Raw genomic sequence first — 57671 nt, 5'->3', positions numbered from 1 at the left:
TCGACTTCAGTGAATGTAAAAGCGGCTTCCGGTTTAAAGTATTTAAGTGTAGGTTTTAATGGAGAAGAAGAGTCCGTTTTACCTGTAAAAACAGGTCAAACCGATTATGTGATAAAAACAAATATAAGCGGAAAATCGGCGCCCGGTATATATACTGTTTCTGTTACTGCTACAGATATGAACGATAAGGTCGGTAAGCAGACTTTAGTTATCCGGGTTGTATCGGGAGCAGGCGGTGAAGAAAGCTTTGTATGGTCTAAAGGTAATGTAAATGAGAATAATCAAATAGTCTTGTTAGACGATAAACCATTGACAGGTGTTTATCAGCCTAAGGATGGAATGGTAATAGAAAATGTAGAAGTAATAGGATCTAAGAACATTGAAGCTGAAAGGGAAGGAGAGTTAATAAGATTAAGAGTAAAAGAAGAAGGCTTATATAAGGGAATCGGCGTAAAGATAACGGACAATGAGGGCGGTGTTTTTACAAGTCCTTTAGTAGATATTCTTTTTGATAAGACCGCACCTAAAATCAGTCTTGACATGAATGAAGAAGCTTCTTTTATAACAACTTCTATAAACTTAAAAGGTAAGGCTGAGGATTTGGTTGGAATTACAAAAGTTGAATATAGCTTAGGAAGCGGATCCCCTTATGTGAAATTATCTAATTCATTTAACGAGAAGATAAATATAAGCGGACAGGCAGACGGTCCCATTGTTGTTACAGTAAAGGCAACGGATATAGCCGGAAGGGAAAGCTATGAAAGACGAGTCCTTTATAAGGACAGCGAAGCCCCTGAGGTTGTTATGGTGCTACCTGAGGGCGGAGGAAAAGTAAACGGTTCAATATATGCAGCTTTTAAGGTAAGCGATAGGTTTGCCGGAGTAAAGCCGGAGTATAAGGGAGCAAGTAAGGGTGCTGAATGGCAGAGTTTTGAATACGGTTCCTTACCTAATCTTATAATAGGCAGTGCAAAAGAGCCTTTGAGTAAAAACATGCAGTTTAGATTTACCGACCCTGCAGGGAATTCACGAAGTTTTAACAGTTATAATTTTGACATAGACAATACTGAAGATGCCCCAAGGGTAGATTTATATTTACCGAATGAGAATGAGATTATAACGAGCGACTTTGAAATATCAGGTATGGTCTATGATGACGATGAAGCGGCCAAGCTCTACTACAAAATAGATAAGGGATCTTATAAGTCGATGGATGTAAAAAACAGCTTTTCTATACCCATCTTGTTAAGCGAGCTTACTGATAATGAACATGAAATAACCATGTATGCCGAAGATATTTACGGAGTAACAAGCCAACCCGTAACTAGAAAGATAAGAGTGTCTTTAGGAGAACCTCAGGTTGGAGTGTCTTATCCTCTAATAACAGACACAGTGCAAGGGGTAAGTTTAATATCGGGTAGTGCCTTGGATAAAAACGGAATCAAAAAGGTTGAACTGTCGTTTGATAACGGGCTGACGTATAACCTTGCAGAAGGCGGGGAAAAATGGCAGTACCGTATAAATACCCATATAATAAATGACGGAACTCATATAGTTTTTGTAAAGGCTACGGATAATTATGAGCAAGTATGTTTATATTCTACATCAATTAACGTAGACAATACGCCTCCTTCATTAAAACTGGAATATCCTCTGGCAGGATCCAAATTGGATAGCAACCTTTTTGTGTCGGGGCGTATATATGATAATATTTCTCTTGAAGGAGTAATGCTAAAAATAAAGAGCCTTGATGGAAAGGCTGTGCCTCAAAAATTATCCGAGATAAAACTTGAAACAGATATAATCCTTTCAAAAGATATAGATATAAGCTCATTGCCTGAAGGACGGTATAATCTTGAAATAAGCGGAGTAGATAAGGCAAATAATACTAATGAAGTCTCTGTCAATTTTGATGTTTATAGAAAGAAGGATAGAAACAGGTTAGAGTTGCTGTATCCTTTAAACGGCGAGACGGTAAGAGGGGAGTTCAATATATATGGAAGGCTGATAGTAGATAATGCTGTAGAAGAAGCCGCTTTATATATAGACGGAAAAGAACTTGAAAGGGTCTCGGTATCTAAAACCGGCTATGTTTGTTTTAAGATAAACGGTGAAAAGCTTGTAAATGGAGAGCATAGTATTGAGTTAAGGGCAAATCGTGCAGGTGTCGGGTCTCTTAATTCTGAAGTACATAAGATAAATTATGCAATAGAAGGTCCTTGGATCACTATTGATAACTTTGCGATGGGAGACTTTGCGATAGAAAGACCTTACCTTAGAGGAAGATCCGGTTATACGGTATCTGAAGAAGAAAAGGCTCTGGTGTCTTCAAAGGACGCTACATCTGAGGATAAAAGAGCATTTAAGGCAAAGCGTATTAAATATGTAGAAATCAGTTTTGACAACGGAAAAACCTTTTCCCCTGTTAAGTCGACTGCTAATTGGAAGTATAGACTTGAGACAGATGATATGGCTCAAGGAAATCACTTTTTATTGTTAAGAGCCGTTATGGAGAATAAAGAAACAGCGGTTTGCAGGACAATAATAAATATAGATAAGACGGCTCCAAAAGTAACCTTGATATCGCCCGGAGAAGGAGGCCGATACAATGGAGCGATTGAGTTTAGCGGCTTATCTTCTGATGACGTAGAGCTGTCGAGTGTAGAAGCTCTTTTAAGGAAGGGAGATAAGGCGAGCTATGGATTACCTAAGTTTATACAAGGTTTGCATTTTGAAACGGCCTTTTGGGGCGCTTCTTTGTGGAATTTAGGTATAGGATTGAGCTTTTTTGATGATAATGTAAAGCTGCAGCTTCATTACGGGCAGTTTTTACAAAGTCAGTTTAAAGCATTATACGGTAATCAGCAAATTAGATACGGAGGGCATATAATATCGTTAAAGCTTTTAGCTAACGTATATGAGCTGCCTTTCGGTTACTATTTTGGACCCGATTGGAAATGGTTATATTTGGATGTGGCCTTGGGTGCACAGTTTTCGCTTTTTACAAACACCCAAAGCGGACGTCCTCAAATCTTGTCGGCTTTGCTTACACAAATTGAATTTCCTCGCGTGAAATTCCATAAGCAAAAATATTTTAGTTCTTTCTCGATATTTACGGAAGGACAGTTATGGTTTATACCTACCGATGTAGATTCAAAGAGTAAAAAATCTGCAATCAAATCGGTTATCCCGCATATATCCGTAGGTATAAGGGTCGATATATTTTAACAAAACTTTTTAGAGGTATTTATGAAGAAGAACAGAATTTTTTTAAGTTTTTTGATTTTAATTTTGTTTACGGTATTTTTAAGCGTTACCTGCAAACAAAATGTAGGTTTGGGCGGAACTATCGATATTGAACGCCCGGAGGGAGAAATTACTTATCCTGATGCAGGAGAAACTCCTATTAGGGGTAGTTTTGTGATGAAAGGTTACGCTCGTGATGATGACGGAATAAAATCAATAACTATCTCATTCAAAAATATTGAGACCAAAGAAATTATTGGTCCTCACAGTGTTGGAGGTTTTACTGAAGGCGATGGAAGTGTTTCATGGTCAATCAATATTGATAACGAATCTAAAGGTTTTGAAGATCCTCCTCACGAGTTGGTAAAAAAATACCCCATCCCCGATGGTGAGTATACCGCCATTCTTACTGTTACGGATAAAGGCGGCAGAACTTATGAAACAACTAAAAACTATAAAATAGACAATACACCTCCGGTATTTATCGTACAAAGGCCGTCGACGGTTATAGACGAAAGCTCCACCCCTTCGGCATCGGATCAGGCCGACGGTTATGGAGCTGTCTTTTCGGTTGTAGGACAAGCCGGCGAAAAAAATACAGTCGAAAAGCTGAATGTGCATGTTCCTGGAACGCCGCCGATCGATATGACCAATATGTTCGTCAGTAACAGTATAAACGCGCAAGTCGCCGTATCGAAAGTTGTTTCAGGCAGTGAAACAGATCCTTTATATGGTTTGCAGGAGTTGGATAAAACGAAGCCTATCAAAGGGGCATTATATCTGTATGATAATGCCCGTGAATATAAGGGCGGCAACGCTTCGGGTGAAGGAAATAAAGCCGATTGGTACTATCAGTGGGATGATATTTACACTTACACTATAGCAAAAGACTACACCCCCGCAGTAATCAGCGATTATTTTGCCGGCAAAAGAGGTTCGGATGCCAACGAGCACGATAAAAAAATCAAGGCCTTGCGCAACGATCTAACCGCTTTGACTAAACTTAAAGAAAAAATGGTAAAAATGAGCGAAAAACGCAGCACCTTTAAATTGGATCCAAGCAAATCGCCTGGGTTTAAGGTTATCGGTGTAACGAATCTTCCTGATACTACTTCTACGCCCTTAAATATTTCTCAAGCGTCACCATTGCTGTTTAAACCCGGAAACGAAACGACATTTTTAGTGGAGCTTATCCGCAACAAAGACAACACTCCGGTGGTAGGAGGTTCCGATCTTGCAGCCTATAAAGCAAGCAATATCGAAATTGTTTTGCTCAAATGGGATGGTACCGGTGATGCAGCTAACTGTTTTAAAACTGATACGCATTTGATTGAAAAATCGCTTGTAAAATTTTCAACCTTGTCGAATACAAACAATATTACAGTAACAGGCGGAAATTTACGCGTAAAATGTAAATTCGATACAACATGGGGTGAAGGATACTATGCCGTAAAGGTAAGAGGTACGGATACTATTGATGAACCCTCGCATAAATTTCAGGAATATGATGATTCCAATACGGCAAGCGGCGGATTTTATATCATAAATTTCCTTACTACCGGCTCAGGTCCGAGAATACGGCCTATCCGACCTCAAGGTGTTAAAAATACAACTTTAGATATAGAGGCCGATGTTAGAGGGATAGATTCAACCGGAGTGGTGTATTACAGTATAGACACACCGGTATCTACCAGTCCTTATCCGACGACAGTGCTTACAAAGGTTAACCCTTCCGACCCGAACGATTTTCGATACAAGGCAGCGAATGTCAATATAAGTGGGCTTGATGACAAAATCCATACAATTTACTTTTTAGCTAAAGCAGGGCCCGGCTCGACCGATTCGGATACGACCGATTTTACTGTCGATAAGACGGCTCCTACAGTTACAATAAGATATCCTGCGGCCGATGATCCTCAGGCAGGAGATATTACAATTTCGGGGGCAATTTCTGATGATCCACCGTCAGGATTGACACCTGAGCCTCCGACTGCCGGCGTAAAGGCATCAAGTACCAAATACATACTGGGTAAAAAAACTTCCGTACCGACTGTAAGTACTCCCGATTATGATGCCGCAACCGCACCACATGGCTGGAAAGCAATGGACTCTTCGACAAAGGGGTCGTGGAATGTCCGCGTCAACTTGGATCAAGTTCCCCCAGCCGAATACGGGGCTGTCGTAGGCGCGTATAGGAAAATCCCTTTGTATATTTTTACGGAAGACGAAATAGGGAATAAGACCGTAAGAGAACTAGAGATTCTCTTTAACCCCGACGGAACAAAACCGGTTGTAAAAATACTTTCTCCACAAGCAGATGTAACAGTAGGCGGAACCATACAAATTTTTGGCACGGCAAGCGCCGTTATTGGAGGACCGGGTGCCGTAGGCGAAGTGTATATCCAGTTTTCGCACGACGGCAATTTTAATAATACAGCTGATGGAACATTCGGTGGTTTCACTCCGCCCGGCGGTTCACTTATCCCTTCAAAAGACTGGTATAACGGCGGGAACGGACAGCTTGTCCCTGGTACGAGCCTTCCTGGGGGAGGGGCAGACTGGAGAGTGAGCATCAACTCTGACGGCTCCTTTAACCATGCAACCGCGCAAAATCAGCCTGTCTATTTCAGAGTCCGTGCAAAAAATAAAGATGGTATTACGATGGGGGAATGGACAGAGAAAAGAAAGATAATCGTCGATAAAGATGCTCCGTTAATTACCGATATAAAAATCGATAATGCATCGGGCGCTTCCTCACCGCAAGATTACGAACTGAATATGTGGCTTAAAAGCGGTAAAAAACTTACAGCGAAACTGACCGACCCGTCGGGGATACAGGACGTAAAGATTACCTTTAAAAACGGCACTGTTGAAACAAAGTATCAAAAAAAAGCTGTAGGTACTCCCGATTCGGGCTACACAGCCGTTCCCTCCGGTTGGCTTGCTGATTATAATTCCGGCGGCATTTCGGGATATACATTAAGCCTGCCGCTTGATATAAGCAGTATGACCGGCGACAGCTTTTCGGTTACCATAGAGGTTAAGGAAAAAGCTTCTCAGCAATTATCTTCAAACAGTTCGTTCCTGTTCCGTTTCGACACGAAAAATCCGGTAGGAGACTACGGTGTCGACAAACACATGAATATCGGCAATTTTACGTCTTCTTCGATAATGGAGGCACAGCTTGCACAAAAAGTCCGCGACTTGGGAGGTACGGCTTCTTCAGGCGGCGGCTGTAAAATAGTTGCGGGAAATTCCGTGCTTACGGTAACGAAGGTAACGGGCAATACTGTCGAGTTTACCGCTTCGCCTTCACTTACCGGCGGAAGTTACAGCTATATCTTATATAAACCGGAACTGCTTATATATGAAGGCAGTAGCGGTGACTGGATTATAAACGGTGTCGCGAATGACAGCGGTTCGGGTGTAAAAGAAGTGAAGGCAAAGGTAGTCGTAAACGGAACTTCTTCGCCCGAAATAACGATGACCGAAACCGATCCGCAAAACAGGATAACCAAGCAGCTTGGTGGAACGGTTACATGGCAAGGAAAAATCGATTTAGCTCCTACCCCTCCTGTCACTGATGGAAAGGGTAAACTGTACTACACTATAACTGATAACAGCGGTAATACATATAGCCATAGTGTAGACGTGCATGTAAAAAATAAGCCTATCATGGTAAGTGCGATAACACTTTCTACCGATATAGGCGGTACACCGAGCTCCTTCACCGGAGGTTTGTCCGGAGCGTTAAATGCAAACCGCGATTTTATCGGAAAAGTTACAAGTACGGAATTTGCCTTTAAAAACAAAGATAACTCAAAGATAAAGGTTGAGTTTACCGGCGGTCAGGGTACCGTAAAATATCGGCTTAAAAAAGGCGACGATACGACTGAGCTGCAACCCCTTACTACCATTACAAACGGCAATGAAATTGATTTAAAAAATCATTTGACTGCAATCGGTAATTCAAATGGTACGCCCATCGAGATAATTCTTGAGTTGTGGGACGAGGCTCATGGGTTTGCAGTGGGAACAAACACCGCTTTTGCAAAAATAACGATTAAAACGCTGTTTGATGCGCTTGATACCAAATCACCTACGGTAGTTGTACAGCCTTTCCACTGGAATAAGGAGGACGATAACTCACTTTACCAAAACAGCCGTGCGAACGGACATGTGGAAATTGATACGTCTTCAGTTTCCGGCAAAGTAACCCTGCGCGGATTTGCGTATGATAATGTTAAAATTGATTCAATTAAGGCGGTACTGCCATTTAGTCCGGAACTGACAGTTACGGCAACCCGAAGCGGCCAAACGTGGAGTTCAGATAAAACAATGACTCCGAACGGGGCTGAATTAAAAGTTACCCATCTGGGCGCCGATTATTTGGGCTATTATGTTAAGTGGGAGCTCAGCTTTGACAGTTCAAAAATCCCCATGGGAGCAGATAAAGATATTAAAGTAACTGCGAACGATGGCGTAAGAAACTCCGTAGAAAGTGGTGCTCCTATTTCGATGACACTCGAAACGGTTACTCGAGGTGCTGAAAATTCCGCTTCACACAGTAGTTTCACTTCGGCAAATATCGGGCAGTTTGTTTTATTCGAAACGGGGCAAAAACGATATCTTACCCGTATAAGCAGCAAAAACGGCAATACAATAACATTGGACAATTCTGTACCGACTGATATGAACCAAGCCGCTGTGTACGATTATACGGCAAATAAAACAAAGACATCGGTAAAGAGTGTACCGTATATTACTGGTGTCAGCAGAAACAGTACATACAATACAAACAGAGCGCGAAGCGGCGCGATACCCTTACTCCGCGGGGAAGCTGGCAATACGATTACAGGCTTTAACTTTGAAGGAAGCGCTCCCTCTTTAAAGATTACTGAAAACAAAGATGGAACCGGTTCTTCAGTTGAAATGGACAATCTTACTTTAAGTGGTGATAAGAAGAGTTTTACCTTTAAAGTTCCTGATACGGCAAAGGACGGATATCTGCATCTTGTTGTAAACGGTGTCGCTGCGGTGAATAATACAAATGCGTATACTGACAGCAATATGGAAAAATCCGATACATACGGAACCGCAAAACATTCCGACGACAGGCTTGTGCATATCTGGCGTGTAAATAAGGAAGATACGTTTAAGGGCAGCAAAAATGCCATCTATCCTGCAATGAGTAAAGGTGCTGACGGAACGCTGTATGCTTCATTTAGCAATTATTCAAAGTCGGAAGTGTATTATTCAAATGCATTTACTGGAAGCAGTGCTGTTGTAGTAGGAGGATCCGGTACAACGACGTTATTTACCGGATACGATCCGCCGGAAGAAACCGATATAACCGTTACCGGAAGCGGTGGAAATCCGGAAGTAAACGTACTGTATGCTGCAAATTATCATGGAGGAACGGATGAGTTCTGGGGTGATGGCGGCACTTTTGATTGGAATGATACTAGTCCTTTCACCGCCGGAGGTATATACCTCTATGATAAAGATGCACAGTCGACACTGGTTAATAATCTCTCCTCTACTCCTACTACAAAGAAAAAGGCTAAAATATACCGGTTTGAACTGTTTACTTACGATAATGAATTGCAGCAGTTTAAAAACATACGGACCGTACGTTCCGGGAATAACATCTATGTCGTCTATTATGATAGATTGACTGGTGCCGTAAAATTCTCATGGGTAGACGACAGCAAAACGCCGGATACAAGCCTAAAGGCACTTCCATGGTGTGTCATAGACGGAAATACCGATGTGACCGATACAAATAGCAAAGTACCGGATCATCCGGCTGACTCGTTCACATTTGTGAGCCCTAACGGTACAGCTTATGCATCTCCGTATGTACTGAGCGCTTCTGCTTTTGAAGACGGACTTTCCGTTTCACATACGGTGTGGGAATCCATTGCCGTTGCGACAACTACACAGGGCTATCCCATAGTAGTGTATATGGATGCTACTACGGGAAGATTGCGCCTTGCAAGAAGTACGTCTCCACAGCCTACGTCATCAAGCGATTGGAAGATTCAGGGCGTTCTCGCTTCTTCAGATCCGAACGGTAAGCTTGCAAGCAATTACATAAATGCATGTATCGGTACCGACGGGATTCTGCATATCGCGTTCCAAAACACCAAGGGGCAACTCGTGTATGTAAAGTCTACGAATAGATCCGATACCGGTTCAACGAAATACACGTTTGGAACTTCGGAAGTTTTGGATGACTCCGGTATGTCTATAGATATGACCATGAACGGCGCAACTCCGTATATCTCGTATGTGTTCCGTCCCAACTCGTATGATGCTATCCGCATTGCCTATAAAACATCTATGGACTTTAACAATACTGGAGCGAATGTGGAAGGCTGGGAAACAATGACTGCGCCTCTTAACCAACGGGCAGCAAACAGCCGTATTTGTATTGAAACACAGGCAAAGTATTTCGGCACTACGCAAAAAATGCCTGTTGCTGTAGGGTTTACTACCGGTTCAGATTACCGTGCAGCGTTCTATGTAGGAAAATAAAACGGTATTGCAAAAATAAGCATTTCGCTTAACAGTTAATCTTCCCCTCGTCGGATTATCCTGGCGGGGGGATTTTTTATGTGATGTGGAAAACCGAGGAAAATGCCGAGGTTTTTGATCTTTTTACATAGCTTCTAATTAGCCTTTGTACTCTTGGCGTGCCTTGCGGTTAATTTTCGAGGTATTTAACCGCTGAGGCCGCTAAGGAATTTTTGGGGAATCTTTGTATCTTATTTTTATAAGGCATCGATCTCTTCTTTGGAAAGTCCCGATACTGTGCAAATATCGCTAATCGGATAGTTCATACCTTTCATCAGTTTAGCCGTTTCAAGTTTAGTTTGATAAGAGCCGTCGGCAAAGCCTTCTTGCCTACCTTTTATTTCGCCCTGCAATATTCCCACCTCAATGCCCTGTCTGTACCCCTCATTTATACATGAAGCCCTGTCATGTTCATATTTCATACGAGATTCATATAGCCATTTATCTCTAGGACTCATTTCCATTATTGTAATAGTATCATTTGCCTTTTTCATCATCGTCGATTCTTGTGCTAACATTTTCCTCACCTCCGGATTATCAGTTTCGATAAATTTCAGCCAGTTTAATAAGCGTTTTGTTTTCTTATCTCTAAATTGGGAACCTTCTAACAGTCTCGCTTTTGCAAGGTTTAGTATATGAATCTCAAGTTTTGAAGCTAAAGGCTCTTTTGTATATTGTTCAAGAACAAGATACTTGTTGTGCAAACGCTTATTTTTATTAAAGCCTTTTCCTATCAAGTTTATTGTAATACACTTTGGCAGTTTTGTATAGTCTTGACCTTGTTTTATGTTTTCGTTGTACATTTTAGACCAATAATACAAAGTTCTTTCAGGAAAATCAAAATGCCAACTGTTTTGAATTTCAATGTCGACAAAGGTTCCATCTTTTAGTTTTAACTTGATGTCCAAAACACCGAGTTTTTCACTCAAAAGTTCTTTCTGAAACTCCTTATCGAGAAGTTCCAAGTCTGCGATGGTTTCAGGCGGAATGTCTAGTATACATTCCAGCAAGTCCTGTAAGACATCTTTGTTTTCTTCAACTCCGAATACTCTTTTAAAAGCATAGTCGTTGCGGAGGGTTATTTTGAATAGTTGCTTCATTTTTAACTCCATAAAAATTATTTGAAAAGAAGAAAAATTTTTCCCCTTTCATAATTATTATAGAAATTGTTTGTAATAGATAGTAAAATTTTAATAAAATAGGAATTTTCTCACCTTTTTTTCATATGATTTTGTAAGAAATTACGCTTGAATTCCCTTAAAAGCTATTGTATAATGACTTTATGTTAAACAAGCAAAGAAAGATGACTTGGCGGACTTACCTCGCCTACGGAGCTGCCGATTTATACGGCGGAGGCTGTTTTTTTATCGTTACTACATTTGCAATGTACTATTTGGTAAATGTAATAGGGCTTCATCCTGTTTTGGCCGGGCTTATACCTGCAATCGGAAAGTTTTGGGATGCCGTATCGGATCCTATGATGGGTTACATTGCCGATAATACTCCGCAAAACCGTTTTGGGAAAAGAAGAGTCTGGTTTTTGGTTTCAATTATTCCAATCGCTCTTTCCTTTATCATAATTTGGGTTCCGACCGGAATCGAAAGTCAGGCCGGAAAATTCATTTTTTATACGGTAGCCTATATTATATTTTTTACCGTTTCGACCGTTTCATACATACCCTATGCGGCCCTTTCAGCCGAGATAACTAAGGATTTTTCCGAAAGGAATAAACTTAACGGTTCCCGCCTTATGTTTTCTTTTATAGCCACCCTTTTGGGAGGGCTTTTGGCTCAACCCATTATCGATGCTTTTCACGGCAGTATGATGGGCTACTTTGTGATGAGCATAGTCTTTGCCCTTATCTTCGCTCTTCCATGGATTCCTCTTTATTTTGAAACATGGGAATTGCCGGAAGAAAAGAGTCAAAAAAAATCGGACGCTAAATTTATAAAAAACTTTTTATCCCTTTTTAAAAGCAGGTCTTGCAGAATTCATATTGCTATGTATGTCTGCTCCTACGGAGCTTTGGATATAGTTATGTCTTTGGTCTTGTTCTATATTGTGGATTATTTAAACCGCGGAAGTGTTTTTGTAATAGCCCAAGGCGCTCTCTTACTAACAATGATGGCGACCCTTCCCATTCATAACCGCATAATAAACAAAAAAGGGCATAAGCCCGTCTATGTTGCTGCCCTAATCATCTTTGCCGTTTCCATAGTCCTTATGTCTTTCCATACGCCTCAAACAAATCCGGCATTTTTGATATTGAACATGGTGCTTATGGGTATCGGAATTTCGGCAAACAATTTGATTCCTCATCAGCTTCTTCCTTTTTTGGCCGACATAGACAAACTTATGAGCGGAGAAAACCGAGCCGGAACCTATTCGGCTGCGATGACTCTTACCCGAAAACTTTTTTTAGGTTTGGTGATAATGACCACAATAGGCTTTGTTTTAAGCGGTATAGGTTATAAAAACCCCGTACCTTCGGTGTTGACCCAAAAGCAATTTGAAGAAGCTCAAAACTTGGCTGTAAAAAATAATGAAAACTTTGAAAATATAAATAAGTATTATTCTCTGCGGGAAGACGGGAATTTCCATCTAAAATACATGAGCCGAAGCACTGATGAGATTATTACTTCTGCCTATAAAAAAGCAAAGAAGAATCAACATGCTAATCCTCTTTTTTCATTCTTTGAAGGAAAAGATAACTTTGCTGAGATTCCTCAAGATGTTTTTGAAAATTTACTTTCTTCTTTTGATAAAAAAGATTTTAATGAAATCGATAAAAAATTCCTGGTGGAATCTTCTTATACAAAATCGGGAGAAGTTTATAAAAAAATCGAGCCTCAGGATCTTTATACAAAAGATGACCTTTATGATTTGAAGGAGCTTTTGGATAAGATTGATTTTAAATATTCCGGTATAGGGCAGGTTCAAAAACCGCAGCAAAAGGAGAGTACTTTAAAGGGTGTAAAGATTTCCTTTATAATAATGCCCTTGTTTATGATTCTTTTCGGCATTTTTTTCGGCCTTAAATTTAATGTAAGTCCTGAAAATCATAAAATTATTCTTGATGAATTAAACAGGTTAGAAGCAGGCGGTAAAAAAGAAGATGCGGACGAAAAAACTAAGAAGATTTGCGAGCTTTTAATAGGAGAACCTTACGGCAGAACATAAGAGCCGCATGAAAAAACCTCCGAGTCCTAAGGATTCGGAGGTTTTTTTGTATTTTTATAAAAATTTTATTGACTTTTTACTAAATTTGATATATATTATAGATATACAACCTAGACTAGAATATGAAGGGGTAAAATTTTATAATTATATATGTATACTAGACTTACAACAACAAAACTTAATAGAATTTTTTTATGTTTCAGTGAAGATATTACCGCTGCGGCTACTGCAAAAATTACCGGAATCAATCGGAACACTGTAAACAGATATTTTGGAATAATTCGGGAAAAAATACTTAAATATAGCATCTTTGAGCAAACCAGAGAAATTTCCGGCAATGTCCGGCATATTTCCTATTTTAAAAAAGCTAAAATTAGAAGAAAAAAGATACAAGAGTTTATTGCCGCACGTCCTGTATTGGGGCTTTTAAAGAAAGGCAAAAAAATATTTGTCAGCTTGGTGCATGACGATTCCCATGAAAGCCTCCTTTCAATAATAAAGGGCGATTTGGAGAAACTTATTTCTCATCAAAACAAAATTGAACCTTTTAACACTTCGTTGCTAAAGGATTGCGATCAATACAGGGTTTTTTATAATGAAAGTGAAATCAAAAATGAGCACACAGCGGGAATTGAAAATTTTTTAACCTTTGCAAAAAAACGTTTGGCAAAATTTAACGGTTTTTCATCCGGATCTTTTTTACTTCATCTAAAAGAATGTGAGTTTAGATATAATCATCGTGATGAAGATTTATGTGCTTTGATCAAAAAAATTTTTAAAAAATTTTAAATTGTTATAAATATTAAAAAGTACTTATCTAAGGAGATTGGAACTTTATGAATAAAACAAAATTGAGCTTTATTATTTTAACAATTGTTTTAGGTGTAACTGTATTTTTTGCTTTTATGCTTCCGAATATAATTATGGATAATGAATTGCGTCATTTTTTTCCTGAAGAACATGATTCGTACAAACGCTTTAACCGATTAACTGAAGATTTCGGCGATCAATATATAATGGATGTTGTAATAGAAACAAAGGAAGAAACTATCCTTCATAAAGAAACTATTGGGATAATTGCACAAATTACCGAAGACTTGGAAAATCTTGACAATATTGTAAATGTAAAGTCGATAACAAATGTTGATTTTATTACCGATGATCAAGGAACTCTTTCGACAGGGGCCTTAATCCCCGAAAGTTTTAATGGAACAAAGAGTGAAATAGATGATCTACAGAAAAGAATTTTAGAATGGCCTAAGGCATATATCGGTACCGTTCTGTCTTCAGATTTTAAAGGCGTACAAATAATTGCAACCTTAAACTCAGATTCAACTCCGACGGAAGTAAGCCGTATTTACAATGAGACCTTAAACATAATTGAAACAAATTTGAGTAAGGATAAAAGTTTAAACTATAAAATTGCAGGAGATCCGGTATTAGGTGAATATGGAAAAATATTTATGTATGCAGATTTAAAAAATCTAATTCCATTAATAACAGTTGTCGTTTTGCTTTGCCTTTTTTTCTCCTTTAAAAATATAGAAGGAACTCTTCTCCCCCTATTGACGGTTTTAATAAGTACGATTTGGACAGCCGGTATTATGTCAATCATAGGAGAACCTCTTACGATAGTTTCAAGCTGTCTTCCCGTCTTGCTTATCGCTGTAGGTTCCGCTTATGGGATACACATAATAAATTATTATTACCAAAAATTGGAAAAGGAGCCTCTTATTACAAGTGTAAGCCGCCACCATGAACTTATAATGCAGACGCTTAAAAGTGCCCGTCCGCCTGTTTTACTTGCAGGCATCACAACAATTGCAGGATTTGTTTCTACAATAACAAGTCCTATAAAGCCCTTGAAATCTTTTGCGATCTTTAGTGCGGTAGGTATTGTCATCGCTCTTTCCTTAGCTTTTTTATTTATACCCTCTGTTTTAATGTTAAAATCGGTCAAACAAATACAAAAACAGCAAAAAAGAATGAGCCTCCTAAATGTTAAAAAGAATGCGCGCCTTGCAGCTCTGGGTGTAAATAAAAAAGGAGCTGTTCTCGATAGATTTTATTCCTATTTTAATAAAAGACAGGCTGTTTTCATTATAGGTCTTTTAGTCATAATAGGAATTTCAATTTGGGGAATTTTTAATCTTAATATCGAGTCGGCATTTTTGGAATATTTTCCTAAAAATTCAAAGATACGCAGTGATGTAGTTTCTATCGATAATAAGTATGTAGGAACTACAGGCTTTAGCTTGGTTGTAACAGGATGTGAAAAGGGAGATATGTGCAATCCTGAAATTTTAAAGAGCATGGATGATCTTGAAATTTTTTTAAAATCAAATCATCCCGAAATAGGCAGCATTGTTTCTTTTACAGAATTTATAAAACGCATGAATCAGGTTATGAATGCTCATCCTATAGAACCTAATACTTATAATGCAAATGAAGAAAGCTCCGATATCGTTGAAAGTTTTTTCGATGATGAAGATACTCTTGAAAGTGATTCATACTCTGAAACCGATACAATTGCTTCCGGTACGGTTTCGGTATTAAAAGATAACTTAAATCGGGAAGAAACTATAGAGCTCTTCGTTTCAGCTTACGCTAAAGCTTATGCTTCTTCTAATTCAAGAGAACTCGGTGTATCCGAATTTATTGAAGCCTTAAAGCGTGAGATTAACTATAGAGGAGCGGCTTATTATGAAATACCCGACGATATCGAAAAATATTCTGTTTCACAAAAAGAAGAATTAAAAAATATTATTTCGCAGTATTTGCTTTTATATTCGGGAGCTCTTGATTCTCTTTTAGATGAAACTCTTGAACCTAAGAAAAGCAGAATGCAGATTATAATGCGGACTCATGATACGGGGAAAATTAAAAATGTTATTCAGGATGCAGAATATTTTGCAAGTACACATTTTCCTCAAGGCTATACTTTAGAAGCTGCCGGTTTGGGAGAATTGGAAACAGCTATGACTTCTATGATAATTTCAAGTCAGGTATCAAGTTTGGTTTTGGCTGTTGTAATAGTATTTTGTATTTTATCTCTCTTTTACCGATCTTTTATTGCGGGTCTAATCGGGGCTATTCCTCTCGGTATTTCCATCTTACTTAATTTCGGCATTATGAGTTTAACGGGAATAAACCTTGATATGGTAACAAGTTTGGTTGCGGCTATTGCAATAGGAATCGGAATAGATTACACGGTTCACTTTATGAATAATTATCATAATGAAAGAATGATAAGTGAAGACTTAACACAGGTTACATTAAAAACTCTCCGGCATTCAGGAAAAGGAATTGCCGTAAACGCTTTTTCGGTAGGATGCGGTTTTTTGGTAATGTGTTTTTCTAAATTCGTAGTCCTCAGGTTTGTAGGTTTTTTGGTAGCGGTAGTAATGTTCACAAGTTCCGTTGCTGCATTGACCATATTACCTGTCGTATTAAATATTTTTAAACCATCATTTATGGCTAAACCGCATAAAAACATTTTTGCGCAAAAGCCGAAAGGAGAAACAAATGAATAAGTCATTGTTAAAAAAAGCGGTTATACTGTTTGCATTAACGGTATTATGTATCGGATTTACGTTTGCAGAAGACGGTAAAAGTATTGTTCAAAAATCACTCGATGTAAAACGGCCTAAGTTTACTCACTCTGCCTTAAAGATGACTCTTGTCGATTCTAAAGGAAATACTGAAGAACGGATGATAGAACAATGGGCAAAAGATCCCGGAGATAAAACAGGAGCTGCCGTTATCGTTTTTAAAAAGCCTGCTTCAGTTAAAGATACAAGATTTTTGCAGATTGTAAACAAGGATAGGGCCAATGATAAGTGGATTTATCTTCCGGCTCTTAGAACTGTCCGCCGTATTGCGGGAGCCGAAGGTTCAAAACCATTTATGGGAACCGATGCCGATTATGATGATCTTGAAACAAGAAAGATAGATGATGATACTCATACTCTGCTCGGTGAAGAAACAGTTGATTCTTACAATTGCTGGAAAGTCGAATCGACGGCAGTAGATCCGAAAAGCAGCCGCTATTCAAAAAAAATTACCTACATCGACAAAGTAACTTGTATTCCGGTAATGGCCGAAATGTATGACAAAAAAGGTGCGTTGCTCAAAGTATTGAAGGTAGAAAAACTTGAACAAAAGAACGGATATTGGATTCCTATAAAAGGAAATTTAACGAACGTTCAAACCAAACATTCTACCCATCTTGAAATCCTAAATATAGAAATAGATAAACCGATTAATGATAAAATGTTCACGCAGAATTTTTTAAATACGGGAAGATTATAAGGTATTTTGCGATTTTTTAACGGAGGCATTATGAAAAAATATATATTTATTTGTATGATTTTTGTTTTTCTACATTTTGCCCACGCTCAAGACTCATTTTTTGATGATTCCGATTTCAACGATGAAAGTGCAAACTCGGAAACCGGACAAAGTTTATCGTCGAATTTTGAATTTTCAGGCTTTGCCGCTCTTGGAATAAGATTCTATCCTCACCCTGATTTAAAGCGGGCGGAAGCGGTTCCTAATTTCGGCATAAATTTAAAACACTCTTCTTCAAAAACGGAAATTGACTCTCATTTTAAATTCAATATGAGGACTATTTTAGAATATCCTCTTGATTTTATTGATGAGTGTACAATGAGAGCCTATCTTGGAGATTTTGTATTATCAACAGGAAAGATGAAATTGGTTTGGGGAAGGGGTGATATGCTCCATGTTTTGGATGTATTTAATGCTAACGATTTTACGGATTTTACTATTCCTTCTTATATTGACCGAAGAATAGGAGAGCCGATGATTCATCTAGCCTACAACGCTCCAATACCCCTGCGGCTCGAAGCTGCATGGACACCTCTTATGACCCCCGACCGTGTTTCCTTAAAAGGACCTTGGATACCTTCGCAAATTGAGGAGGCAAAACAAAAACTCTCCAATACCCTTTTTGACGGTACATTGCTAGATTTATTTCCATCACAAAAAATTGAAAATATAATGTATACAACCATAAAGGATACTTTAACTGCCATAACATCCCCTCCGGCTAATATAACGGTAAATTTTCCTGTATTGTCTGATGAGGAAATAGATCAAATTAGTTCACAATTTAATCCTCTTCAAAAACCTGTAATAAAAGCAATATTAAAATCTTTAAGCGGCAAGCCCATTACTATCGATATTTCAGGAACATTAACCGAAGATAAAATAAATGAAATTGCAGAAAAAGAATCAAAAAAATATGCAAAATTTATTATTGAGGAATTTAAAACTTCCTTACAAAAAGCCGGCACAATGATCCAAAACTTTGATTTAGATCCCTTTATAAAAATCGGAATGAACTCTTTTCTTCCCGATATGAATCAGATAAAATATGGGCAGTACGGCTTACGACTTTCAGGTTCTTTGGGGCCGACCGATATGGCTTGCCAATATTATTTTGGGCATTATAAAACTCCGTCTATCGACGTTTCTGCGATGGTCGAAAAAGCTATGAGCGGCGGGAATATAAGAGATTGTGTTTATTACGATCCTATTCACATTTTTGGTATAGATTTCGGAGCTGCAATTTTTATGTTTAATTTTAGATCGGAAGCTGCATATTATATGAGCTACGATTTTAAGGGTAATAATCCTGCCGTTCATAATAACAGTATTCAGTGGGTTTTAGGCTTTGATGTAGATATTCCGCTCAATAACATAAACCTAAATATTCAAAATATAGGTTCTTATATTTTAGGTTTTAAAAATGTAAAAGAAAATAATAAAAACGGTTTTATAGACATGGATTGGAATAAGGCACAAAAAGCTTCAAACAATAAACTCATTGTAAATATCTCCGATTCATGGCTCCACGAAAATTTAAGCGATTCTATAACAATAATTTGGGGAATAGAACATAATGATGCTGTTATTATGCCCAAAATAAAATATAGGATAAAAGACGAATTTTATATGGAAGGAACGGGAGCTTATATTTATGCAAAAGATAAAAAAAGTGAATTTGCTTCATGGAAAAATAATCACTTTGTTCAATTAAGCTTTGAATATCATTTTTAATTAAACAAAAAATCTGGCATAAACAAAGCCCCTCCAATCCTTAAAGGATTTGAAGGGGCTTTGCAAAATTATTTTATCATAAGATTGCTTCATTTAGCCGCCAAAGAACAGCGGAACTAAGAACGAGGCAAGCAGGATTATAAATGCTCCTCCCAAGCGGGATGAGATTTGAGCAAAGGGCATGAGTTCCATGCGCTTTGAAGCCGTAAGAACGGCAACGTCTCCCGTTCCTCCCATATTTGCCATACAAAGACCTGCAGTGATAGCAGCTTCAATCGGATAAAAGCCAACAAGTTTTCCTATGAGTCCTGCACCGATTACAACCAAGAGTACAAGTACAACATAAGAAATGCTGAATGCTCCGATAATATCGCCGAGATTTGTATATGCAATGCCTATACCTACCAAGAGGGCTGCGGTAAAGTTTTTTGCAACAAATTTATACCAAAGAGCGCAAGCATTTTCAAAGTTTTTGGGTAAGATATTTGCTGCCTTTACAACAGCAACGCTTATAATCATCCAAGCATAGGTGTGAATATTTACACCGATAAGTTTAAATAGGTTAGAGACTATATTTCCCCATGTAAAGAAGGCTGTTGCAATAACGATAGCAATTCCAAACTCCAGCAAGGAAAAATGTCTTTGAAGTTCCTCATCATTAGGAACTTCAAAGGTTCCGCTTGCGAGAAGTTGTCCGTTTCCTGTCCAAGAAGGTTTAATCTTGCCGAGTTTATTAAGTACACCTCCGGCCACTATTGCAAGAGCATTACCGAGGGCAACTGCCGGTACAAGCTTAGATAAGATTTGCTCTGTGGGAATTTTCAATGCGGATGAAAATACTTGGGAGATCGGTACAGCTCCGGCACCCATTCCTCCGCCCATGATTGGAATACCGATATAAGCGATAGCTTCCGTTGCCTTCATTCCAAAAATAGGAGCTCCTAGTGCAACCAAAACCAATGCTGCTGCAACCGAACCTATAATACACGGGAAGTAGCGTATGGCAGCCTTTATTAAAAGCTTTCTATCCATTCCTAGGATAGAACCTGTGATAAGGGCTGCGATGTAAAAGTCTAAAAAGCCTCCGCTTTTCATAAAGGTTGAAGTATTTTTTAAAATTCCTTCGGGTAAAATATTATAATAAGCAAGGGCACTGGATGCAAAGATAATTACGATCGGCCCTCCTCCAAAGAATGTTTTTACTATAGGAGTGTTATCTCCGATAATGTTTAGTACTTCACCAAGTACCATCATCAAGAGAAGGGCTCCTATCATTCCGCCGGGCAGCTTATTCCACCATATGGCAGCAATTACAACTGCCGAAATAATGCCGAATAGTGTGAGCGGCATACCCAAAATCTCATACTTTTTCTTTTCGTTTACCATAAAATAAACTCCTTATTTTGACTCTGTTTCAGTGACAACTATATTGGTTAAATCGGTTAGCTTTAATAGTCGAATATTGTTCTTGCTGTCCTGAACCAATAATCCCTTATCGCCTATCGTTATAGGTGTATAGGGCAAAACTTCCACGGCAGATTTAGCTTGAAGTTCAAGTTTATCGTTATAGCGCCCGATGAAGTATTTTCCGTTATTATCGATTACTGCATAATAATCGTTTCCGTTTTTGATCAAAACACTTTCACCTGCAATATTTTCTTGACTTTGTTTAACAATTTCAAGGGATTTTGCGTCGATAAGAACCAAAGCTATAACCGCATTACCGGACTTGGTGCCTGCGATGGCCATAAGGTTTTTCCCTACGATGTGCAGGTTTCTTCCTCTGATTGTATTGATTCCGGAAGTTCTAAGCTCTTCTTCCGTTTTAAGGTCTAAAAGAACAAGTTCCGACAGCATTTTTGAATCGTCTACAACCTTCAAACCATAGCCGGGAATTGATGAGGCTATTGCTGCATCTCCCTCAGCCTTTTTCTCTGCTTTCTTTTCTTCTATGATTTTCTGTGTATCGGAAGCGATGTCTTTTCTGTCCGTTTGAGCTTCTTCAGTCTTTTTTTCAGCCATCTTTTCTTCTTCTTTTACTTCTTTTTTGGCCTCATCCGCTTTTTTTTGCTTCTCATCGGCGGCGTCCTTAGCCTTTTTAGCTTCTTCGGTCTTCTTTTCGGTTTCTTTTTGAGACTTTTCAGCTTCTTTTTTCTTTTCTTCAGCTACTTTTTTATCTTCAGGTTTACCTGTTGTTGCTGCCTTCTCTTCAGCTTTTTTAGCCTCTTTTTGCTTTTGCTCTGTTTCTTTCTTTTGCTTTTCAGCGGCTTTTTGCTTTGTATCGGCTTCCTTCTTTTGCTTATCCGCTTCTTTTTGTTTTACATCGGCTTCTTTTTTTGCAACCTCTGCACGTTTAGCGGCTTCCTCGCTTTCTCTTTCTTTTAGGTCAACCATTTCCTTGCGTTTTTCAAGGTCTTTACCCTTATCTTCACGCATTTTTTCGACAACCTTTTTATCCGAGATTGAAGTAGTGTCTACAGAGCTTATAGTGCCTGCATATTTTTGGTCTGTCAGCGGAATAACTATTTGGGTTTGTCCCGGCCATTCATCGTAACGCAAAGCTAAACCGGCTTTTTCTTTTGTCAAATTCTTTGTAACAACCTGCTTGTACTTTTGGTTAAAAAAGTCCATGTTTTTGCGATAAACGGCATTATAGATTGTAACAAAGTGTGCAAGAGTTGCCGCATCCTTATCGGAATATCCGTAAGCTGCCTTCAAATATCCTGCAATTATAAGCCTTACGTTATTAATATGATCAACACCGGCATTTTTTCCGATAATGAAAATATCCGCATCAAGGCCTTCTTTTACTGCAGGGTCGACACAGTGAATGACTGAATATCTATTCATATCGCCTGCACGGCCTGCTTTTACGGCTCCTGCAAGATTCGATCCTATTCCCCGAATTGTGTCGGCACTATCTACCACATCATGAGGTCCCGTGTAGTTAATAAATTCTATAGTCTTATTTTTTACAGAATCAATTTCAGGCTTATCAACTTCAATTGCAAATCCTGAAAAAACTACCATAATCAAAAAAAACGAAAAAACTAATAGCCTTCTCATAAGTAAATCCTCCGTTCTTCCTATTTTACTATATTTTTGATTTTTTGTCTTGCATAATTTTGAATAATATTGGAATAAGGGCCCTTAATAATGTAAAAAAGATTTGAAATTGCAGCAGAAGCCGTTTCATTTGAGCCGAATCGCATCAAGGCGGTCAAACAATCGCAGACTGCGGCCATAAGGTTAATATCTCCGTATTTTGCCTTTCCCATTACAAAGCGGATGCCTTCGATTGTTCGGTCATCGGGATCGTAGGCAAGATGTTCCAAACCTCTTAAAATTCCGGCAAGTACGTCAGGGTCGTCTATTTTGTAGATCCCTTCCAATAAAATATCCCTATATTCATAGGAACCGAGTCTTCCCAAAAGCTCTGCAGCCCTTGATCTATCAAAGGAATTAAAGTCTTGCGAAAAATACGAGGCCTTGCGCTTATTTTCCAAGATAGTTTTTAATTGGAAGGCGTAGCGAGGTTCCTTTTCGCCTACGGTTCCGTTTTCTATTTCTTTTTGTATAACATCTAAAAGTTCTGCCGTAGTAGCATATTCAACAAAAAACGGAAAGTCCTCCTTGCCCTTGTCATCTTTTTGTATTATGGAATAAAAATTTTCAGGAGCATTTCGTTTTGTCCCTTTTCGCAAAAGCTTTGTTTCCACCCTGTAAGCATTTAAAATCTCGTTTGTTATTCCGACCAAAAGTCCGTTTTCGGTTATTATAGGGAAGAAATTGGTTTCAGGTATCTTTTTTTCCCATTTGATGCGCCCTGCGTCTGTAATAAGACAGCCGAATCCTTTTGCGGTAATGTTGAATTCGTTGCCGATTGCATAGCAATGCACTCCGCTCGAAAAATTACCCGAAGTTTTTTCTTCCCACATAAGTTCATTAGTTTTTAGATCCTTAAAAACAACTTTACCGCTTTCAAACATATAAAGGACTTTTCCGCCCTTATAAAAAACATTTTTACAGATTTCGGGTTCGGTAGTTTGCCAAAGAGCTTCCGAACCTCCTCCTGTTTTATAGTATGAAATTGAGCCGTCCGTACATGCAAGTATATATCCTTCAGGAGCCTCTCCTATAGCCGAAACGGTCTTTTTAAGTCTGTACTGTTCTACAATCGAACCGAAGATGGAAACACGCAAGAAATCTCCCGATTTTAAAATCAAAACTATATCTTTGGAGCCCGTTTCTGCAGGTTGAAATACGGGGGCGGAAACAAGGGGTAATTCCCACTTTAGTTTTCCTCCCGAGGTGAGGCAAATTATGTTATTATCTTGGATTATAAAAATGCGGCCGTCCCGTGCGGTGTGTACGGGAAAAATCGGTTTTTTCTTTAACGGATAAGTCCAAAGGGGCATTCCTTGAGAAGAAAAGGCTTCGATATTTCCCTTTGCGGTAACCATAAAAACTATTCCGGCTTGAGAAACCGATAAAAACTCGCTTGGGAATTCACCCGTATTTCTTCGCCATAAAAAGGTCCCTTGAGAGGTAATGCAGTTTAAGGCCTTGTCGTCTCCTGCCGTATAAATATTTCCGTTCCAAAAAACGGGAACCGTTATGTTCTTGCCGGCAAAAACCAATGTCCAATGAGCGTCAAGGGTTTGCGCCGTTGCTTTAAAAGAAAAAAAGGAAAAAATAATTAAAAGAAAACCTAAGCCTTTTTTTTTCATAATTTCGCCCGCATTCCGTTAAAATATAAAAGGAAATACCCTCTTAGGTTTTAAGGCTGCAAATTCTTCAGGAAATTCTTCCCTGTATCTTTTATTTATAGTATAGGCCCTCGGAACAAGGTTGGCACAGGTCCAAAATGCAAACAAAAGGCCTACAAAGCTCCATGATAGGAGGGCAAAGCCGAACCATTCCAATATTTCACCGAAATAATTGGCGCTGGATACATATTTGTACATCCGTTTATGCGGAAAATAGTGTGCCGTGTCTCCCGGCTTTCGTAAGGAACGTATATACTTGTCCGAGTCTATGTTTATGGCCATTCCGAGCAAAAAAACAAGAGCTCCGATTATAAATCGGGGGTCATAAAGCCACGAGATGGGGTACATGGTCTTGGGGGAAAGGTAAAAAAGCCATGCACCTATTAAAAAGGCATTTATCGTATTAAATGTGATTCCCATCAAAACGATGAGGATGGGCATCTTACTTTTTCCCTTAAGTAAAAAAGGAAATATAAAAACTCTTTGAGCATAATGCAGCACAAAAAAAAGGCCTATTATAATTCTCACAAAATTTTCAGGTTTAGCCCATACACACATTAGGACAATCATAGTGATAAGTGTAGGAACTTCCATTAAAAACCACGCAATTTTATTGTTAAAAGAAAATCCCCATTTTTTATTTATCATCTTACCGTATCCGGCCGGAACAAAAAACAATACTACAAAACAAATTAAGCCTACGCCGAATAAGACAATCTGCGTAATATTAAATATAAATATCAGTCTTTCCATATATATTGAGTATAAATTATCTATGTATCAGCGTCAAGAGAGGGAGTATTAAGGCCGGAACAAAGAGTCCGAGCAAAATACCTGCCGCAATACCGATGCCAAGTTTGGGTAAAAGCCCGATATTTTTTTCCCCTTTGCACGTTCTAACAGGTTTAAAACGATTTGTCCATAAGCTTTAAAAGGGCTTCAAAATTTTTCATAGTAGACAAATGAGTTCTCACGCTCAATTGACTAAAATCGCTTTTTTATGTACAATAATAAATTGAGGATATTATGAGTGAAAGACCCGTACAGAGTAAATTGAATAATGCATTAAACATCCTCAAGCAGGGAGATCTAAGAGGTTCCTATGCCGAGCTTGAAAGGTTATTGAGGGATGACTTGGAAAATGCAGAAATCGACTATACTCTAAAGGGCGTGCGGTTTTGGGAGGATAAGCTTGAAAAAGCAAAAAAAGCTTCGACTCCATTAGAAAGGGCAGAGATGATGATCTCTCAGTGGAAGCCTTTTTTAGCTTATATTCACCGTCAGGGGGAAGAAAAAGAATCTATCATATACTCCTTAAAATGTGCCGTTTTTACGATTGCTTTGGAATTTTACGCAGATCTATTTAATGAAGAATCAGAGCTGCCTGATGCAGAGCCTTACCGTAAAATAGGTCTTTGTTATAAGGTTCTCGGAAACTATGAAAGAGCTCTTGATTTTTTAAGGTATGCCGCCGAGATAGACAAGAATTCGGGATCGGTTTTAGCGGATTTGGCCGATTGTTATGCCCTATATGGGGAAATAAAATTTGCAAAAGCTTTTTTTCGGGAAGCCTTTTTTATAGACCCTGAAGGGATTGAGCTTCAATTTCTTGAGTCTGAAATTATTTGCAGGCTTATTAATAGAGTTTATAATCTTGGCTACAGGGTTGAAGATATTGCTGATTGGTTGCCTATTTACGGTGTTATCGACGGCGTTTTTAATGTAAAGCGTGAGCTCAGGGCCTTTGAAGTAGGGCAATTAAAGCAAAATATCTTTTTGATGGAAGGAGAGGTTCAAAATGCCTCTCAAGAACAAAAACATAAGCTTGTTCCGCGTTTAATAAACCATTATTTTTGGCTGATCGACCATTATGTGAGTGTAAATGAAAGCAAGTCAAAAATAGATGACCTGCTTTTGCGGATAAAAGTATTAGATCAAAATATATATAATTGCTATATGAGATAGCATATTTTCGGAGGATTTATGGCTGATATACAGAAACAACTGATAGAGATGCTCAATGAAGAAAAATGGACCAGAGCAGCTATAGGCAACTACACAACAAAGAATTTTGAAGATCTATATAAATTAGTATCTACAGCAAAAAAAGAAAATGTTGTGGATGAAATCAAACAAATATGTGATGAACATTTAACACATACAAAAAACAGTATAATAGCTCTTTATATTTCAAGTATAATTTCTCTTTCAAATCAGCTTTTGGATGATTCAAATGTTGTAAGCCTAATCGGAATATTTACCGACAACCACAGAACACAAATAGTTGAATATCTTTGTAAAAAGGTTCTCGAATACGGAGAATCCAAATTTGCCCTCCGTACATTGGCTGAATGCTATAAGGCTGCAGGGAGTGAAGACCTTTATGATATTTGGGAACGCCTGGTTAAGGTTGATTATGATGAAGCCGAGGTTGCCAAACTTTTAGCCGAAAAATATGAAAAAGACGGAAACACGGAAAAATCTATAGAATATTATAAAAAAGCCTTGTACCGCTTTATAAACCGCAAGCAAATAAACGGTGTAAAAGAAATATGGTCAAAACTTGTCACCTTAATCCCTGATGAGATTGACTTTTTCTTCCGTATACAGGCTAAGATTACAGGTGTCATGGATAACAGCCGCAATTCCATATTGATGCAGGATGTTTACCAATATTACAGGGGAAATGAAAACTGGAATATTTGTATCGATATTTTAAAGCTTATTCTTTCTTATGATGAAAAAGATAACTGGGCAAGGGAAGAAATTATCGAATGCTTTAAAAATAAGTACAAAGATCACAGCCAGCTTGCAGAATGTATTAAGGTTTCGGACTTGAGTCAGCCTTGGCGCCCCGTATTTGATGCTATTGCCGACTTTGAAAAACATATTTCCTTTGATACGGGTTCCTTTGTCTTCCACCGCACATGGGGTGTAGGACGCATTGCTTCAATTAAAGATGATGACCTGGTTATAGACTTTGCAAAAAAACGAGGTCACAGTATGAGTCTCAAAATGGGTATTACCGCCCTCCAAACCTTGGATAGGGAACATATCTGGGTATTAAAATCTACGGTCAGCAAGGAAATTCTTACAAAAAAAATAAAGAGTGATCCCGAATGGGCATTGAAGACTATAATAAAGAGTTTTGACAATAACTGCGACATGAAAAGGATTAAGCAGGAACTTGTTCCGTCACTTTTAACGGCAGGTGAATGGACCAGCTGGAATACGAAGGCTAGAAAGGTCTTAAAAGAAAATCCAATGTTCGGTATCAATCCTGATAATATAGACTTTTACAGCGTAAGAGAGCGTCCCATTGCCGCCGAAGAAAAGCTTTCAAACGAATTTAAGGCTCAAAAGAACTTTTTTGCCAGAATTGAACTTCTTAATGCCTATGATGCCTCGGAGGCTTGCGATGACGAATCCGATACCTTCCGCGAAATGCTTGATTATTTTGAAGGCTTCCTAAAAGCCTTCAGTCAGGTAAATGAGCTGGTTATTTGTGCCTATATTCTTGTTAAAGAATTTATTGCAGACAAGCAACAGATCTCGGCCGTAAAGCAATATAATTTTGCAGAGCTTTACAGCCGTATTGAAGATCCGATGGAGGTATATTCTCAAATAAAGGATAAGGTTTCGATAAAGGGGCAGACCCTTCGACAGAAATTCTTAAAGTACATAAAAAATCTTATTCCCAATTGGGAAAAAGAATATATCAGACTATTCCCCACGGTTTTATCTTCCGAAATCTTGGATGCTCTGATAGAAGCCGGCTCTACCGATGATGTAAAGAATTTGGTAAAGGATTGCTTTGAAAACTACCGCATATACAGAAGTGCCGTTATTTGGTTCTTTAAAAATATTCAGGAAGAAGAATGGTTTAAGGAACTCGGTATCAGCGTAGAGCAGCAGCTCATAGTGCTTATTCATATTCTTGATATTACATACCGGGAAATTGCATCGAGAAGAAATACAACCGAAAACCGAAAGATCAATCATCAAGTACATACAATCCTATTCGGAAAGGATGAGCTTTTACAAAACTTTATAATGGAAAGCGATGTAGATACAATAACCAGGCTTTATACCCTTATCGATGATATAAAAGATCTTGATCCGGTAATTAAGATGAATATTAGAGCTAAAATTGTTGAAAAGCATAAGGACTTTAAATTCTTTGATATTGAAGAAAAGACTGTTACGGTTCACGGCTTGATCGTTACGGCAAAGATGCTCGATCTTAAAAACAAAGAGCTTATCGAAATCAGGGATGTTAAAATTCCGCAAAATGCAAAGGATATCGGTTTTGCTCTTTCGCTCGGAGACTTGCGGGAAAATGCCGAATATAAGGCTGCAAAAGAAGAACAAACCCGCTTAGGAAATGCCTTAACCCGATTACAGGATGAACTTGATAGAGCTCAGATTTTTGATCCTACAACTGCTACTGCAAAGAAGGTTTACTTCGGCAGTAAGGTAAAAATTCTAAACAATTTGACAAATCAAGAAGAAGAGTATACAATTTTAGGACCGTGGGAATCGGATCCCGCAAACGGAATAATTTCTTATATGTCTCCCTTAGGAAACGGATTGTTTAACCATAAAAAAGGAGAAGAGGTTGAATTTGAAGTAAATGACGAAAAAAGGAGCTATAAGATTATAGATATTTCTATCGCGGATTTGAAATAATTTGATTGAGACTTGCAGGTCTTGATTTAGATATGCAAGTCTTCTAACTGCACCCCGAAAGGAGGAAAAAAAATGTTTAAAAGAGTTTCTTTGTGTTTGTTTTTGTTTGTTCTATTTACGCCTATTTTTGCTCAAAACAATGTTAAGACAAATGCTGAAATTGTCATCTTAATGGATACGTCAGGAACTATCCTTCCATACTATGAAGACATTAATAATCGTGTTTTGTCTGAAATTAACGATAAATTTGTAAGGAAGGGCGATACGGTTCATGTTTTATCCTTTAATGCAGATGCACGTTATGAAATGTCGCAAAAAATTAACAGCGAAAAGGATATGTCCAGGGTTGTTTCAAGGTTTTTGCTTCTATACCAGTTGGGAAAAAGCTCGGACTTTTTAACTGGACTTCAATATGCCCGCCAATACGGTTCGAATTTACCCGATACAAAAGAAAAAATACTGATTATAATTTCGGATGGAATTTTCAACCCGCCCGAATCAAGTCCTTATAAAAATTATACTGATGATCAGATAAAAAATGAAATAGGGCTTCTCGCAGGAAGTATCAGAAAAAAAGGCTGGAAGGTCTATTATGTTAAACTGCCTTATCCTGCCGATGCCGTGATACGAGGATTGGACGGCAAAGAATTTTATAATCCCGGAGGCGGATATGCCGGAACAGGCAGCGGTAGTTCGGGCTCTCAAGGGGCCGGCGGCTCAATCGGAGGAGGTTCAACTTCAGGCACTTCCGGCTCTACTTCGAGCGGGGGCGGCTATGCCGGCGGAAGCACAACTTCAGGCACTTCCGGCTCTACTTCAAGCGGGGGAGGTTATGCCGGCGGAGGTTCAACTTCAGGAACTTCCGGCTCTACTTCGAGCGGAGGCAGCTCAACCGGCGGAAGCACAACCTCAGGCACTTCCGGCTCTACTTCAAGCGGGGGCGGCTATGCCGGCGGAAGCTCAACCTCAGGAACTTCCGGTACCGATCAGGGCGGTTCAGGTAATACCGGAACAGGACAGGGCAGTCTGACCGATGTTTCAAAGGATTTTAAAGAGGCCTCGGGAGCCGCAGGCAGTGAGCTTCCTAAGGATGAGAATGGAAAATTTACAATTACGGACAATGCGGAAGACCTGCCTCTAATCAATTTCCCTGACGAAGGACTTGAAGCTCATGGTAATAAACTTGCTTTTTCTTTTGAGGTAACAAATAACTCCGATGAAGATGTAGAGCTTTATTTAACTCATATTGTTATTGATAACGGCGTTAATATCAGCAAAATACCTGTTGATTCACAAAATACAAAGATAAAAGCAAGCGAAAAGGATGTGCCGATTAGAGTTTCGGCACTTCTTCCTGATGAATATAAAGAAGGTAATTATAATATTATTATGAGGCTTGAATTCGCAGAGGGAAAGAGGGTTTTGCCTCAGGTTATGGAGACTTCCTTAGCCGTTTTCCCGACAAGCTTCCAAAGACTTAAAAATTCTAATGCTCTTTGGTTTATCCTTCTTGGCCTTATCTTGCTTCTTCTCCTTATATTCTTGATTGTCTTCTTTACGAGGAGAAGAGGTTCAAGCCCGTCTTCCAATCAAGTCCGCTATGCGGCTGCAGGCAGTCAGATCAATTATCAGGAAGAGGATAAGAGGTATCCTCATAAACTCTCGGAGGAAGATGACCATGCAAGCCGTTTAAATGGCTTTAATTCTGCTTCATCTAATACGTCAATCTATTCTGAAACCAAAAACTTTGCGGGTGACGGAGGTTCTATTTATTCTGCAGATAATTTAGATCGGGTTGCCTCACAACGACAGGATGATGAAGTTTTACGCCGCCGTGTCTTAGCTGCTTCTTTTGCCGCAAAGGAGCCGAGAGGGACGTATATGTCTCCCGCCAACTTCTTTGAAACAATAGAAATAAAGCGTAATAAATCCGGCATGACGGAAATTTATGTTTTAAATCAAAATAGAAATATAGGAAGGCGTAATATCCATGTTATGAAACCCGGTACGAGCTTGACTTTGGGCGGAGGCAAAACCGATAACTTCCTAATATTCTTAGTTCCTTTCCCTGCACGTTTGGCTCAAGTTAGATATGACGGGCAAGATTATCATCTGGCTATTCTTAAGCCTAAGTACTTCCCATATGAGAAGTCGAATGTTGTAAATAACTGTATCAGTAAAACCGTTACCATTGTGTCGGATAAGGGATATCATGTTTACTTTACCTTTAGAGAGTATGAAAACCCGACTGAAAAATTGAACAGTATCTTGACGTCGATAAAATACGATAAGTAATGTTTTGATTATAAAAAAAGCCGCGATCTTATTTTAAGATTGCGGCTTTTTGTTTAATTACTTTCTATGATTCTTTTAAATTTTAGAAAGGTTTTTATTCGGTTTTTAAAAGTTCTGCTATTTCGCTTCTATTCCATCTTAGGGCAACTTGATAAGGTGTTTCTCCTGCCGTATTTTTTACATCAAGCTTTATACCGGGCAGAGCCAAGATGTCCTTTAAGGTTTGTACATCTGCAAATTTGGCGGCGTAATGCAGCATTCCTTCTCCAAGTGTATCTGTCTGTTTTAATGAGAACTCGGCTGCTATAGGAGTGAAGTCAGGATGATGCATAAAAATCTCCGTTATAGCGGAAACTCCCTTATTGTTGACTATAAAAGGATCCGCTCCTCCTGCCAAGAGCGCCCGTGTTATTTCTTTTTGACTGTTTTGAATTGCAAGTAAAAGAGCTGTTTCTCCGTTTTTATTTCGCTTATTTACGGGATATTTCTTTTTCATAATTCTTTGGAAATAATCAAGGCTTACTCTTTCCTTTACTGCTATGTGGAGAGGTGTGTCTCCATCAGTGTCAGCTAAAAGGCTGTCATTTCCGAGTACCAGATCTACAGTTCTTATATTTTTATTTAAGGCGAGGCTGAAAGGTGTTTTTCCATAGGCGTCTTTGGTTAAAGGATTGCCTCCTGCATTACGCACAAGAATGATGCTTTCTTCCGAAATTTCTACAGCTTCATGCAGGGCTGTTCTTCCGTACATATCCTGCTGAACGGGAGAGGCTCCATTTTTTAATAAGAGGTCGATAGCTTGGGTTTGATTTGCAAGTACGGCTTCGGATAAGGGGGAGCGGCCTGTTTCATCGGCTGCATTTACGTCAACCTTGGCTTTTAAAAATATATTGATGAATTTTATTTCGCCCTGTTTAGCCGCTTCATGTAAAACCGTCTTTCCTGCAAGATTTTTTGCATTTATAAGCCTTACATATTCTTCCGTGTCCTTACTTAAAATAAAATCGGCGGCTTTATATGCAGACCATCTTACAGCTGCATGTAAAATCGTATTTCCTAAAAAGTCCCTTGCATCCAAATCGGCTTTTTTTGATACGCCTTCACCTAATAAGGCTTTTATGGCCTCAGGGCTGTCGGTTCTGACTGCGTTAAAAAGAGGTGTTTCATTATTTGTATTTCTTGCATTTATATCCGCTCCCTTATCGATTAAATAAGGTATCATCGGTAAAATCTGCCATTCTGCAGCAAGATGAAGGGGAGTGTTCCCCGCTCCGTCTCCGGCACCTATTGTGTGGGAGTTTATCATCCAATCTTCTCTGCCTTCGCGTAAGGTAAGGGCAAATTTTAAGGGACTGTCGCCGTTTAGATTGGCATAGAATATATCTGCATTGTTTGCTATCAATATTTCTCCTGCTTCGCGGTAGTTTTTTTCGGCAGCTATATGAAGGGGCGTGTTTCCCAATTTATTACGCGTATTTATTAAACTCTTTTTTTCTACCAGATAATAAATAATATCGGAGCTTGCCCTGTGGCTGACTGCCAAATGAAGAGGGGTAGATCCGTTGGAATCCCTTTCCGTGCTGTTTTTTTCGGTAACAACATGTTCGACCATCGGCAGCCCCATACTTAATGAATGAATAAAAGCTGATTCACCCGACTTATCCTCGGCATGTATGTCGGCTCCGTGATTTATCAAAAAATCCACTTGCTGTGTTTGATTTCTGTCGATAGCCAAAATAAGAGGAGTTTGTCCCTTTTTATTTCTTTCATTTATGTCGGCGCCGGCTTTTAACAGCTGGTCAAGGATGTCGTCATTCATTCCGATTCGTGCAGCAACATGAAGAGGTGTTTCTCCGTAGTTATCTTTAAGATTAGGATTGGCTCCTGCAGTAATAAGCTCGTTAAATAATTTTGAGCGTGAGGCTTCCGGCATAACCAAATGGAGGGCTGTGTTTCCGGATGAGTTACGGCTGTTTGGATCGGCTCCGGCCTGTAATAGCAATATAGCGGCTTCCGTATTTCCGTTATAAACGGCTTCCTGCATCGCTGTTGAGCTTGAGATATCCTTTACATCTATCGGAACCTTGTTTTTAATTAAGAATTTTAAAAATCCGGTATAGCCCTTTCTTGCAAAAATATGAAGGAGGGTTTCTCCGTCTGCAAAACGCATTGAGTAGTTGCGGGCAAGGCTTGCCGTTTCAAATTCAGCAAAATCCTTTCCCATTGGCTGTATGCCTGCAAGTAAAAGAATGGATGCAATTTCGGCTGAATCTTCAGCATTATTGTGTTTGTAGGCTATGGCAAGCGGGCTTAAGTTTTCTTTATTGTACACGGTTTCAGGGGGGGCAATAGCCAGAATTTGCTTGGTAAGCTGTTTATCCATCGCTTTTACTGCAAGATGCAGGACTGTGTCTTGATTTTCATCTTTTTGTTTTATGGTTTGAGCCGTCAAAATTAAATTGGGAACATTATTTTTACAGGCTGTATCGAAAGGCTTTTCGCCCTCATTATCTTTAGCAAATATATTTGCATTGTATTCAACCAGAACCTTAACGGCATCATAAGCCGAATTGTTTAGAGCTGCTGCAAGAGGTGTTGCTCCGGTGTTATTTTTTGCTTCTATATCGGCATCCATGTTTATTAAAAGGCGCACAATTATAGGATCGTTTTTAACGGCGGCAATATGTAAAAGACTGTTTCCCTCTTCATCCTTCATGTTTATGGCAGAGCTGTTAAGTCTTTCCTGTAATTCCTCCGATTTTCCTGCCTTTATAAGATCAATTAAAGTTTCTTCTTTCGCAGGAGCGGTTTTACACGACATAAAGGTTGCCGCGATTAAAATTAAAATAAATGCGAGTCTAAATATTTTTTTTGTTGTGAGAATAATATTCTGCATAAGCGTATAGCCTCCCAGCTTTAATATCGGCTTTAGTTAAAAGCCTCTTTAGAAGGGAGTCTTTTAGAAAGGCTCCTTTTAAAAGGGGCTTTTTTTTGAGGCTATCGGTTGATTTTGTTGTCGACTGCAGCCTTGATAAAATCCCTAAACAGGGGATGGGGCTTGTTGGGCCTTGAGGCAAATTCCGGATGGAATTGTACGGCGACAAACCAAGGATGGCTTTTTAGCTCAACGATTTCCACTAAGTTGCGTTCAGGATTTAGCCCCGAAAAAATCATATCCGAATTATCGAATTTTTCTCTGTAAAGGTTGTTGAACTCGTATCTGTGACGGTGCCTTTCTTGGATTTCGTGGGATTTATAGGCCTTTTCTGCGAGAGAGCCTTCTGCTATCATACATCTGTATAGGCCTAGGCGGAGGGTGCCGCCGATTTTTACATCTTTTTGATCGGGCATTAGGTCTATGACGGGATTTTTAGCATTTTTATCGAATTCGGAAGAATTAGCTTCTTCGATGTGCAGGGCGTTTAAGGCATATTCGATGGCCGAAATCTGCATACCTAAGCAGATTCCGAAATACGGAATTTTATTTTCGCGGGCAAATTGGGCCGTTAAAAGCATTCCGTTGATGCCCCTGTCGCCGAAACCTCCCGGCACTATGATTCCGTCTGCATCCTTTAAAAAGGCAGCAGCATCTTCCTTAGTTTCTATTTTTTTGGAGTCAATCCAAAGAAGTTTGATTGAGGTTTTATGGTAAATACCGGCTGCCGTTAAGGCCTCTGCAACGCTGAGATAGGCATCGGGAAGCTCTACATATTTTCCTACAAGGGCAATGGTTATTTCTTTTTCGGGATTGTAGTAGGTTTGAACCATTTTTTTCCATTCTTCCAGATTAGGCTCTTTATTTTCAATATTGAAAAGCTTACATAAAACTTTTCCAAGGCCTGCTTCTTCCAGCATCAGCGGAACTTCGTAAATAGATTTTGCAGTTAAGTTTTCGATTATTGCATCTTGAGGAATATTCGAAAAAAGGCTTAGTTTTTCTCGAGTCGATTTTGAAAGGCGTTTTTCGCTTCGGCAAATTAGAATGTCCGGCTGGATACCGAAACTTAAAAGCTCTTTTACGCTGTGCTGCATCGGCTTTGTTTTGATTTCGCCGCATTCTTTTAGATAGGGTAAAAGGCCTAAGTGAACAAACATGCAGTTTTCTTTTCCGACAGTGTAGCGGATTTGGCGGATAGCTTCGATAAAGGGTAGAGCTTCTATATCTCCCACGGTGCCGCCTATTTCGGAAATAACAAAGTCGGCTCCTGTTTGTTCAGCCGTTCCTAGAATTCGGGACTGGATTTCGTCGGTAACATGAGGAACAACTTGTACGGTGCCGCCGTTATAGCCTCCGGCTCTTTCTCTGTCTAAAATGGCTAGATAGACTTTTCCGGCTGAGGTACTGTTAAATTTATGCAGGGGAACATCGGTAAATCTTTCGTAGTGGCCCAGGTCGAGATCTGTTTCGCCCCCGTCTTCCGTAACAAAGACTTCACCGTGCTGGTAGGGGTTCATGGTACCCGGATCTACGTTTAAATACGGATCGAATTTTTGATTGACTACGGAATATCCGCGGCTTTTTAAAAGCATTCCTATAGAAGCTGCCGTTAGGCCCTTGCCTAAAGATGAAACAACTCCGCCTGTTATAAAGATAAACTTAGATTTCATAATTTTCCCCCGACCAAAAAAAAACGGCTGAGCCGTTTTTAGGCTTCCAACCGTGCTTTAGTATAACTTATTTTTGACTTATCCGCAAGGGGGCAGTTTGAATTTAATTATACGAACTGCAATTTAGCAGGTAAAATTTGTGAGTCTATCTAGGTTACAGCTTTTCAATTTCGGACTCGGGAAGACCGGTTATTTCTTTAATTAAGGCTGTATCAAAGTTTTTTAGCTTCATAAGTTTGGCGGTTTCTATTGATTTTTGCTTTAAGCCTTCAGAAAATCCCTTATATCTAGCGTCCATCTCAAAAGTAGACATTAATCTATATTCTTGCCTTGCTTGTTCATTTTGTTTTACTGTTTGTATCATTTCTTCTATCCTCCTTGTAAATTCACTTTTTGCCTTACCTGTTTTAAGGTATTCTAAAAATTCCTTTAATTCTTTGTTTTCAGTGTCTTTAAAGGCCTCTGCATTTATTATAACCTTTTTTGTTCCATCTTGTAAAGATGTGTTTTTATCTTCAAGACAGATGTTTTCAAAAGTATAAACAGGTTTGTTTTTACCGATAGCATCAAAAGTGCAAATCAACAACCCCGATGCAGAGCATCGGGGTTGTTGTTCTCATAAGGTGGTTGCAGTCGGTTTTAATACCCTTTGTTACGACGCAGAGCGTCGGGGTATTAAAACCTCCGCACGAATAAAAATTATAAAGCTGTCATTTAAATTGTTATAGAAATTCCCCTTATCCAAGAAGGAAATATCAATGGCTGCTTGATAAAACCTAATTCTTTTAGGTATATTCTTCTCGTTGCTTACCTGCATTTCAACGTCGTAGAATTTACCGTTTTCTGTCTGCACTAAAACATCAAACCTTACGGATTTTGCTTGTTCGTATGTGTTAATATTGTGCTGTACCGAAATATAAGCAATCTTACCTATTGTAGCTGATAGTATCATTTCAATCAGTCCTTTGCATAAGTCAGGATTTTGCATAACTTTACAGAACATAAAGTCATCCTGTAGTGTTAAATCTTCAAACCTTTTTACCATTTTTTTCTCCTTGATTTTTTTATTTTTCTCCTCCCCATTATATTTATAGAAAATATTTGAAAAAAATAGTAAGTTAGAAAAAGATTTTTGTAATCAATGCAGTTCAAGTTATTTGCCATTCTCTTAAAAATCTGTTATAATCCTTAAAGATAATTTAATAGGCGGTATGGTTTGGAACACGGCGGGGTTTTGTCCTATAAAAAGAAGGACGAAGTTTTAATTGATTTTAGTAGTAATATAAATCCTCTAATGGCACCTAAGGGCTTAAAAAAGGCCTTAAGTGCCTCTTTTAATAACCTTTTGGTTTATCCCGATATCCGTTACCGCTCGCTAAAAAAGGTAACGGCTCAATATTTAAAATGCAGACCTGAAAATATTGTTTTGGGGAATGGGGCTGTAGAAATAATCGATAATTTTTGTTCAATGTTTAAGAGGGTTGTTTTATGCACGCCCTGTTTTTCGGAATACGGATTAAGGGCTCTTGTGCATAATAAACCGGTTTTAGAGCTTCCTTATCTTCCCGATTTTTTGCCCGATATTGCCGGCCTTGAAAAAAAACTGAGGGCGGGCGACCTTCTCATCTTGGGGAATCCGAATAATCCCACAGGCTTAAGAATAGAAAAAACTGCTCTTTTACAAATTTATTCTCTTGTACAAAAAACAGGGGTTTTTTTGCTTTTAGATGAGGCTTTTTACGAGTTTTGCCCGCCTGACTATGACAGCATAGCTCTGTTTAAAAAAGACGGCTATAAAAATATCTGTATAATAAGGGCTGCAACCAAATTTTTTGGTCTTCCGGGGATACGCTTAGGCTATGCCTGTACCTCAACCGATACGGCAGCCGCTCTTTCTAAAATCGAGATGGCTTGGCACATAAACGCCTTTGCAGAAGCTGCCGCTCCTGCAATCTTTTTTGATGAGGACTTTATAGCAAAAAGCAAGGCCTATATTCAAAAAGAAAGAGTTTTTTTGCTCGAAAATATTGAAAAATACGGAACAAGCGGCGAGATAAAATTACAAACTTATAAAAGTCAGTGCAATTTTATTCTTCTTAAAGTTTTAAATGCAAAAGATGAAGATGCTTTAAAGTTTTTTGAAAAAAAGGGAATCTTAATCAGAACCTGCAGCAGTTTTAAAACTCTCGGAGATAATCATATCAGAATTGCCGTACGTTCTCATAAAGATAATTGTAAATTTATTAACGCAATAAGCTCTAAAAGGTCAAAATAAACATCCCGTATCTGTATTGTAAAATTTATAAAAATGTTTTATAATGGCTTCGGGTGGTATAAAGTTTATTATGGAAACATTTGTCGAGGAAGCTTCAACATACGAAAAGTGTATTCAAAAAATTCAAGAAAAGTATGGGCCGAATATAATGATTACCCGCCGCGAGGTAAAAAGAAATGAAGGCTTCCTTAGTCTTTTTAATAAAGAAACGATAAGGTTGAGTTTTAATATTCAAAATGAAGCCTTCGTTCCCAAATTCTCAAACAATGAAGAAGAAGTTAAATCTAAGTCAGCTGTTGCTCCCATAAAACCTTATTCTCCGGCAAATCTTGCAGAAGAGCGTTTAAAAATAATGAAACTGGCTGCGGCTCAATCGGAAGAAATGGCCGAGAAGATGATGCCCTATATCGAAAAGCTTGAAAATCAAAGCTCTTCTCCAATAAAAACCGATATTGAATCTAAGGAGTTTAAAAACCTTGCAGAAACCGTTGAGAGGCTGGTAGAAGAAATAAGGCTAAAGAACTCTCCTTCCCAGGAGCATGAAAATATTTCGAAAATTGCGGCTCTTTTGGAAGAAAATGATTTTACCGCTAAATATATCCGCTCCATAAAAGAAAAGATATCTAAAAATTTAAGTTTAGCCGAATTAAACGATTTTGAGCTTGTCCAAAAAAAAGTTCTTGACTGGATAGCTTCTTCCATACAGATAAAACTTGAAGAAACAAACAATGACGATCCTTCTAAAAAGCAAAAACTTATTGCCTTGGTCGGGCCCACAGGTATAGGAAAGACTACAACTCTTGCAAAACTTGCTGCCTATTATATTTTGGCTGTTTCTAAGCTTGAAAAGCGCTCTCTTGATGTGAGGGTAATAACTATCGATCAATACAGAATAGGTGCGGCCTTTCAAATAAAAAAATACTGCGAGCACATGGGCATTCCGCTTATCATAGCAACCGATCCATTAGATTTACACAAATATCTCGATCTATATAAGGATTCTGCCGATATTATATGTATAGATACGACAGGGCGAAGTCCGACCGATCCCGAAAAGATACTTGAGATGCAAAAGTATTTCGATGAGATAGAGCCGGGCCGGATTGAAACCCATCTTGTAGTAAGTGCCGTAACTAAGGCTGCCGACATAATCGAAATAATAAAACAATATTCCGTTTTTAATTTTTCGAGCCTTATAATTACAAAGCTTGATGAAACGGCTCATGTTGGCAGTATTATCAGTGTATTGGATGAATACAAGATTCCTGTCGCCTATATAACCGAAGGCCAAACAGTACCCAAGGATATAGCTAGGGCTTCCAAGCTTGTTTTGTTAAGGAAACTTACAGGGTTCTCTTTGGATTATATCAATGAAAATTTCAATGACGAAATTTCTATAGTATGGAGCTAAGATGACGGATCAGGCAGAAGATTTAAAAACATTAATGAAAAATAAAAACAGCAGTGATAAGGCTGTGCTTTCAGACCTTCCTCCTAAAAGGAAGTCAAGGATTATTGCCGTAACCAGCGGAAAGGGCGGAGTCGGAAAAACAAATATTTCAACAAATATGGCTATTGCTTATGCCAAGATGGGAAAAAACGTTATTGTAATCGATGCGGATCTTGGCCTTGCAAACGTAAATGTTATGATGAACATAATTCCGAAATTCAATCTTTATCATGTAATGAAAAAACAAAAGAAAATGTCGGATATCATAATCGATACGGAGTACGGAATAAAATTTGTTGCCGGAGCTTCAGGTTTTTCAAAGATTGCAAATATGGAAGAAGCCGAAAGGTCCGATTTTATTAAAGAATTATACACCCTTGCAGAGGCGGATATAATAATAATCGACACCAGTGCAGGTGTTTCCAAAAACGTCCTCAGCTTTGTTGCTGCCGCCGATGAGGTTGTTATTGTTACCACCTCGGAACCTACGGCTATAACCGATGCTTACGGAATTATAAAAATAATCGCAACCGAAGTTGAAAACTATGATTTAAACCTAAAAATGGTTGTAAATCGTGTAAATTCCGCCCTTGAAGGGAAAAAAATAGCTGAACGCATGATACAGATAGTAGCCCAGTTTTTAAACCTAAAAGTCGAGTACTTAGGCTTTATTTACAATGATCCTGCGGTTGAACAGGCTGTCTTAAAGCAAAAGCCCTTTTTTATATCTGCTCCGAAAAGTAAAGCAGCGAGTTGTTTGCGTCACATAGTTGCAAAACTTGAAAAAACGGATTATAATGAATATTCAGGCCTTTCCGGCTTTTTACAAAAACTGTTTGGAAGAAAGTAGGAATAGATTTAAGTTTTTTAATTTAAAATTAGGAGGTTACCGGAGTCGTGGCAAAATTTAGAATTCCCCTCATATGTACAATAGCTGCTTTGGCTCTGTCTTTCCTATTAGGGCTGATAAGCGGGGTACGCTTTTCTACGATACTCTTGCGTTCACTTATCATCTCTTTGATAAGCGGAGGCTTTGTTTTAGGGGCTCAGATTCTTTTGGATCATTTTGTGCCGGATCTATTTCAGCCCGTTAATGCTGAGAAATCGGCAAAAACAGAAACCGGTAAAAATTTGAATATAAGTATCGATGAACCCGTAGAAATGCCGTTTATAGATGATGAAGAATACGATCCGGAATCGGATATGATAGAGGCTGAACCGGTAGATGAGGATTCGATATCGGATGATGCCACAGAGCTGAGTGACGCTGACTTGATCGATGAAGATTTTGAGAATATAAAGGATGACTCACAAGCTTCTGCATCAAAAAACGGTGTTTCAAGTGGAACCGAAAAAAAACAAGAAAAAAATACTGTAAAAGAATTGGAAGAACTTCCCGACTTGCAGGATTTTATACCTGAAGATGAACCTGAGCAAGATGATCAGATGGACTTTACTCAAAGAGGAACTTCCGCATTTGATGTATCAACGGACTTAGCGGGTTCAGGGATGGATACGAATACTATGGTAAATGCTATTCGTACTGTGCTTAAAAGGGATTCATAAATTAAAAAATAAAAGGTGTGGGTAATGGCAAATACGGATTATGAAAATATACCTGAAGAAGAACTTTGGGATAAATACAAAAAAACCTCAGATCCTAAAATCAGAGAATATTTTATTTTAAAGTATGCTCCATTGGTAAAATACGTCGCCGGAAAAGTCGGTATAGGAATGCCTACAAATGTAGAATTTGACGACTTAGTCGGTTACGGCGTTTTCGGCCTTTTGGATGCTATAGAAAAATATGATCTCGATAAAAACGTTAAATTTAATACCTACGCCGTTAATAGAATAAGGGGAGCTATCTTTGATGAGCTGAGATCTATAGACTGGGTTCCCCGCTCGGTACGTCAAAAAAGCCGCGAAATTGAAGAAACAATTGCCGACTTGGAAGCTCGTCTAGGCCGCTCTGCCTCAAACGAAGAGATAGCCTATGCAATGGGCTTGGATATTGAAGAGTATAACTCTCTACTGCTTAAAATATCTGCAACAAGCGTTATTTCTTTGACCGATTTAAGGTTTTCTAATGATGATTCGGAAGAGTTTTCGGTAGGAGACATAATTGAAGCTCCTTCTTCTTTGAACCCTGATGTGATTGTAGAGCGTGAAGACATAAAGAGGGTAATAGTTGAAGCTATTAAAGAATTACCTGATAGAGAGAAAAAAGTTTTAATTATGTACTATTATGAGGATATGACTCTTAGGGAAATAGGAGAAGTCCTTCATGTAACCGAGTCCAGAGTTTCTCAGATACACACAAGCGCAAATATAAAATTGAGAGCTAAGCTTTCTAATGTTACAAAGGGCATAAAATAGGGGGGATTATGGTTAGGCTTAATCAAATACAGGAAAAAATGTCTGAAATGCACGAACTGGATTCCGGGCGTTTTTTTGTTGATATAAGCGGAGAAACCCTTGATGAGGCCCTTGCAAACGCAGCTATACAATTAGGTATGCCCGTTTCATCGATAGACTATGAGATTCTGCAAAAAGGTGCTTCAGGTTTTTTTGCTATAGTTCCAAAAGAATGGAAGATAAGAGCCTACGAAACCGTAAAAGTAAAGAAGCCGCAAAATATCGAAGACGAAAAGGTTGAGACCGAAGATATAATTGAAGATGGAACTGTTATTAATAAAGACGGAATGGGATATGTTTTCTGTGCAGCCGACGGTATTTACTTTAAGGTAACTGCTCCCTCAGGTACGGGCCATGCTTTCGATATAAAGGCTGCCAGAAACAAGTTTAGGGACAGGGCTCTCCCCATTCCGGAGGACGATATTCTTAATCCCATATTGGAGGAGAAAACCGGAGAGTATGTCAGGGTTGCTCCTTATAAACGAATCCCGGGCAATGATGCTGCAATGGTTGTCAACATAAGCGATGACGAAATGAAGGCTTATCTTTATGTTACACCCCCGACAACCGGAGGCGTCGATCTTTCCGCAGATACCATTATCGCATTCTTAAAGAATAACAGGATAATAGTCGGAATAAATGAAGAGAGGGTCAAACAATTCCAAGATTCTCCCGTTTATCGTGAAGATTATCTGGTAGCGGAAGGCATAGCTCCTCAAAACGGAGCCGATGCAAAGATTATTTATAATTTTGAGGTAGATAATACACGGGTCCGCTTGCAGGAAACCCGTTCCGGGCAAATCAATTTTAAGGAATTAAATCTTATTCAAAACGTTGTTGAAGGACAGCCTGTAGCTCAAAAGGTCCCGGCTCAAAGAGGAAAGGCGGGAAAAACCGTTACAGGAAAATATCTTGAGGCCCTTAACGGAAAAGATGTTGCAATGCCCGTGGGCAAAAATACAAAGATTGCTGCGGATGGTTTAACTATAGTTGCAGAAGTAAACGGACAGGTTCTTTTAGTCAAAAATAAGATTACCGTACAAGAAATCTATGTAGTTGAAGGCGATGTTTCAATCAGAACCGGAAATATTACATTCTTGGGTTCGGTCTTTGTAAACGGAAACGTAGATGACGGCTTTGTTATAAAGGCTTCGGGAAATATAGAAGTTAAGGGCTCGGTCGGCAGGGCGGAGCTTGATACCGAAGGCGACATAGTTGTAAGTCAGGGTATCATGGGCAAAGAAGGCGGCGTAATAAGAGCAGGCAAATCTATCTGGTCTAAATTTATTCAAAACACCGATGTTGTTGAAGCCGGAGACATGGTTATTGTTTCGGACGGTATTATAAAATCGAATGTAATGGCTAACCGTAAAATTATATGCCGCGGAAAGAAGGCAGATATAATAAGCGGCAATTTAAGCGCCTCCGAATCTATCTCGGCAAGGAATTTAGGAAGTGTTTCAGGCGGAAACGATCTTATGTTAAGTGTAGGATTTGACCCGAAAAGCAAGGAGCGCTTAAACTTCTTGCTCCAAAAACAGGAAATGGATCAAAAAAGCTTGGAAGATTTAAAGCTTAATCTAATGAGCCTTGAAGAGCTTAAATCCAAGCGGGGAGAGCTTCCAAAAGATAAAGAAGAAAACTATAACAAGATGAACGAGTATAAATATACTCTTCAAACCGATATTCACGAAGTACAAAAAGAAATTACCCAAATAAAAGAGTATTTAAATACGTTGAAAAATCAAGGCAGGGTTTCCGCTTCCGGACATGTATATCCGGGAGTACGCATAGTTATACGGGATACCACCGAGGATGTAAGAATGGATTGTAAGGCTACTACATTCTATCTTGACAAGGGAATTGTGCGTTACGGAAAGTATCAAGAAGAGAACGAAGAGGATTTTAAGAAGGTTCCAAGTGGCTATTCAACCAATTGATCTGCAAACTCTATATGCTCAAATGGCTAAGGTAGGCAAACAGCAGGGGGCCGAACAGCAGCTTGCTTCTATGGTAAAGGATGCCCAGCAGCAGCAAAATAAAATCGATGCAGAAAAAAGATTGAGTACCGTTCAGCTTGTAGATTCCGACAGTAATAATAATCTTAGAATCAATAAGGACGGCAGGTCTCCCGATGAGGAAAATAAGGGAGGGGAGCATCCAAAAAAGCAGAACACGGCTCAAATTGAGCAGGAACCGGATAGCGAAGAATATATAAAAGACCCTTCATTGGGACAAAGAGTGGATATTTCAGGATGATGACAGTTATTGCGATTGTTTTATTGGTATTAAATATTTTTTTAATCTTCTTTTTTTATTTTAAGTTTAAAAATCAATTTTCGGATAGGGCTTCAATCAATAATATAAAAAATGAAACTCAAAAACTTGTTGCTCAAATTGCTTTTCAAACCGATCAGTCCGTTACAATAATGGAAGACAAGATTAAGGAAGTGAACAGCCTTGTCCTTGAGCTGGATAAGCGTATATTGCTTGCGGGAAAAGAAGAAGAAAAACGGAGCGCTGCCGAGAGGGTTTACGAAAGCCTTGCCGAGGCGGCTAAAGCTAATGCTTTTTCAGGACTTGATCCGGATGCTTTTGTAAAAACTAAAAAGCCCGTAATTTCAAACGAGAGTGTAAAAGAAACGGAGCGTTCAATAGAAGTGAATAAAAAAGAAAATCCGCCTATCGATAACGAACCTATTAAGATATATACAAAACAAATTCTGGCCCCTAAATCGGGAATTGTCCCCGACCAAACTGCTTCAATGAAGGAACAGATAATTGAAATGGCTAAAAAAGGCCTTTCAATAGAGCTGATAGCCGAAAAAGTCCCTCTTCCTACCGGCGAAATAGAGCTGATTATTTCGATGAATACTTAATTATCTAAAGATTTTTCCTTTATTTTATTGCGTCTTTTTTTGATGATAATTACCGCAACAGCTATAATTATAAGTATAAATATCCAAAGATAAAGGATGCCGATAATTATATCGCTAAAAAGACCTATTCCTTCCTTTACGGCATTGAGGGCCTTGGTAAAGAAGGAAGGTCTTGCTATACTGCTATTGATAATTTGGTACATTGAAATATTTAAGGTGCTGTAATTTACGGATTTTTGTAAATAACGTAAACGGCCTTCAATAGCTTCAATATCGGAGCGTAAATCTTGAATTTGGTTTTGCACTTCTAAAATGTCTTTTACCGTTTTTGCTTGGCTTAGAATTTTTAAATAAGTTTGTTCGGTTTCTTTTTTTACCTTTAACCGGGCAAGTCCGTCTACAAATTCTTCCGTAACATCTTCAACCGTAATGTTTTTATTATCAAGTTTTTTAATACCTATAGTAAGCTCATTTAAAAGATTATCAAAATTTTCTTTTGGTATTCTAATACTGATTGTCTGCCTAATATTAGACTGAAAATGCTGTTCATCTTCTTGACTTATATAGGCTTGATATTTTGTTACAAGGTTTTCGATTGTTTCCCTTGTTTTTTTTATATCCTCGGTTTCAAATTCTATAAAACCTGTTTTTATAAGTTTTCTTTCGATATTGTCGTTATCTAAACTTGCAGTATTTACTGCATCAGATTCTTTTTTGTCTTCCTTAAAGGCAGAATCGGATGATGAACTTTTGGATTCGGCCATGTAACTTTCAGCTCGGGTGCTTTTACCTGTTTCATAAGCTGCCTTTTTCCCTCCGCACGAAAGAAAAAGATTTAGTACCAGACTTAAACATAAAAAAATAAAAGCCTTTTTTTTCATCTTATTTATCCCCCATCGGCAAAAGTTTAACATAATTTATTTTATTTTACAATGGGAGCTGTTGAGAAGTGTACAAGGGTGTACGTTGCTCAAGTATTTTGCAGTTAAACAAAAAAACTGCATTCCCTTACAAAAAGACTGAAGGTGTGTTATAATACAATCGATGAAGGAGCAGCTATGAGTACGGACTCTTTTTTTCAAGAAATGGAATTTCACATTAACGGAGATGTCCGCAAAAAGTGTAATTTAAGGTCGGTTCTTTTTTCTTCATGCGGAAATGTAATATTTGAAAATATTTCCGAAGTTCATAATTTTGTTTTTAATTTTAATTCCCTTGTAAAGGAAGGCCTTTTTGGAGAAGGTCAAGCTCATTTAAAAGCAGGCGAATTAAATGCGATGGGAATTTTAGATGAAGTTCTTCATTATGTTTTAAGGCTTTACCGTCAAAATATTGATGCCGATTTTTTTGTTAAAGGATATGAATTTATCGAAGAAGAATTTAAAAATAAAAGTCTTCATAGTCTTGATTTTTTATTAAAAGAGTTTTGTAAAGATTTCCCCCCAAAGGATGTTTACACGGATAAGCTCTCCTTAGATGAGTGGTTTGAATCAAATGATGGTTCATCAAATGTACCCAATAAAGTGCTGGCCTTTGAAGAGTTTATTTTACTCTGTCTTGCAAATAGAAATCCTGCAAATGCACAGTTTGAAGTTTTATTTAATAATTCAAATTTAAAAACAATAGATTCCTACGGCATTTTTTGGGATACGGTAAAAAGATGGTCAAAAAAAAATAGGCCCATAGGACGCCGATTAGGAAAAGAACAAAGCGGCCTTGATATTCTTTCTTTTTTGGAAGAACCTATGAACCGCTGTCCCGACAGTATTTTAGGCCAGCTTAATTATGTAAAAGAAAACTGGAGCCGGTTTACACAAAATATTTTACTCAAGGTTTTGGGTGCCGAGGACTTAATAAGGGAAGAAGACAAGGCCGGCTGGGCTCCGCCTCAAGGAGGAAGCTTTGATGTTCCGGTCTACACCTTTGAAAATCTGTTAAAAGAATACGAGGCTTTTACTCCCGATAAAAATTGGATGCCCAACTTGGTTTTAATAGCAAAAAGCACCTTGGTTTGGCTGGATCAGTTAAGTAAAAAATATTCCGCCCCGATTACGCGTCTCGATCAAATCCCCGATGAAGAGCTTAAATTTTTTGCAGATTCGGGAATTACCGGGCTTTGGTTAATCGGTGTTTGGCAGCGTTCCGAGGCGAGCCGCCGTATAAAAGAAATTTGCGGAAATCCTGATGCGGCCGCAAGTGCCTACAGTATCTATGACTATGACATTGCAGAAGAACTAGGCGGCTGGCCGGCTCTGACTAATTTACGAGAAAGAGCTTGGAAATTCGGAATCAGGATGGCCGCCGACATGGTTCCCAATCATACGGGCCTTGATTCCAAATGGATTATGGAAGAGCCGAATCTATTTTTGCAGACAAGGGATAAGCCCTTTCCTTCATATAGTTATGATGGTGAAAATCTTTCCCGGGATGAAAGAACAAGCGTTTATCTTGAAAACGGTTACTATTCAAAGACGGACTGTGCCGTAGTTTTTAAGCGTGTCGATAACTATTCCGGGGATGTACGCTATATTTATCATGGAAATGACGGCACCGGCCTCCCGTGGAACGATACGGCCCAAATAGATTTTTTAAACAGTGAAGCCCGCGAAAAGGTTATTCAAAAAATTCTCCATGTCGCAAGGAATTTTCCTATTATACGCTTTGATGCCGCTATGGTTCTCGCTAAAAAACATATTCGCCGCCTCTGGTATCCGGCTCCAGGTTCAGGCGGAGACATTGCAAGCCGCTCCCGCTATGCCCTCTCTATTGAAGAATTTGAAAGGAGAATCCCCAAAGAATTTTGGAGAGAGGTTGTAGACCGCTGTGCAAAAGAAGCCCCCGACACCCTCTTACTTGCCGAAGCTTTTTGGATGATGGAAGGCTATTTTGTCCGCACCCTCGGAATGCACCGCGTATATAATTCCGCCTTTATGAATATGCTCAAAAAAGAAGAAAACGCAAAATACAGGGAAACCATAAAAAATACCCTCGAATTCGATCCTGAGGTGTTAAGGCGTTATGTCAATTTTATGAATAACCCCGATGAAGAAACTGCTATAGCCCAATTCGGGGACGGAGATAAATACTTCGGTGTTTGCACGATGATGTCGGCTATGCCGGGGCTTCCCATGTTCGGACACGGTCAGCTAGAAGGCTTTACCGAAAAGTACGGCATGGAATATAGAAGATCTTATAAGGATGAGGCTGTAAACTCCGGCCTGCTTGAAAGACATAAAAAGGGAATTTTTCCTCTTTTAAAAAAACGATATATTTTTTCGGGCGTTGAAAAATTTAGACTCTTTGATTTTTGGAATGAAGGAAGCGTAAACGAAAATGTTTTTGTTTGGTCGAATTTTTTTAACGGAGAGCGCTCATTGATTTTTTATAATAATGCCTATGAAAGAGCATCGGGCTGGATACAACTTTCGGCGGCTTTTGCCGTAAAAAATGCACAAAATGAAAAAGAATTAAGGCAGGAAAATCTTATGGACTCTCTTAATTTAAATTCGGGAGAGGACTATTTTACGGTGTTTTATGAGCAGCGTTCTTCCTTATTCTTTTTAAGAAAAAATTCCGAGCTTGCCGAAAAAGGCTTTTTTGCAGCTTTGGACGGTTATCAATGCCAAGTATTTTTAAATATCAATGAGATTAAGGATGATGAGGGCTATTATAGGGAGCTATATCAAAAAGCGGACGGACGGGGTTTTAAAGATATTGAATTTGAAATAAATAAATGTAAGTATGGCGGTCTTTACAATACTATTCAAGATTTATGCGCTAAAGACTTATTCCCTCAAATTTCGGATTATTGTGGTACCTATAAAAAAGAAGCAATTGAAGATGTATCAGAAAAAATTGAAGATATATCAAAAAAACTTTACCCGAGATTATTGAATTTTTTTACTACCTTTGAAGAAGTGTTTTTTGAAACCTTTCATTACGATGAGGAAAAAGAAAGCTTAAAAACCATTAAAGAAAAAAACAAGATGCGTACTTTGTGCTTTAAAAATTCTATTGATTGCTTTTTATATCTTTGTTCAAATGAGCCTTCTTTGATCGATGAAAATATTAAGGATGAAAGTCTTAAGACCCAAGAACGGCTCTTTATAAATGCTCTTAAGACCTTGGTTTTTGACACAAGAGAGAATGTACTTTTGTATATGGCCAGTCTTTTATTGTCAGCCCTGTTTAAATTTTTCCCTAAAGAAAAGATTAAACTGTGCCGTTTTGATCTTGCTTTTGCCGAGCTGCTTTGTTCTTTCGGGCTTCCCGAAGTAAATTCAAAAAGTACCTTATTTTTGTTAAGCCGCTTATTTTGCTTACCTGAAACTGAGAAAAACTTTTTTGAAAATTCGGGTTCAAGCAAGGATTGCGTTAAGGATTTTATGGATTTTTGTGTACATGATGAAGTAATAAAAAACTATTTAGGTTTAAACGAGTGGAATGGGGAAATTTGGTTTAATAAAGAATCTACTGAAAGGCTGATTTTGGTAAATATTTTGTTTAAACTTGTATGGGAAGAAAGGCCTGAAGATAGTCTATTCAAATGCAATATTTTATCTTTAAACTTTTATGCAGGTATCTATTCGGATATGACCAAGATGTTTTCGGCTGCCGAATATAAATTAAAAAATATTATTGATTTTTCAAGCGAAAAGGCCTAGTCTTTTTCGGCGTTTTCTTCTGCATATTTTTTAAATTCTTCCTCACTCATTTTATCCGAATAAATAGGGTAGAGGGCTTCTACCAGTTCTTCAAGTGTGGGAAATTTAGCTCCATCAAGTTTATATGACATAAAAACTACCTCTCCATATATTCTAGCATATTTTCAATTTCTTTTTTAGATGCCTGTATCTTTTTTATATTTTTTATAGGTTTGTCTAAACCGCTCATGTATTCCGGTTGATTAGGTTTTTCGCCGCAGGCCTCCTCGATTATATCGGCTTCAAAGGCCGGATGATCTTTTGAAATAAGAACAAGGGTTTCCGGGCCCTTATTTTTTAAAATTTTACTTTTGATGGCGGCTCCATAGGCTGCAGCCGTCGAAGTATCTATCATAATTCCATATCGTTGATAGGCCTTTCTTATGAGCTCCTTATAATCCTTCGGATCTACCTGCTTAGGAAAAATCAAGGCCTTCATAATTGCCGGGCTTATTTCAAAAATCTGTTCCAAGCGCTCAATATTTGAGGGACTTACAGGATCTGCTGCACTTCTTTGGCTCAAAGGAATTTCCATTGTTTTGCAAAAGCAGTCTCCGTCCTTGTTTACCGATAGTTCAGGCGTAGAATCGGTAATAAACCCGTTTAAGGAAAGACCGCTCTTCCATGCAAAAAGCCCCGCTGCAAGGTTTCCGTAATTACCGGAGTGAAGGGCGTAATAGATTTCGCCGAAAATGTGTTTTTTAAAGCGGGTAAAAGCATAAAAATAGAAAAATATTTGGGGTAAAAGTCTGCCTATGTTTACAGTATTTGCTAAAGTCAGACCGTATTTTTCTACAAGATTTCTGTCAAGATATACGGACCTTTTTAAGTTTTCGACATCCTTTACATCTCCCTCACATTCTACAGAGTAAATAGAGCCGCCGTTTTCTGCTAAATATTCTTCCGGTATACCGGAGGCATAACCTTTGGGGTGAATTAAAAGAGTCTTTACCCTTTTTTTGTTCCAAAAAGCGGCCGCCATACTTTGACCGTTTTTTTTGGTTCCTGTTCCTAAAACTATGGCTTTTTTATCGGTTATGGTTAAAATATGTTCAAGAACTGAAGCAAACCATAAAAAGCCGAAATCTCTGTGGCAGCCGGTCGGCCCGTGAAAAAGGTCCAGCAAAAAGAGTCTTTCATCCAATTGGCGCACCCTCGGACTGTAATTTCCAAAAGCTGAAACGGCAATACGTTCCGAAACGGCAGGGCTGAATTCCTCTCGCAGGATTGCAGAGGTTAAGGCTCCCGTAATAGATGTAAAACTTGAAGTTTCGTTAAGATGATAGGTCCAATCACTTAAGTCCAAGGCTTCTTTGGGTATATAAAGCCCCCCGTCTGCCGGCATACAGTTTGTTACTGCCTCATAAAAGGATACAATCTTATTATTGTTTCGTGTGCTTACTAAATCCATGTTTTCCTATTGTATCATATTTAAGATAAAATTCTATACTTTTTTATGAATTTTATCGGTTTATATGTCATTTTTGCTTGTCTTAAGCCCTCATCGCCTAAATCCTGCTCTCTGTTGATAAATTCTATGTATTCGGGCAGATAACCTGCAAAGGCATAATTAATGTACTGAAAACTTCCCTTATAAGATGCCAAGGCTTTTTCAAATAAAATAACGGCAGTTTTATTGTTTTGTGTTATTTCTGCAAGAGTCCAAGCCACAGGTTCATTCCAAACATAGAGAATTATACCCATCATTGAGGTCCTGCTTAAAATTGAAAGGGCTTCCAAGGCTGCTTCATAGTCGGAATTTTCAGGATTTGAGTCCGGTTTTGTACTATTCCATTCTTCAAGAACCTTTTTGGCGTCTTCTACATTTTCAAGGGTGAGAGGTTCGATTTTTATTTTGTCATAAGATTTTTCGAATTTGTTTATATGGGTCTTTTTTTTATGAAAATCCTTACCCTTTAATTCGGCCAAATCCTTTCTTAAATAAACATAATCAAAATTATCCCTGTCCTCTTCAATTTTTAGTTCTTTTAAAAAAGGCAGGTTGAATACATTTGTGTTATTATCCAAAAAAGATTTTGAAAGAATCATCCATTTTTTATATTTTGCCAATAATTCCTTTGTTATTTCGACATCTACAGTACAGCATGGGGTTATAAAAAAGCTTTCGCCCTTATATTCACCTATTATTATCAATAATTTTTCGGTTTTTGTTACCTGATATTTATAATTATGTCTAAAAAGGTATAAATTTAAAAAAGTAAGCTCCGAGATTCCGTCAGGAAGCCTTTTTAAGTAAAATTCCATTTCGGACTGCATGTCCAACGAAATGGGTGCAAATTCGGGATACTGTGGTATACTCATGCATATATCCTACTATTTTTAAGCAAAAACGGCAATAGATATAAAAAAAATACTTACATCCGGTTGAAAATATGTTAATAGTGGGCTATACTTATATAAAATATACGATTATGCTTTTAAATAAAATTTTATCTTGGAGGATAATTATGAAAAAAAATATTTTGGGTATTGCAATTTTTAGCTGTATGCTTTCCTTGTCAGCCTTTGATTTTATGAATATTTCCGGTGATGTCGGTATCGGTTATATGAATTATACCATAGTGAACAACTATGATACAGGTAAACTTGCTGATAACTTAAGTGCTGAACTGAAGGCTCTTATAGGACCTGGTAACTTAAAGTTAGGTAGTATAAAAGCAAAAGATTCCTATAACGCATTTATGGTTGGTCTTTCTTTTAAGATGAGCTATATTTATGCAAATATAAATGTAGGCTTTCCTCTTAAAGAAATATCTTCCGGTTTTGATCCCCTTGCCCAAAAACTAAAGGAGAAGGGAATTAGTGATAAAATAAACGGCTCTATTATTTTTGACAGCCAGATAGGTGTAGGTATTACTCTAATGAAAAGTTCTCCACTCAATATCTTTGTCGGAGGCGGATTAGGTATAAACTATATCCGAACTACACGTGATTTACCCGGTAATTTTATTAGCAGTCTTTCTGATGTTACTTCACTAAAGGAAATACGAAGTGTGGGTATGATAGGTCTTGGTGCGGACATAGGTATAAAATACTTTTTTATGCCTAAGATTGGAATCTGCTTAGACCTAAAGGATACGATATATTTTTTACCTCTTGCAAATCAGCGCTATTATAGCGGCAAGCTTAAGAATGGAATACCCTTTACGTATTCTATAAATTCAGAAACAAACACAAATTCAGGCGATATTAAAAAATTAATAAAGTCAACTTGGGCAAATAATTTTTCTGTAAGGCTTGGAGTAGCTTTTAAGCTTTAATAAAATTGTAACAAATTCCGGTTATCCGGAGTTTTGAATATGGTTCTGTTTTATAAACAGAAAAATGTGTTTTATAGGAGGTTTATTATGAAGCACAAGAAGATAGTTTTAGTTTTGATTATTCTGGCTGCATCTGCCGTTTTTGCATTTGCAGATTTTGCGATTTCGTTCGGCCCTGCCTTTACGAATTATTTTGTTCACACAAAAAATGAGGGTAATTTTTCTACATTTAGTAATGATGTACAAAATGCATTAAAAAATGCTAAAGATGAAAAGAATAATGCCGCAGGAGTTGCTGTTGATCTTAGAGCGGGTTTTATTTATTTAATGGCTCAAATTGCCTTCCCCGGAAAAAACCATACCGATCTTATGAAGGGAGCAACAGCTGAAAAAGATAAGTTTGTAGTGAAGAATGCTTTTATTCTTGACTCTCAGCTTGGAGTCGGCATAACCTTGTTTAAAAAAACGCCTTTTAACCTCTTTTTGGGCGGCGGACTAGGGTTAAATGCTATGAAGGCTACTCAGACTGTTTCTATAGCTAGTCAGGATATTAGTTACGACAAATTGGATGTCATGTTCGGTGTAGGTGTAAATGTTTTAGCCAGTTTTTACTTTACAGATATGATAGGTATTTATGGCGGTATTGCAGATACGGTTTATTTTGCTCCTTTAAAAGTTAAAAAAACATTTAAAGTTGGAAATCAAGAATATACGGTTTCCAACACTAAGAACAACATAAAAGAGGTTATTGCTAACAGTGTAAACTTAAAGTTAGGCCTTTCTATCAGGTTATAGATTTTAATTGTTTTACACAAAAAGGCAGTCCTTTAAATGGGCTGCCTTTTTTATTGGGTAAATAAAGTTTTATTTTAAGGAGTTTAAAACGTTTGAGAGTCTTGTTTTGTCGTATAGGTCCAATGGCCTTCCTTCAGAAAACCTAACAGCTTCTTCAGTAAAGGTTCCGGCACTCATACATATTCCTGTTCCGCCCTTGACTTCTTTTAGCCGTGCATGCAGCTCTCTAAGAAGCAGCTCCCCTACCGTTCCTTGCGACCTAAAAAATCTAAAAATAACCGTATCCGAAAAACGGGATGTATCTATTTCGGCAACTATATCGGTATAGGCAGCCAATACGGAAATATCCACTATTTTTACCTTAGCTTTCGGATAGAAACGGGCGACAATTTTGCGGCACAGAGCTACGAATTCGCTTTGTCCCGACATTAGGTATATCTGTAAGTTCTTGTTTTTATTTAATTCCTGATATCTCATTATTAAGGTTGCAGCATCCTTGTATCCGGGGCTTATGGATTGTATTTCTTTTAAAAGATGAAGGGCTTGACCTATTTCTTGAGTCTTTATATAGGCTTGAGCTAATCTGTATTTTAGCTCGTTAGAAATATCCATCGGTATTCCCGTATGCTTTAAACCTATTTGGAAGTCTTCGATAGCTCTTTCCAACTGATCGGCCTTCGCTCTTATCATACCTGTGTATAATGAAGCTTGAGGTCCGAAAACGGGATCTACTCTGAGATGGTTTAATATTTTTAAGCATCGGTCGGTCGCTTCCGTTTCATAAAAACATTCGCCCATTGCAAACAAAACTTCCTTATCATCGGGTTTAAAATCCAGGGCTTTTTTTAGAGCCGGGAGGGCTTCGGTGTATTTATGCAAATGCTGTAAAGTATATCCAAGATACTTTGTTGCCAAAAAGCTGTTTGGTTCAAGTATCAAGGTTCTTTTGAAAAACTTAACGGCTTTTTCATAGTCTTTTTCGAGGTAATAGATATAGCCTAAGTTATAGCTTACATCAAGATTTTTAGGATTGATTGTTTCTGCAAGAAGAAAGCCTTTTTTTGCCTCGGGGAGCCTGTTTGTTTTTAGGGCACAGATACCGTACCTGATAGCGACATCCAGCTGCTTATTCATTTCGAGCGGCTTCATTCTATCCAGTAAGGCCGAATATGCCGTATACGCCTTTTCCCAGTCTTGGTCTTGATAATAAATATCTCCCATTATAAATAAACCTTCAATATCATGAGGGTTTTGAGCTAAGCGGCGTGAGGCTTCTTTCATTAAAACGGCTCTGCCTTTAACTTTCTTTCTTCCTCCCGAAGAGGGTGATTTGCTTCGTGTAGCTACAAGTACAAGGATAACAACAGCAATAATAATAATAAAAAAGGAAATAATAATAGTCGATACCATTCTCCTATTATGCGTTTTATTTTAAGATATGTCAATGGAAGGTGAATTGAATTTGTAATAATACTATAAAAATACCCTAGTCAACAGCTCTTGTTTGTGATATAATAAGAAAATATCCTTTCCTTGGAGGAGGTATGAAAAAATTATTTTCTATGTTAATTTCGTTAATGTGTATGACTACAGTCTTTTCTGATCAGGCAAAGGATTTTAGTGAGGATGACCTTCCATTAAAAAGGGTAACTCTATATTCTTCAGGTGTTGCGCATTATGAGCATGAGGGCAGGGTAAGGGGCAACGGAAAAATAGAGATGTTGTTTTTACCTTCCCAGATAAGTGATGTTCTAAAATCTATTTTTGTAAAAGATCCTGCTGCAAAGAATTTGTCGATAAATTATCAATCGGAAGATACCCTTAAAAAAACTATGCAAAGTTTAAAGATAGATTTATCTGAAAATAACTCTATTTTTAAGATTCTTAACTCGCAGAAGGGTGCCGAGATCGAAGTTTACACGCCGAGTAAGATTACAGGTAAAATTTTAAGTGTGGATAAAATTGAAGATTCTAAACCGGATATGATTTTGTCGATTGCTGCGGCAGACGGCGTTAAGATAATATCCTTAAAAGATGTACAATCTTTTAAATTTACGGATCCCCAAAGGAATGAGGACTTACAAAAGGCCTTAAGTCTTATTTTAGAGGCCTCTGCAAAAGAAAGAAAGCTTATTTCGATTGATATAGAAGCTGCCGGAGAACGTAATATAGGGCTGTCTTATGTTATGGAAGCTCCTATTTGGAAGCCTTCGTATAGGCTTGACATGGGCAATACAAGTGCAGCTTTTCAGGCTTGGGCTATAATCGATAACTCTACGGATCTTGATTGGAAGGATGTAAAACTTACCCTGACAAGCGGCCGTCCCATAGGCTTTAGACAAAATCTATATGAACCCTATTATACCGACCGAGAAACTATTCCGATTCTTGCAGGTCAGACGGCCGATATTGAAACCTTTGATTCCGCTTATGATGATGTGGCTTATGAAGAAGCTATGGCTGCACCGATGATGGAAAGAAAGGCTTATGCAAAGATGACGGCTCCTTCTATGGACGAAGCCAAGGAATCTTCTTATTTTGAAAATCAGACCATTGCGAAGAGTAGTGCGGGGGAAATGTTTGCCTTCAGCCCTGTAAAGCCTGTTAATTTACCGAGACAAAAGAGTACAATGATTCCGCTTAGCCTTGCATCGCTTCCTGCACAAAAATACTCGGTTTTTTCGAGTATACCCTATGGTTCCGATGTCCATCCTAAGTTATGTATCAGTATCGAAAATAATTCCGGTCTAAAGTTTCCTGCGGGACCCATTACGGTTTTTGAAAATGGCGAGTACTCGGGCGACGCTATTTTGGAGTTTTTACCGGAAAATGAAAAACGGCTCATAGCCTTCGGTGATGATATAGATGTGAAGGGTACAAAAACCGAGGACTTTGACAAGCATATTCATAGCCTTAAAATAGTAAAAGGAGTTTTAACAAAAAGATATAAGTCATCTAAAAACTCTGTCTATACTATCAAGAATTCTGCATCAAAAGAACGCTCCATTATAGTTGAACATTTTATAAGCTCAGGCTTTAGTCTTACCGATGAAAAAAAATTGTTGGAAAAAACATCGAACAAGTACAGGTTTAATATAAAGGTTAAGGCTAACTCTCAAGAAAAGCTTGATGTAGTTGAAGAAAGATTTTTTGAAGAAATTGTACAGGTTAATATGATGGATAATAATTCCATGATAGCTATTTATTCCAACGCTAAGATGCCTGAAAAGATAAAAAAAGCCTTTAAGGATGTTTTAAATGAAAAGGTAAAAGTTGATAAGGCTCAAATTGCCTTGGCTAATTTACAAAATGAGCAAAAAAATCTTAATGCGGAACAGGATAGGATCCGCAAAAATATTCAAGCTGTCGGATCTGAGACCCAACAGGGAAAAATGTTTTTAGATAAGCTTCTGGAGATAGAAAATTCTTTGGAGAACTTAAAGAAAAAAATCGGCCAAAGTGAAAAAGAGTATTCTGATCTGCGGTCTGCTTTTTTAGAATATGTTGAAAAAATTAATATAGAATAATTATTTTTTTCTAACCAAATAAGATTCTCAGCTGTTTGTGTAAAGGCTTGATAATTTGACTTTATTGATGTATAATGTCGCCGTGTGATTTTAAGGAGTGTATGAAATTTGACAGCAATTCAGTTTATTTTGTATATAATAGCTATACCTTGTGCGCTATCTGCTTTTTTTGTATATCTAGCCATTCTATTTTCAAAGAAACATAATCTATATGACAAAACAGGCGGGCGAAAGATACATTCCGGTAATATTCCGAGGATAGGAGGAGTAGGTTTCGGCTTTGCTTATATAATTTCAAGCCTCATCTTACATTTCCGCTTTCCTGAGTTTAGACTATTGCACTCAAATTTCTTTTATATCGCCTTGGGCGGCTTGCTTATTTTTATAATGGGATTATGGGATGATATAAAAAATTGGAGAGCTATTTTTAAGCTATTGGTTCAATCTTGTGCCGCTATAATAGTCTTATACGGAGGATATACATTTAAAAAAATAAGTTTTGGGCCCATCGGTTTTTTCTGGTATATGGGGCCGGAAACATATGTAATAACTTTTTTGTGGATAATAGGAATAACCAATGCAATAAATCTTGTTGACGGAATTGACGGGCAAGCAGGATGCTTAGGCGTTTCCGTTCTCTTAACATATGCTGCAATTTATTATTCGATTGGGATAAGTTCCATAATCATATTCCGTGTGCTTATACTTGCATTCTCAGTCGTAGGCTTTTTATTTTTTAATTTATCACGGCCCAGTGCAAAGATTTTTATGGGAGACTGCGGCTCACAAATTTTGGGCTTTGTGTTGGCAATTTTACCTCTTATTCCGTCGCCCGAAGGATATGAGGCTGCAGGTATACAATTTGCATCCGTGATATTAATGCTGCCCATAT

At 38.3% G+C, this 57671-nt stretch carries 35 protein-coding genes and 1 pseudogene (2 of these 36 cut by a window edge); 23 read left to right on the top strand and 13 right to left on the bottom strand.

What is annotated here, in order from left to right; translation table 11 throughout:
* Both TDE_RS12750 and TDE_RS12745 read left to right on the top strand, forming a co-directional pair.
* Positions 1–3228, top strand: the 3' portion of a protein-coding gene (locus TDE_RS12750; RefSeq protein ID WP_002680753.1) for an Ig-like domain-containing protein. Its footprint begins 1437 nt before the window's first position; the window shows 3228 of its 4665 coding nt (coding positions 1438–4665); its start codon lies off the left edge, out of view; the stop codon is at positions 3226–3228.
* Positions 3229–3249: 21 nt separating this feature from the next.
* Entirely contained in the window at positions 3250–9786 is a 6537-nt protein-coding gene (locus tag TDE_RS12745; RefSeq protein ID WP_164920609.1) for a hypothetical protein, read from the top strand.
* A 236-nt stretch (positions 9787–10022) separates the two neighbouring features.
* Here TDE_RS12745 and TDE_RS12740 read toward each other — a convergent pair whose 3' ends face one another.
* Complete coding sequence (locus tag TDE_RS12740; RefSeq protein ID WP_002680751.1) at positions 10023–10925, bottom strand: Rpn family recombination-promoting nuclease/putative transposase; 903 nt, start codon at positions 10923–10925, stop codon at positions 10023–10025.
* Positions 10926–11107: 182 nt separating this feature from the next.
* On the opposite strand from TDE_RS12740, the gene TDE_RS12735 reads away from it, so the two are divergent.
* The 5 genes from TDE_RS12735 (at position 11108) to TDE_RS12715 (ending at position 19090) form a co-directional block, all read left to right on the top strand.
* Positions 11108–13006, top strand: a complete 1899-nt coding sequence (locus tag TDE_RS12735; RefSeq protein ID WP_164920608.1) for an MFS transporter — start codon at positions 11108–11110, stop codon at positions 13004–13006.
* Between the two features lie 150 nt (positions 13007–13156).
* Complete coding sequence (locus TDE_RS12730) at positions 13157–13795, top strand: transposase (protein ID WP_002680749.1); 639 nt, start codon at positions 13157–13159, stop codon at positions 13793–13795.
* Between the two features lie 47 nt (positions 13796–13842).
* The gene (locus TDE_RS12725) at positions 13843–16539 is read left to right on the top strand and encodes an efflux RND transporter permease subunit (protein WP_002680747.1); all 2697 of its coding nucleotides are present in this window, start codon (positions 13843–13845) and stop codon (positions 16537–16539) included.
* Entirely contained in the window at positions 16532–17317 is a 786-nt protein-coding gene (locus TDE_RS12720) for an outer membrane lipoprotein-sorting protein (RefSeq protein WP_002673490.1), read from the top strand. The genes TDE_RS12725 and TDE_RS12720 overlap by 8 nt, the downstream gene beginning before the upstream one ends.
* 30 nt (positions 17318–17347) lie before the next feature.
* Positions 17348–19090 carry a hypothetical protein gene (locus TDE_RS12715; RefSeq protein WP_002673491.1) on the top strand — a complete coding sequence of 581 codons (1743 nt, stop codon included), beginning with the start codon at positions 17348–17350 and terminating at the stop codon, positions 19088–19090.
* 93 nt (positions 19091–19183) lie between these two features.
* On the opposite strand, the gene TDE_RS12710 is transcribed toward TDE_RS12715, so the two are convergent.
* The 4 genes from TDE_RS12710 to TDE_RS12695 are packed head-to-tail and all read right to left on the bottom strand — an operon-like array spanning position 19184 to position 24612.
* Complete coding sequence (locus TDE_RS12710) at positions 19184–20476, bottom strand: 2-hydroxycarboxylate transporter family protein (RefSeq protein WP_002680734.1); 1293 nt, start codon at positions 20474–20476, stop codon at positions 19184–19186.
* A gap of 12 nt (positions 20477–20488) precedes the next feature.
* Complete coding sequence (locus tag TDE_RS12705; RefSeq protein ID WP_002680732.1) at positions 20489–22156, bottom strand: P83/100 family protein; 1668 nt, start codon at positions 22154–22156, stop codon at positions 20489–20491.
* 20 nt (positions 22157–22176) lie between these two features.
* Entirely contained in the window at positions 22177–23820 is a 1644-nt protein-coding gene (locus tag TDE_RS12700; RefSeq protein WP_002680731.1) for a PQQ-binding-like beta-propeller repeat protein, read from the bottom strand.
* Between the two features lie 18 nt (positions 23821–23838).
* Positions 23839–24612, bottom strand: coding sequence for a DUF1295 domain-containing protein (locus tag TDE_RS12695; protein WP_002667090.1), 774 nt, complete (start codon positions 24610–24612; stop codon positions 23839–23841).
* Positions 24613–24885: 273 nt separating this feature from the next.
* Between TDE_RS12695 and TDE_RS12690 the strand changes: the two genes are divergently transcribed.
* The 3 genes from TDE_RS12690 to TDE_RS12680 all read left to right on the top strand — a co-directional run bounded on the left by TDE_RS12690 (position 24886) and on the right by TDE_RS12680 (position 30843).
* On the top strand, positions 24886–25824 hold the full coding sequence (locus tag TDE_RS12690; RefSeq protein ID WP_002667094.1) for a tetratricopeptide repeat protein: 939 nt from the start codon (positions 24886–24888) through the stop codon (positions 25822–25824).
* An 18-nt stretch (positions 25825–25842) separates the two neighbouring features.
* Positions 25843–28548 (top strand): transcription elongation factor GreA, encoded by a 2706-nt coding sequence (greA, locus tag TDE_RS12685; protein ID WP_002673498.1) that lies wholly within the window; start codon positions 25843–25845, stop codon positions 28546–28548.
* 72 nt (positions 28549–28620) lie between these two features.
* Positions 28621–30843 (top strand): vWA domain-containing protein, encoded by a 2223-nt coding sequence (locus TDE_RS12680; RefSeq protein WP_002680730.1) that lies wholly within the window; start codon positions 28621–28623, stop codon positions 30841–30843.
* A gap of 94 nt (positions 30844–30937) precedes the next feature.
* On the opposite strand, the gene TDE_RS12675 is transcribed toward TDE_RS12680, so the two are convergent.
* The 3 genes and pseudogenes from TDE_RS12675 to TDE_RS13330 all read right to left on the bottom strand — a co-directional run bounded on the left by TDE_RS12675 (position 30938) and on the right by TDE_RS13330 (position 36439).
* Complete coding sequence (locus tag TDE_RS12675) at positions 30938–33739, bottom strand: ankyrin repeat domain-containing protein (protein ID WP_010957294.1); 2802 nt, start codon at positions 33737–33739, stop codon at positions 30938–30940.
* A 101-nt stretch (positions 33740–33840) separates the two neighbouring features.
* Complete coding sequence (locus tag TDE_RS12670; RefSeq protein WP_002667101.1) at positions 33841–35451, bottom strand: CTP synthase; 1611 nt, start codon at positions 35449–35451, stop codon at positions 33841–33843.
* A 154-nt stretch (positions 35452–35605) separates the two neighbouring features.
* Positions 35606–36439: pseudogene (locus TDE_RS13330) on the bottom strand (Rpn family recombination-promoting nuclease/putative transposase).
* A gap of 228 nt (positions 36440–36667) precedes the next feature.
* Between TDE_RS13330 and TDE_RS12655 the strand changes: the two are divergent.
* Genes TDE_RS12655 through TDE_RS12620 form a run of 8 tightly spaced genes read left to right on the top strand, consistent with a single transcriptional unit; the run spans position 36668 to position 44473 of the window.
* The gene (locus tag TDE_RS12655; RefSeq protein ID WP_002680725.1) at positions 36668–37726 is read left to right on the top strand and encodes a pyridoxal phosphate-dependent aminotransferase; all 1059 of its coding nucleotides are present in this window, start codon (positions 36668–36670) and stop codon (positions 37724–37726) included.
* A gap of 43 nt (positions 37727–37769) precedes the next feature.
* Positions 37770–39137 (top strand): flagellar biosynthesis protein FlhF, encoded by a 1368-nt coding sequence (gene flhF, locus TDE_RS12650; RefSeq protein WP_002673507.1) that lies wholly within the window; start codon positions 37770–37772, stop codon positions 39135–39137.
* A 1-nt stretch (position 39138) separates the two neighbouring features.
* A complete protein-coding gene (locus tag TDE_RS12645; RefSeq protein WP_002680723.1) occupies positions 39139–40026 on the top strand; it encodes a MinD/ParA family protein in 888 nt (295 codons plus the stop codon).
* Positions 40027–40073: 47 nt separating this feature from the next.
* A complete protein-coding gene (locus TDE_RS12640) occupies positions 40074–40742 on the top strand; it encodes a hypothetical protein (RefSeq protein ID WP_002673509.1) in 669 nt (222 codons plus the stop codon).
* Positions 40743–40766: 24 nt separating this feature from the next.
* Positions 40767–41555, top strand: coding sequence for an RNA polymerase sigma factor WhiG (gene whiG / locus TDE_RS12635; RefSeq protein WP_002667112.1), 789 nt, complete (start codon positions 40767–40769; stop codon positions 41553–41555).
* 8 nt (positions 41556–41563) lie between these two features.
* Positions 41564–43534, top strand: a complete 1971-nt coding sequence (locus tag TDE_RS12630) for a FapA family protein (RefSeq protein WP_002667114.1) — start codon at positions 41564–41566, stop codon at positions 43532–43534.
* Entirely contained in the window at positions 43515–43853 is a 339-nt protein-coding gene (locus tag TDE_RS12625) for a hypothetical protein (RefSeq protein ID WP_002667116.1), read from the top strand. The genes TDE_RS12630 and TDE_RS12625 overlap by 20 nt, the downstream gene beginning before the upstream one ends.
* On the top strand, positions 43850–44473 hold the full coding sequence (locus TDE_RS12620) for a hypothetical protein (RefSeq protein ID WP_002680722.1): 624 nt from the start codon (positions 43850–43852) through the stop codon (positions 44471–44473). The genes TDE_RS12625 and TDE_RS12620 overlap by 4 nt, the downstream gene beginning before the upstream one ends.
* On the opposite strand, the gene TDE_RS12615 is transcribed toward TDE_RS12620, so the two are convergent.
* Positions 44470–45354: a DUF4349 domain-containing protein gene (locus TDE_RS12615; protein WP_002680721.1), complete on the bottom strand. Its 885-nt coding sequence runs from the start codon at positions 45352–45354 to the stop codon at positions 44470–44472. The genes TDE_RS12620 and TDE_RS12615 overlap by 4 nt on opposite strands.
* A gap of 177 nt (positions 45355–45531) precedes the next feature.
* On the opposite strand from TDE_RS12615, the gene TDE_RS12610 reads away from it, so the two are divergent.
* Positions 45532–49137: an alpha-amylase family glycosyl hydrolase gene (locus tag TDE_RS12610; protein WP_010957290.1), complete on the top strand. Its 3606-nt coding sequence runs from the start codon at positions 45532–45534 to the stop codon at positions 49135–49137.
* Here TDE_RS12610 and TDE_RS13390 read toward each other — a convergent pair.
* From TDE_RS13390 to TDE_RS12600, 3 genes are read right to left on the bottom strand one after another with little or no spacing between them, the layout of a single operon-like run.
* A complete protein-coding gene (locus TDE_RS13390) occupies positions 49134–49268 on the bottom strand; it encodes a hypothetical protein (RefSeq protein ID WP_002673521.1) in 135 nt (44 codons plus the stop codon). The two genes, TDE_RS12610 and TDE_RS13390, sit on opposite strands and share 4 nt — an antisense overlap.
* A 5-nt stretch (positions 49269–49273) precedes the next feature.
* The gene (locus TDE_RS12605; protein WP_002673523.1) at positions 49274–50587 is read right to left on the bottom strand and encodes a threonine synthase; all 1314 of its coding nucleotides are present in this window, start codon (positions 50585–50587) and stop codon (positions 49274–49276) included.
* 20 nt (positions 50588–50607) lie between these two features.
* Positions 50608–51498, bottom strand: a complete 891-nt coding sequence (locus tag TDE_RS12600) for a DUF2156 domain-containing protein (RefSeq protein ID WP_002667127.1) — start codon at positions 51496–51498, stop codon at positions 50608–50610.
* A gap of 146 nt (positions 51499–51644) precedes the next feature.
* Between TDE_RS12600 and TDE_RS12595 the strand changes: the two genes are divergently transcribed.
* Both TDE_RS12595 and TDE_RS12590 read left to right on the top strand, forming a co-directional pair.
* Positions 51645–52457 (top strand): DUF2715 domain-containing protein, encoded by an 813-nt coding sequence (locus TDE_RS12595; RefSeq protein WP_002680718.1) that lies wholly within the window; start codon positions 51645–51647, stop codon positions 52455–52457.
* 87 nt (positions 52458–52544) lie between these two features.
* Entirely contained in the window at positions 52545–53252 is a 708-nt protein-coding gene (locus TDE_RS12590; protein WP_002667131.1) for a DUF2715 domain-containing protein, read from the top strand.
* A gap of 69 nt (positions 53253–53321) precedes the next feature.
* On the opposite strand, the gene TDE_RS12585 is transcribed toward TDE_RS12590, so the two are convergent.
* On the bottom strand, positions 53322–54662 hold the full coding sequence (locus TDE_RS12585; RefSeq protein WP_002667136.1) for a tetratricopeptide repeat protein: 1341 nt from the start codon (positions 54660–54662) through the stop codon (positions 53322–53324).
* Positions 54663–54796: 134 nt separating this feature from the next.
* Here TDE_RS12585 and TDE_RS12580 point away from each other — a divergent pair, with 134 nt between their 5' ends.
* Both TDE_RS12580 and TDE_RS12575 read left to right on the top strand, forming a co-directional pair.
* Positions 54797–56779 (top strand): DUF4139 domain-containing protein, encoded by a 1983-nt coding sequence (locus TDE_RS12580; protein WP_002680717.1) that lies wholly within the window; start codon positions 54797–54799, stop codon positions 56777–56779.
* Between the two features lie 108 nt (positions 56780–56887).
* Positions 56888–57671 carry the 5' portion of an MraY family glycosyltransferase gene (locus TDE_RS12575; protein ID WP_002680715.1) on the top strand. The gene runs 284 nt beyond the window's last position, so only the first 784 of its 1068 coding nucleotides appear in the window; the start codon lies at positions 56888–56890; its stop codon lies beyond the right edge, outside the window.

The organism is Treponema denticola ATCC 35405, assembly GCF_000008185.1.
Classification (GTDB): domain Bacteria; phylum Spirochaetota; class Spirochaetia; order Treponematales; family Treponemataceae; genus Treponema_B; species Treponema_B denticola.
This window is presented reverse-complemented; position numbering and strand designations above follow the sequence as displayed.

Excerpts from the sequence above, each read along its gene's own strand:
- flhF (WP_002673507.1), top strand. The coding sequence starts at position 37,770 with ATGGCTTCGGGTGGTATAAAGTTTATTATGGAAACATTTGTCGAGGAA.
- TDE_RS12595 (WP_002680718.1), top strand. The coding sequence starts at position 51,645 with ATGAAAAAAAATATTTTGGGTATTGCAATTTTTAGCTGTATGCTTTCC.
- TDE_RS12695 (WP_002667090.1), bottom strand. The coding sequence starts at position 24,612 with ATGGAAAGACTGATATTTATATTTAATATTACGCAGATTGTCTTATTC.
- TDE_RS12610 (WP_010957290.1), top strand. The coding sequence starts at position 45,532 with ATGAGTACGGACTCTTTTTTTCAAGAAATGGAATTTCACATTAACGGA.
- TDE_RS12675 (WP_010957294.1), bottom strand. The coding sequence starts at position 33,739 with ATGCAGAATATTATTCTCACAACAAAAAAAATATTTAGACTCGCATTT.
- TDE_RS12725 (WP_002680747.1), top strand. The coding sequence starts at position 13,843 with ATGAATAAAACAAAATTGAGCTTTATTATTTTAACAATTGTTTTAGGT.
- TDE_RS12715 (WP_002673491.1), top strand. The coding sequence starts at position 17,348 with ATGAAAAAATATATATTTATTTGTATGATTTTTGTTTTTCTACATTTT.
- TDE_RS13390 (WP_002673521.1), bottom strand. The coding sequence starts at position 49,268 with ATGTCATATAAACTTGATGGAGCTAAATTTCCCACACTTGAAGAACTG.
- whiG (WP_002667112.1), top strand. The coding sequence starts at position 40,767 with ATGGCAAATACGGATTATGAAAATATACCTGAAGAAGAACTTTGGGAT.
- TDE_RS12620 (WP_002680722.1), top strand. The coding sequence starts at position 43,850 with ATGATGACAGTTATTGCGATTGTTTTATTGGTATTAAATATTTTTTTA.
- TDE_RS12590 (WP_002667131.1), top strand. The coding sequence starts at position 52,545 with ATGAAGCACAAGAAGATAGTTTTAGTTTTGATTATTCTGGCTGCATCT.
- TDE_RS12730 (WP_002680749.1), top strand. The coding sequence starts at position 13,157 with ATGTATACTAGACTTACAACAACAAAACTTAATAGAATTTTTTTATGT.
- TDE_RS12720 (WP_002673490.1), top strand. The coding sequence starts at position 16,532 with ATGAATAAGTCATTGTTAAAAAAAGCGGTTATACTGTTTGCATTAACG.
- TDE_RS12630 (WP_002667114.1), top strand. The coding sequence starts at position 41,564 with ATGGTTAGGCTTAATCAAATACAGGAAAAAATGTCTGAAATGCACGAA.
- TDE_RS12605 (WP_002673523.1), bottom strand. The coding sequence starts at position 50,587 with ATGGATTTAGTAAGCACACGAAACAATAATAAGATTGTATCCTTTTAT.
- TDE_RS12645 (WP_002680723.1), top strand. The coding sequence starts at position 39,139 with ATGACGGATCAGGCAGAAGATTTAAAAACATTAATGAAAAATAAAAAC.
- TDE_RS12745 (WP_164920609.1), top strand. The coding sequence starts at position 3,250 with ATGAAGAAGAACAGAATTTTTTTAAGTTTTTTGATTTTAATTTTGTTT.
- TDE_RS12670 (WP_002667101.1), bottom strand. The coding sequence starts at position 35,451 with ATGAAATCTAAGTTTATCTTTATAACAGGCGGAGTTGTTTCATCTTTA.
- TDE_RS12740 (WP_002680751.1), bottom strand. The coding sequence starts at position 10,925 with ATGAAGCAACTATTCAAAATAACCCTCCGCAACGACTATGCTTTTAAA.
- TDE_RS12705 (WP_002680732.1), bottom strand. The coding sequence starts at position 22,156 with ATGAGAAGGCTATTAGTTTTTTCGTTTTTTTTGATTATGGTAGTTTTT.
- TDE_RS12680 (WP_002680730.1), top strand. The coding sequence starts at position 28,621 with ATGTTTAAAAGAGTTTCTTTGTGTTTGTTTTTGTTTGTTCTATTTACG.
- TDE_RS12615 (WP_002680721.1), bottom strand. The coding sequence starts at position 45,354 with ATGAAAAAAAAGGCTTTTATTTTTTTATGTTTAAGTCTGGTACTAAAT.
- TDE_RS12735 (WP_164920608.1), top strand. The coding sequence starts at position 11,108 with ATGTTAAACAAGCAAAGAAAGATGACTTGGCGGACTTACCTCGCCTAC.
- TDE_RS12600 (WP_002667127.1), bottom strand. The coding sequence starts at position 51,498 with ATGAGTATACCACAGTATCCCGAATTTGCACCCATTTCGTTGGACATG.
- greA (WP_002673498.1), top strand. The coding sequence starts at position 25,843 with ATGGCTGATATACAGAAACAACTGATAGAGATGCTCAATGAAGAAAAA.
- TDE_RS12700 (WP_002680731.1), bottom strand. The coding sequence starts at position 23,820 with ATGAAAAAAAAAGGCTTAGGTTTTCTTTTAATTATTTTTTCCTTTTTT.
- TDE_RS12585 (WP_002667136.1), bottom strand. The coding sequence starts at position 54,662 with ATGGTATCGACTATTATTATTTCCTTTTTTATTATTATTATTGCTGTT.
- TDE_RS12580 (WP_002680717.1), top strand. The coding sequence starts at position 54,797 with ATGAAAAAATTATTTTCTATGTTAATTTCGTTAATGTGTATGACTACA.
- TDE_RS12710 (WP_002680734.1), bottom strand. The coding sequence starts at position 20,476 with ATGGTAAACGAAAAGAAAAAGTATGAGATTTTGGGTATGCCGCTCACA.
- TDE_RS12690 (WP_002667094.1), top strand. The coding sequence starts at position 24,886 with ATGAGTGAAAGACCCGTACAGAGTAAATTGAATAATGCATTAAACATC.